We start from the raw sequence: 57,671 nt of genomic DNA on the forward strand, positions 1-57,671 counted from the left end.
CGAGCGGCGCGCGGGCCGGGCGCAGCGGCGGCGGCCGCCGCGGCGCATTCGCGAACCAGCCGCAACCGGTCAAGGTCGGATCCGTCACGCAGGGCGAGATGCCGATCGTCATCACCGCGCTCGGCACGGTCACGCCGCTCGCGAACGTCACCGTGCGCACGCAGCTGTCCGGCGTACTGCAGACCGTCGCGTTCCAGGAAGGCCAGACGGTGAAGAAAGACGAGGTGCTCGCGCAGATCGACCCACGCCCCTACCAGATCTCGCTCGCCAACGCGCAAGGCACGCTCGCCAAAGACATGGCGCTGCTGCAAACCGCACGTCTCGATCTGAAGCGCTACCAGACGCTGCTCGCGCAGGACTCGATCGCGAGCCAGCAGGTCGACACCCAGGCATCGCTCGTCAAGCAATATGAAGGGCAGGTGACCTCCGACCGCGCGAATATCGACACCTTCAAACTCGACCTGACCTACGCGCGCATCACCGCGCCGGTCGCGGGCCGCGTCGGCCTGCGTCAGGTCGACCCGGGCAACTATGTGACGCCGGGCGACGCGAACGGCATCGTCGTCATCACGCAGTTGCAGCCGATCAGCGTGATCTTCACCACCTCCGAAGACAATCTGCCCGCCATCCTCAAACAGCTGAACGGCAAGACGAAGATGTCGGTCACCGCGTACGACCGCACCAACACGACGTCGCTCGAAGCCGGCTACCTCGAAACCATCGACAACCAGATCGACACCACCACCGGCACCGTCAAGCTGCGCGCGATGTTCCCGAACACCGGCAACATGCTGTTTCCCAATCAGTTCGTGAACGCGCGCCTGCTCGTCGATGTGATCCACAACGCGACGATCGTGCCGACGCCGGCGGTGCTGAACGGTTCGATCGGCCAGTTTGTCTATGTCGCGAAGCCGGACAACACGGTCACGGTACGCACGGTCAAGGTCGGACCGGTCGACGGCGAGCGCACCAGCATCGTGTCGGGTCTGCAGGTCGGCGAGCGCGTCGTCACCGATGGCTCGGACCGCCTGAAGGACGGCGCGAAAATCACGATTCCGGCCGAGCATCCGGCCGGCGCATCGGGGGCATCGGGTGCCGCAGGCGCATCGTGGGCTGGCGCCGGCTCCGGCGCATCCGGCACGCACGCGCACCGTCATCGTCACGCGTCGCAAGCGTCGTCGCAATAAAGGCCCCGCTGATCTCGCATGAATCCATCCCGCGCCTTTATCCTGCGTCCCGTCGGCACCGCGCTGCTGATGGCCGCGATCATGCTGGTCGGCCTCGTCGCGCTGCGCTTTCTGCCGCTGTCCGCGCTGCCCGAAGTCGACTATCCGACCATTCAGGTGCAAACGTTCTACCCCGGCGCAAGCCCCGATGTGATGACGTCGTCGGTCACCGCGCCGCTCGAGCGGCAGTTCGGGCAGATGCCGTCGCTCAACCAGATGTCATCGCAAAGCTCGGCGGGCTCGTCGGTGATCACGCTGCAGTTCAACCTCGACCTGCCGCTCGATATCGCCGAGCAGGAAGTGCAGGCGGCGATCAACGCGGCGGGCAACCTGCTGCCGTCGGACCTGCCCGCGCCGCCGATCTACGCGAAGGTCAATCCGGCCGACGCGCCGATCCTCACGCTCGCGATCACCTCGAAAACGATGCCGCTCACGCAGGTGCAGGACATCGCCGATACGCGCCTCGCGCAGAAAATCTCGCAGGTGGGCGGCGTCGGACTCGTCAGTCTGTCGGGCGGCCAGCGGCCGGCGGTGCGCATTCAGGCGAACCCGCTGGCGCTCGCGTCGTACGGCCTGAATCTCGATGATCTGCGCACCACCATCGCGAACCTGAACGTGAATACGCCGAAGGGCAACTTCGACGGTCCGTCGCACGCGTACACGATCAACGCGAACGACCAGCTGACCGACGCCGACGCGTACCAGAGCGCGGTCGTCGCGTACAAGAACGGCCGCCCGGTGATGCTGACCGACGTCGCGAAGATCATCCCTGGCGCGGAAAACACCAAGCTCGGCGCGTGGGTCGACGGCACGCCCGCGATCATTCTGAACGTGCAGCGCCAGCCGGGCGCGAACGTGATCCAGGTGGTCGACAGCATCAAGAAGCTGCTGCCGACGCTGCAGCAGTCGCTGCCGGCCGCGCTCGAGATGCAGGTCGTCACCGACCGCACGACGACCATCCGCGCGTCCGTGCGCGACGTGCAGTTCGAGCTGCTGATGTCGGTCGTGCTGGTCGTGCTCGTGATGTACCTGTTCCTCGCGAATGTCTACGCGACCATCATCCCGAGCCTCTCCGTGCCGCTCTCGCTGATCGGCACGCTCGCGGTGATGTATCTGTGCGGCTTCTCGCTCGACAACCTGTCGCTGATGGCGCTCACCATCGCGACCGGCTTCGTCGTCGACGATGCGATCGTGATGATCGAGAATATCGCGCGCTACGTCGAGGAAGGCGACAACCCGCTCGACGCAGCGCTCAAGGGCTCGAAGCAGATCGGCTTCACGATCATCTCGCTGACGGTCTCGCTGATCGCGGTGCTGATTCCGCTGCTCTTCATGGGCGACGTGGTCGGGCGCCTGTTCCACGAATTCGCGATCACGCTCGCGGTCACCATCGTGATCTCGGCGGTGGTGTCGCTCACGCTGGTGCCGATGATGTGCGCGAAGCTGTTGCGCCACACGCCGCCGAAGGAAAGCCACCGCTTCGAGGCGCGCGCGCATCGGTTCATCGACTATGTGATCGCCCGCTACGCGGTCGCGCTGAACTGGGTGCTCGACCGCCAGCCGGCCACGCTGGTGGTCGCGGTGCTCACGCTGGTGCTGACCGCGCTGCTGTACATCTACATTCCAAAGGGCTTTTTCCCGACCCAGGACACCGGCGTGATCCAGGCGATCACCCAGGCGCCGCAGTCGGTGTCGTATCAGTCGATGGCGGAACGCCAGCAGGCGCTCGCCGCCGAAGTGCTGAAAAACCCGAATGTCGAAAGCCTGACGTCGTTTATCGGCGTCGACGGCACCAATATCACGCTGAACAGCGGCCGGATGCTGATCAACCTGAAGCCGCGCGACGACCGCGACGCCACCGCGAGCGAAGTGATCCGCGACTTGCAGCGCGCGACCGCGCATATCTCGGGCGCGACGCTCTATATGCAGCCGGTGCAGGACCTGACGATCGATTCGACGGTGAGCCCGACGCAATACCAGTTCATGCTGACGGACCCGAACATCAACGAGTTCACGACGTGGGTGCCGAAGCTCGTCGAACGGCTGCAGCAGGTGCCGGACATCACCGATGTCGCAACCGACCTGCAGAGCAACGGCCAGTCGGTGTACGTCGAGATCGACCGGCCCACCGCCGCGCGCTACGGCATCACGCCCGCCACCGTCGACAACGCGCTCTACGACGCATTCGGCCAGCGCATCGTGTCGACCATCTTCACGCAGTCGAACCAGTACCGCGTGATTCTCGAAGCGACGCCGACGCTGCAGCACTACACGGACTCGCTCAATTCGATCTACCTGCCCTCTTCGACCTCGGCCGGCGGCCAGGTGCCGCTGTCGGCCATCGCGAAGTTCCATGAGCGGCCGGCGCCGCTGCTCGTCACGCACCTGAGCCAGTTCCCGGCCACCACGGTGTCGTTCAACCTCGCGCCGGGCGCGTCGCTCGGCGCCGCGGTCAAGGCGATCCAGCAGGCGGAGAAGGAGATCGGCCTGCCCGCGTCGTTCCAGACGCGCTTCCAGGGCGCGGCACTCGCGTTCCAGGCGTCGCTGTCGAACGAGCTGTTCCTGATTCTCGCGGCCATTATCACGATGTACATCGTGCTCGGCGTGCTGTACGAAAGCTTCGTGCATCCGGTGACCATCCTCTCGACGCTGCCGTCGGCCGGCGTCGGCGCGCTGCTCGCGCTGCTCGTCACCGGGCACGATCTCGACATCATCGGCATCATCGGCATCGTGCTTCTGATCGGTATCGTGAAGAAGAACGCGATCATGATGATCGACTTCGCGCTCGAGGCGGAGCGCGAGCACGGCAAACCGCCGCGCGAAGCGATCTACCAGGCGTGCCTGCTGCGCTTCCGGCCGATCCTGATGACCACGATGGCCGCGCTGCTCGGCGCGTTGCCGCTGATTCTCGGCAGCGGCGCCGGCTCCGAACTGCGCCGGCCGCTCGGTATCGCCATTGCGGGCGGCCTCGTCGTGAGCCAGTTGCTCACGCTGTTTACGACACCGGTGATCTACCTCGGCTTCGATTCGATCGCGCGCCGCCTGCGCGCGCGCTTTCAGCGCGACGGCGGCACCCGGCCGACGCCGCCTCGCGCCGACGCCAATGCGGACGCCGGGAGCTGACCGATGAATCTGTCGCGTCCGTTTATCGCGCGCCCGGTCGCCACCACGCTGCTGTCGCTCGGCATCGCGCTCGCCGGCCTGTTCGCGTTCACGAAGCTGCCGGTCGCGCCGCTGCCGCAGGTCGACTATCCGACCATCTCGGTGCAGGCGACACTGCCGGGTGCAAGCCCGGACAACGTCGCGACCAGCGTCGCGAGTCCGCTCGAACGGCATCTGGGCGCGATCGCGGACGTCACCGAAATGACCTCGTCGAGTTCGGTCGGCTCGACGCGCATCACGATGCAGTTCGGGCTCAATCGCGACATCGACGGCGCCGCGCGCGACGTGCAAGCCGCCATCAACGCGGCACGCGCCGACCTGCCGGCGAGCCTGCGGCAGAACCCGACGTATCACAAGGTGAACCCGTCCGATGCGCCGATCCTGATTCTGTCGATATCGTCGAAAACGCTGCAGCCCGGCCAGTTGTACGACTCGGCCGCGACCGTGCTGCAGCAGTCGCTGTCGCAGGTCGACGGCGTCGGCGAAGTCGACGTCAGCGGCTCCGCGAATCCGGCCGTGCGCGTCGAGCTGGAACCGCACGCGCTGTTTCACTACGGCGTCGGCCTCGAGGACGTGCGCGCGGCACTCGCCTCCGCGAATGCGAACAGCCCGAAGGGATCGATCGAGTTCGGCCCGAACCACGTGCAGCTGTACACCAACGACCAGGCGAGCAAGGCATCGCAATACAAGGATCTGGTGATCGCCTATCGCAACGGCGCGGCGGTGCGTCTGTCGGATGTCGGCGAAGTGGTCGACTCGGTCGAAGACCTGCGCAATCTCGGCCTGTCGAACGGCACGCGCGCGGTGCTCGTGATCATCTACCGGCAGCCGGGCGCGAACATCATCGAAACCATCGACCGCATCCGGGAAACCCTGCCGCAGCTCGTCGCGTCGCTGCCGCGCGACGTGCAGGTGACGCCCGCCGCCGACCGCTCGACGACCATCCGCGCGTCGCTCGCGGACACCGAGCGCACGCTGATGATCGCGGTCGCGCTGGTCGTGATGGTGGTGTTCCTGTTCCTGCGCAACTGGCGCGCGACGCTGATCCCGAGCGTCGCGGTGCCGATCTCGATCATCGGCACGTTCGCGGCAATGTATCTGATGAATTTCTCGATCGACAACCTGTCGCTGATGGCGCTCACCATCGCGACCGGCTTCGTCGTCGACGATGCGATCGTCGTGCTCGAAAACATCGAGCGGCATATCGAGAACGGCGTGCCGCGCATGCAGGCGGCGATCGTCGGCGCGCGCGAGGTCGGCTTCACGGTGATGTCGATCAGCATCTCGCTCGTCGCGGTGTTCCTGCCGATCCTGCTGATGGGCGGCATCGTCGGGCGGCTGTTCCGCGAGTTCGCGCTGACGCTGTCGCTCGCAATCGCGGTGTCGCTGGTCGTATCGCTGACGCTCACGCCGATGATGTGCTCGCGCCTGCTGTACGAGCCGCATCAGAAAAAGAAGGAAGGCCGCTTGTCGCGCTGGCTCGAAAGCGGCTTCAACCGGATGCAGGGAGGCTACCGGTATACGCTCGGCTGGTCGCTGCGCCACCCGCTTCTGATCCTGCTCGTGCTGTTCGCGACGATCGGCCTGAACATCTGGATGTACATCATCGTGCCGAAGGGGTTTTTCCCGCAGCAGGACACCGGCCGGCTGGTCGGCGGCATCCAGGCGGACCAGAGCACGTCGTTCCAGGCGATGAAGGGCAAGTTCTCCGAGATGATGCACATCGTGCAATCGAATCCGGCAGTCGAAGCCGTGGTCGGCTTTACCGGCGGACGCCAGACCAATGCGGGCTTCATGTATGTGGCGTTGAAGCCGAAGCCCGGCCGCAAGCTGTCCGCCGACCAGGTGATCCAGCAACTGCGCGGGCCGCTGTCGCATGTCGCGGGCGCGCGCACGTTCCTGCAGGCGGTGCAGGACATTCGCGTCGGCGGCCGGCAGTCGAACGCGCAGTACCAGTACACGCTGCTCGCCGATTCGACGCCCGACCTGTACAAATGGACGCCGCGCATCACCACGGCGCTGCAGGCGCGCCCCGAGCTCACGGACGTCAATTCGGACCAGCAGGAAAACGGCCTCGAAGCGTTCGTGACGATCGATCGCGCGAGCGCCGCGCGCCTGAACATCACGCCGTCGCAGATCGACAACACGCTCTATGACGCATTCGGCCAGCGCCAGGTATCGACGATCTACAACCCGCTGAACCAGTATCACGTCGTGATGGAAGTCGCGCCGAAGTACTGGCAAAGCCCGGAGATGCTCAAGGAAGTGTGGATCAGCACGACCGGCGGCACCGCGAGCGGCTCGCAATCGACCAATGCCACCGCCGGCACCGTGACGATGACCAATGCGTCCGGCAATGCCTCGGCCACGGGCGGCAGCGCTTCGTCGGCGGGCTCGGCCGGCTCGTCGAGCGCGGCCGCGATCGCCGCCGATGCCGCGCGCAATCTGGCGAACAACTCGATTGCGGCAAGCGGCAAGTCGAGCGCATCGACCGGCGCGGCCGTGTCCACCGCGAAAGAAACGATGATCCCGCTGTCGGCCATCGCGAATTTCGGGCCGGGCAGCACGCCGCTCGCGGTCAACCATCAGGGGCAGTTCGTCGCGTCGACGATTTCATTCAACCTGCCGCCCGGCAAGTCGCTGTCGGACGCGACCGCGGCCATCGACGAAACGATGGCGCAGCTCGGCGTGCCCGCGACCATACACGGCAGTTTCCAGGGCACCGCGCAGGCGTTCCAGCAGTCGCTCAACGATCAGCCGATCCTGATTCTCGCGGCGCTCGCGGCCGTCTATATCGTGCTCGGCATCCTGTACGAGAGCTATATCCACCCGCTGACCATTCTGTCGACGCTGCCGTCGGCCGGTGTCGGCGCGCTGCTCGCGCTGCTGCTCTTCGACACGGAGTTCAGCATCATTGCGCTGATCGGGGTGATCCTGCTGATCGGCATCGTGAAGAAGAACGCGATCATGATGGTCGACTTCGCGATCGACGCGTCGCGCACGCGCGGGCTGTCCTCGCGCGATGCGATCGAGGAGGCGTGCCTGTTGCGCTTCCGGCCGATCATGATGACGACCTGCGCGGCGCTGCTCGGCGCGTTGCCGCTTGCGTTCGGCCGCGGCGACGGCGCGGAGCTGCGCGCGCCGCTCGGCCTCGCGATTGTCGGCGGGTTGATCGTGAGCCAGATGCTCACGCTCTATACGACGCCGGTCGTGTATCTGTATATGGACCGCTTGCGTCTGTGGGGCGAGAAGCGGCGCGGCGGTGCGCGCCGTCCGGCGGCCGCGACCGAGTAAGCGGGCACACCGGCAAGACGGGCGCGGCGCGCGCGGACCGCCGCGCCGCGTACGGCTGAAACCATGCCGCTTGCCTGACGTGCCGCCTGCCTACAGTTTCTGCGCGATCGCGAGCGTCAGAATGCGCTGCCACTGGCGCGCCTGACGCTCGCTTGCCATCGGCAACTGCCAGACCGGCCGCGCCGCGTCCTTGACCTGCAGTCCGACGCGCCAGCCGTTGCCGTCGCGTTCGGCCAGCGCGCGCTGCAGATCGCCGAAGATATAGTCGCCCTTCGCGCCATCGAGCTGAACGGCGCATAGCGCTTTGCCCGACGCGAGGCGCACGCCGCCCCACGGCGCGTTCAGCTCGTGGGTCCAGTCACCGTCATGGATATTCGGCGCGATCTCGCGGCGGCGGCGCCACCAGTAAGCGAGCCCGGCCAGCACCGCCGCCGCGGCCACCACGGCCGCGCCGATCGCTACGCCCATGCCGAAGCGCGCGCTCAGCGCGTCGAACGCGCGCACCGCGCCGTAGATCAGCGCAATCAGAACGAATAGTGCGACAAAGATCGGCATCGCAGCTCCGTCGGAACAGAGGTCAACGCGCTCGCCAACACGGCGGTCAAAGCAGCCGCTAAAGCAGCAATCCGGCCGCCGCGGCGACTGCGCGCATTACGGCGACTTGTGCGCCGCCGCCCACGCCTTCACCGCCTGCAGCGTGTTTTCGACGTGCTTGTCCGGCGACATGCTCGTGTATTCATAGATGATCTTGCCGTCCGGCGCGATCACATACGACACGCGATTGGCCATCGAATCGTGCATCGGCAGCCCGGCGTCGTAGGCGCCGATCACTTTGGCATCGGCATCGGCCGCGACCGGGAATTTGCTGCGGCATTCGCTCACCGAGAACTTCGTCAGCGTGTCGATATTGTCGTGCGACACGCCGATCACCGTCGCGCCGTACTGCTTGTATTCGTCGACCGCATCGGCGAATTCGTGCGCCTCGATCGTGCAGCCCTTGGTGAACGCGGCCGGATAGAAGTACAGCACCACCGGCCCCTTCTTCAGCGCGTCGGCGAGCGAGTACGAATATGTCTTGCCGCCGAGCGACGCCTGCGCGGTGAAATCCGGCGCGGTGTCGCCGGGCTTGAGCGTCGCGCATGCGCTGAGTGCGTAGAGCGACAGTGCGGCGCACACGCTCGCCGCGGCGAAGGCTTGCGTCAGGGTTCGTTTCATCTGCGTTCCTCCGGTTCATTCGGCAAGGCGGCGGCCGGCGCGGCGCCCCGCTGTGACTGCGGGCGCCGCGCCGGTCCAGCCGCCGGCTGGGGGCGTCGGGCTCGAACCGCCGGCGCTAGCCAGCGTGCATCGCGCCCTTCGCCGTCATGCATATCCATTCGCTATTGGAGCACAGTTCCCCTGCAAGCCGGCACGATATGCACAGGCGAACATTCCCGCCTGCTACGCTCGGTTCGCGCTGCGCTCCCGCTTCATTGATGACCGGACGCCACCCAGTCGCCACTCAGTTATTGCTCAGTCGCCGCCCGTTGCCGCTTCGTTACCGCTCAGTTGCCGCTCAGTTGCCGCCCGCGTGCGCGCCGAACCACGCGGCAGCCGACAGATTCAACTCGGCGAGCACCGCGGGCGTGAGCACCGAGAAACGCTCGAGCGCCTGCTCCTGCAGGATCGCCGCGGTGTCGGCGCCCTGCCCGGCGGCTTCGGCCACGCGCAACAGCATGCCCATCTCGCCGTCGCGCTCGACGATCGCATTGCGGATCAGCGGCGACAGGCCGAGCTTGTCGAGCGCCTTCGCGGGCGTCGAATCGACCACCACATGCACGAGCGAAAAGATGCCGGTCATAAACGCGGCATCGGCGAAGTCTTCATCGCCCGGACGCAACAGGCGCGCCGCCAGTTCCATAAAGCGCGAACGGGTGCCCGCCAGTTGCACGAGCGGATCGGAGCTCCACGGCAATTCGCCGCCGCCCGCGTACAGCAGCAGTTGCCCCCAGCGCGCGATCTGCCGCGTGCCGGTTGCGATAATCGCCTCGCGCAGCGACGCAATATGACGCCCCAGGCCGAACGCGCTCGAATTGACGAGGCGCAGCAACTGCACGACCACGTTCGGATGGCGCTTCAACTCCGCCTCGAGTTCGAACAGTCCCGCATCGCGCGACAGCAGCGCGAGCAGCCGCAGCAGCGCCGCGCTCGACGAGCGGCTGCGTTGCGCCGCGAGCACCTGCGGCCGCGCAAAGAAATACCCCTGGAACAGATCGAAGCCGAGATCGCGCGCGAGCAGAAAATCCTCTCGCGTTTCGACCTTTTCGGCGATCAGCGTTTTGCCGTGACCGCGCAGCGTCGCGGTCAGCGTTTTCAGCGCGCTGCGATCGGTCAGCAGAAAATCGACCTTGACGATATCGGCATACGGCAACATCGCATACAGGCTTTCGGACAGCTCCCAAACGTCGTCGAGCGCAATCCGGAAGCCGGCCCGCCGCAACTCGGCAAGCTGCGCGAGCAGGCGCGCATCGACGGTCACCGTCTCGAGAATTTCAAGCACGAAGCGCTGTGGCGACATCAGATGCACGATGTCGTCGAACAGCAGCCGCCGGCCGATGTTGATATAACCACGATGCTGGCCGAGCACCGCCGGCACGCCGATCGCGCCGATCGTGCGCGCGACTACCTGCGCGGTCGCCTGCGCGTCGTCCGTGACGCGCGCATGATTGTGCGCACTGTCGCGAAACAGCAACTCGTACGCGTTGAGCGCACCGCTGCGATCGAGAATCGGCTGGCGGCCGAGATAGACGAACTGCGAGGCGGCGACCAGCCCGTCGGACGCGCTGCCCGGCTGCTTGCCTTGCGGCCCCGGCGCCGCGGCCAGCAGCGCACCGCCGGGCGGCCCGGCAGGCGCGTGCCGCCCGGCGGGCCGGTCGGTCGCAGGGCGGGTTCCTCGATCGGTCCCTCGGGCGTGTCTATCGTCGAACGGTTCTGACATGATTCATGGCGGCGTGGATTCAGAAAATGGCAATCGTGCAGGCCTGTGATGGAAACGGTCCCACTGACCGCCGCGCATCGTACCAAAACCAAACCGCCTCACGAACATTCGCTTTAACGGAATAAGGGGGGCGGTACTTTAGCGGAACCCACGGTGCGGTGCAGCGAAGCCGCCCGCGCGGGCACAAGTGGGTGATAACTGCGGTAATGGAGACCGCGCTGACGACATGGACCGCGACGGCGGTAAAAGAGGCTGTCGAAAGGCTTTTTTTGCGCTGGCGCTAAAGATTTTGCGTTGTCAGCCGTTATGGTGCTCTGATGGGCGTCTTTCCATCTTCCGGCTGGATGCAGTAACCGGCAAGCGGGGCCCGCCCCTGCCCGCGACGAAACAGGATTGTCAGCAACTTACATGGAAGCGAACAGGAATACCGCACCTCGACGCGGCTGGCTGCGTACGGCCATCGCGCGCTGGCGCAGCGCGCGCGTCTCGCCGGCGCAAGCGGCCAGCGCCAGCGCCGCGGCACTGGGTCTCGAGCAGACGGTCGGCGCCGTGGACTTCCTCGCGCATGTCGACAGGGATCTGCGTTTCCTGTACGTGACCGACGCCAGCCTGCGCTTTATCGGCTACCACCGCGAGTACCTGCAAACCATCACGCTGCACGACCTCGTCGCTCCCGCGGACACGGCCCGCCTCGAAGCGGTGCTGACCCGCGCCGAGGCAAGCGGCGCGGTCGAAAAAGTCTCGCTCGACCTCGTCAAGTCGCTGACTTACCCGATCGCGGTCGAACTGCGCGTGGTGCGCAACAACCACGACGGCATCGAGGGTTACGCGATCGCCGGCTTCGACGTGTCCGCGTGGCGCGCGAACGAAGCGAGCCTGAAGCGCGCGCTGCACACCGACCACCTGACCGGCATCGCGAACGTGCCGGCGCTCGTCGACGCGCTGCGCGAAGCGCAGCAGGAGGCCGACGCGCACGGCACGCCGGCCGCGCTGCTGCTGCTCGACCTCGACGACTATCAGCGCGTGAACCGCGCGCTCGGCTACGACGCCGGCGACGACATGCTGCGCGAGACCGCGAAGCGCCTCACCAACATGACGACGCAAGGCGAAATCATTGCGCGCGTCGCAAGCGACGAGTTCGCGATCCTGCTGCCGCCCGCCGCGTCGCGCACCGACGCCGCGATCGCCGCCGAAGCGCTCGCGAGGCGCCTGTTGACGTCGATCCAGCAGCCGTACACCTACAACCGCCAGCCGGTGCACTTATCGGCCAGCATCGGCATCGCGCTCTACCCGGACGTACAGCATTCGAACGACGCCACCTCGCGCGACAGCCAGCTGCTGCGCTGGGCCGATCACGCGCTGCTGCGCGCAAAGGCCGCGGGCGGCAATACGCTCGCGTTCTACGTGCCCGACGACAGCCCGGCCGACGCCGAGCGTCTGAAGCTCGAATCGGACCTGTACGACGGCGTGCGCAACGGCGAGTTTTCCCTGCATTTCCAGCCGATCACGAGCAGCCAGTCGCGCGGCGTGGTCGGCGTCGAGGCGCTGATCCGCTGGCATCATCCGCTGCACGGTCTGGTGCCGCCGTCGATGTTCATTCCGCTCGCGGAGTCGGTCGGCCTCATCAACTATCTCGGCAACTGGGTGCTGAAGGCGGCCTGCATGCAGCTGATCCAGTGGGACGCGAAGGGCATTGCGCTGCAGTACGTCGCGGTCAACGTGTCGCCGCAGCAGTTCCGCGACCCGCGCTTTACCGACAATGTGCGCGAAGCGATCGCGCTGACCGGCATCGACCCGCGCCGCCTCGTGTTCGAAATCACCGAAACCCTGCTGATGCACGATCCCGCGCACGCAACGGCGCTGCTCGCGGAATTAACTGCCATCGGTATTCGTTTTGCAGTAGACGACTTCGGCACCGGCTATTCGAGTCTTGCGTATCTGCAACGCTTCCCGCTCGCCAAGCTGAAAATCGACAGGAGCTTTGTCGAGAATCTGCTAACCTCGCGCAACGATCAGGCAATCGTCAGCGCGGTGGTCGGACTCGCGCAGACACTCGATCTCGAACTGGTCGCGGAAGGCGTCGAAACCGAAGCGCAGCGTGCATTGCTGACCGAGATGGGATGCGATCACATACAGGGATGGCTCGTCTGCAAGGCGCTGCCGTCCGAGGAACTCGCGCAGCGCTTCGAGTCGCGCGCGCTTTATCTGCACGACGCGGCTTGATGCGCGTGGCGCACCATCACCGCAGCGGCGGCCGGCGCCTTGTGCACGGCCGGCTACTCACTGGAACACGTATGGTTTTTGCGGGATTCACATGTTGAAGGCGGCGCTGCTCGACAGGCTCTGGGGCAAGATGAGCGAACGCGGCGATTTTCCGATGCTGTCGCAATCGCTGCGCACCACAATGGCCGCCGTGAAGAACGACGAGCTCGACTTCACGTCGCTCGTGCAGGTCGTGCTGTCCGATTTCGCGTTGACGCACAAGGTGCTGCGCCTCGCGAACTCGGCGATGTACATGGCGTTCGGCGGCAACATCACGACCGTGTCGCGCGCGTTGATGGTGCTCGGCATGGACGCGGTGGGCCACCTCGTGGTCGGCCTGCAGATCGTCGATCACTTCCATCACAGCGCGCCGCGCCGCATCGATGCGAAGCTGGAACTGAACCGCACGATGCTCTCGGGCTGCGTCGCGCGCAAGCTGACCGAACGCGGCGACCTGCGCGCCGGCGAGGAAGCGGTGGTCTGCACGCTGATGCGCCAGGTCGGCAAGCTGCTCGTCGTGTTCTATCTGGACGCGGAGTGGGATCAGATCCGCCGCCAGATCGACGCGGGCGTCGACGAGAAGGATGCGTGCGCAAGCGTGCTCGGCGTCAACTACGAAGAGATCGGCATCGAGGCCGCGGTGCGCTGGCGGCTGCCGGAAATCATCCGTATCGGCATGACCGCCTACGATCCGGCCCGCGACGACGAGCCGCGTCAGGCGCAGTGGATGCGCGCGGTGACGAACTTCTCGGCCGACGTCGCGAACCTGCTGACCGCGCCCGATCTGCCGGTTGCGGTACGCGACGCGCGCATCGCCGAGCTCGCGCAGCGCTACAGCCGGCCGCTGAACACCGACGCGGACGTGCTGATCGAAATGAGCATCGCGCTCGCGCGCGAGGAAGCCGGCGACGGCGTGATGCGCGAGATCAACGACTTGCGGGCGAGCGCGGACGCGATCGCCCGCGAACAGCTGGAGCCGGAAGACCGCATTCGCGCGGGCGTCGAAGACCTGCGCGCGCTGCCCACCGACAGCGCGCTCGCGCCCGCGTTGACGCTGGCGTCGGAAACCGTGCTGGCGGGTCTCGGCTTCGACCGGACCGTGGTGTTCGTGCGGCAGAACAGCAGCACGTTCAAGGCGCGCATGGGCTTCGGCCCGAAGGTCGACGCGGTGATGCCGCAGCTGTCGTTTGCCAGTGCATTCCAGCCGGACGTGTTCCATCTGGCGATCGCGAACTCGGTGGGCATCTTCATCGAGAACGCGCGCGATGCGAAGATGCTCGCGCGGCTGCCCGACTGGTACAAGCGCTCGTTCGGCGACGCGCAATCGTTCGTGCTGCTGCCGGTGATGCTCGAGAATCAGTCGACGGTCGCGCTGTTGTACGGCGACTGGACGCATACCGAAGAGCCGCGCCGTATCACGCAGCAGGAGATGGCGGCCTTGAACGAACTATCGCGGGAGTTGCGGCGTTTTTTCGCGCACGCGCCGGTGGGTGAGCTGGAGATGCTTTGAGCAACACCGGCGCGCGGCAACACACCATGCGCAGCGCGCAACCTCGCCTTACTCCAGCAGGAACCCTTCCGAATCCGGCCTGCCGACGCTCGCAGCGAGGCTCAGGCGGGCGACGAACCACTCAGCCGTCGCGATGATCCGTTGCCGTCTGGCATCGCTTAGCGCGTCCTGCGCGCGCAGCAGTTCGACGATGCTCGCGACGCCTGACCGATAGCGCGCCCGCGCGGCATCGAAGGCAAGCGCCGCGTCTTCCTGCAAGGCCTGTGCTTCGCGCAGCGCGCCCTGCGCGGCGCCGACCCGCTGGTAGCTTTTCCACACCTCGAGGGCGACCTGCCGTTCCGTTTCCTGCACGGCTGCACGCTGAACTTCGGCTTGCGCGCGCGCTTCGCCGATTCGATAAACCGATGCAAAGCCTTCGAACAACGGAATCGTCACGCGCACGCCGGCATAGCTGCTGTGCGATCGCGACGGGAGACCGCCGGCATCGCCCCCGCCGACCGCCGCCCGCCGACTCGCTGAAAGCCCGGCTTGCAAGGCGACGCTGGGCAACGCCTGGGCCCGCATGCTGTCGATCGCTGCCGCCGTTGCATCCTGTTCGGCTCGCGCGGCCAGCACGCGCGGATGAGCTTGCAGCGCATCGTCGATCATTGTGCGGACCGCGCCGCGTTGCGGCGTGTTGCCATACGTTGACGAGGGTGTGTCGGCAAGCGTCAACGGCTCGTCGGGCAGCAGGCCGATATCGCTTGCGAGCGTCCCGATCGCTTCGTCATAAGCCGCCTGCGCGTTGAGCGACGCCAGCGCAGCCTGACCGCGCGCGGTACGAGCCTGCAATTCGTCCGCCTTCGACGCTGCGCCCGCATGCAGTCGCGCGCTCGCTGCTTCGAGGCTTTGCGATGCGTTGGACAACGTTTCGCGCGCCGCATCCGCGCTTGCGCGAGCGGTCAATGCGGCGAAGTAGTCGCGCGCAGTCGAGTAAAGCACATCGATAACTGCCGCATTGAACGTTTGATGCGCGCTCGCCAGCAGCTCGCGGGTTCTCGTGACCTCGGCGGAACGTGCGCCGAAGTCGAACAGGACCCACTCGAAGGTCAGCTCCGCCGCGCGAACAGTTCCAGCGTAGGCGTCGTTCGGCCGGTAAGCGGACGAAGACGAAGCGTCGGACCGATTCGCGGACCCGCTCAGCACAGCGGAAATGGTCGGCAGCCGCGACGCTTGCGCTTGCCCGGCACGCGCGGCCCGTACCTGCACCTCCGCCCATGCCCGGCTGGTCAACGGATGGCTGCACAACGCCCGGTCAAGGGCTTCATTGAGCCGAAGCGGTGCGGCCGGCGCCAGCGATACGCAGGGTATGTCAACGCTGGCGATGGCTTGCGCGCTTGCCGGTATCGTATGCAGCAACACTGCGGCAAGCACTACGCTCAACGCATACCGCAGGGCGCTGGAGGCTGCGACGCAGCTGTCTTCAACGTTCAACGAGGCTTTCACGGACATGAGTGAGCAGCGGGTCCAGAAAATACTCGATGACCCGTCGCCGGCCGGTCGCGATCTCGACGCTTGCCGCCATGCCGGGGCTCAACGCCATCTGTCCGCCCTCGACCGTGATGGTCGGGCGCCGGAGCTTGAGCCGCACCGCGTAGATCAGGCCGCGCTTTTCATCTTCGATCGCGTCGTGCGACACGTTGACCACGTCGGCAGCCAACGTGCCATAACGCGTGTACGGAAACGCTTCGATTTTGACCGCAGCGGACTGCCCGGTATTGACGAAACCCACGTCCTTGTTTTCGATAAACGCTTCGATCTCCAGCGGGTGATCGGCCGGCACGATGACCATCAGCGGCTGGGCGGCGGTCACGACCCCACCGATCGTATGAACCGCCAGTTGCTGAACCACCCCATCGACCGGCGCCTGCAAGGTCATCGTCCGGTGATGCACATCGGCCTTGACGAATTCCTGGCGCCATTCGGCCGCTTTCTGTGTGGCGTTGCTCAATCGGTCCAGCGTCTCGCGCCGCGTGGACATCACGAATTCCTCGCGCTGGCGCCGCACGCTGACGATGGACGCCCGTATTTCGGCAACACGGCTGCGGTGGGCGGCAAGCTCGCCTTCCATCTCAATGCGCGACTGCTGCTTGTCGAGAAACTCGTGCCGCGACACATACTGTTTCGCCGCGAGCTCGCGCAGATCGGACTCGCGCGCGCGGGCGATTTCGAGGGTGGCCTGCAGGCGCCGGATCACCGCGCCGGCCGTATCGAGTTCGGCGGCATTCCTGGCGATGTCCGCGTCAAGCCGCGCAAGCTTCGCGCGATATTCGGCGATTTCGCCATCGAGGAACGTCTGTTCGCGCGCGATTCGTGACGCAGCCGGTCTCAGGTCGTCTGTCGGCGGGTCCGCGTCGTCTGGTGCTTCGAGCGGCTGCGGTCTGCCCGTATCGAGGATGGCGAGGAACGCTCTGGCACGCGCGGCAGACAACGTGCTGTCGACACAGTCATCGCGCAGTCGCGCACGGTCTGCCGCCGACATGGCGGAGTCGAGTTCAAGCAGTGTGTCCCCGGACTTCACGAACGAACCGTCGGCAACGCGAATCGCCGCGACACGCGCTGTCTCGAGCGGTTGGACGAGTTTCGTGCGGCCGTCGGGAATGACCTTGCCGTGCGCCGTCGCAACGATATCGATCTTGCCCAGCACGGCCCACAGCAATGCGACGCTCAACAACGCGAGCAATGCTGCAGCCGTCACGCGCGGCAGCGGCGACACCGGCATGCGCTGTAACGCAAGCGCCGCGGGTAAAAACTCGGACTCCTCGCGCGACCAGCGTGTCGCCCGGTTGTCGCGCTCGTGCCACGCGGTTCGCAACACAGCAAGATAACGCCGGCCAAATTCGCCTGCCGCAGCAAGCCACAACGATACGCGCATCTCAGTGCCCGGCCTGAAGCCGATAAAGCTTCGCGTACGCGCCGTTTGCAGCAAGCAGCGCATCGTGCGGACCTTGTTCGACAATCTCGCCCCGCTCGATGACGACGATGCGATCCGCCAGGCGCACCGCCGAAAGCCGGTGCGCGATCACGAGCACGGTCCGGCCGCTGCACATGACGCGCATGTTGTCGTGCACGGCACGCTCGGACTCATAGTCGAGCGCGCTGGTCGCCTCGTCGAAAACAAGAATGCGCGGGTTATGGATCAACGCCCGAGCGATTGCGATTCGCTGCCGCTGTCCGCCGGATAGCGTCGCACCGTGTTCGCCGACGGGTGTGTCGTACCCTTGCGGCAGCTCGACGATGAAATCATGTGCGCCGGCGAGCCGCGCCGCACGGATGATGGCGTCAAGCGGCGCGCCCGGGTCGGCCAGCGCGATGTTATCCCGCACGCTGCGATTGAACAGCACGCTTTCCTGCAGCACCACGCCAATCTGCCGGCGCAGGGAGGCAGCATCGACCAGCGCGAGATCGTGACCGTCGATCGCGACGCGCCCGCGCTGCGGCACATAAAGACGCTGCACGAGACGCGTCAGCGTGCTTTTGCCGGAGCCCGATTGACCGACGATGCCGACCACCTCGCCCGGTTGGATCGACAGGCTTACGCCGCGCAGGACTTCCGGCCCGTCGGAGCGGTAGCGAAATACCACGTTCTGCAGTTCGATTTTCCCCGCGATGGGCGGCAGCGCGCTTTTCGCGCCGGCCGCCTCAGTGCGAGTATTGAGGATATCGCCTAGGCGAGCGACCGAAATGCCGGTTTGCTGAAAATCTGTCCACAGCTGCGCGATCCGCATGATCGGCCCCGCCACCTGACCGGACAGCATATTGAACGCGATCAATTCGCCCACGGTCAGCTTGCCGTCGATGACGAGTCTTGCGCCGAGCCAGATCAGCGTGACCGTCACGAGCTTGCTGATCAGCGCGACGCCACCGTTGGCCCAGATACCGACCGTCGACGCACGAAATGCCGCGCCGATATATGCGGCAAGTTGATTACCCCATTGCCGGGTCCATTGCGGCTCGACCGCCATCGACTTGACCGTGTCGATGCCGCTGATGGTTTCGACAAGAAACGCCTGATTCTCGGCGCTACGCGCGAATTTCTCGTTGAGCATGCGTCGCAACGCCGGCGTACATGCGACGGACAAAAGCACATAGCAAGGCAACGAAGCGACGACGACCAGTGTGAGCCAACCGCTGTAGTACACCATCACGGCGATAAACACGCCCGAGAACACCACGTCCATTAGCAGCGTAATCGCGTTGCCGGTCAGAAAAGAACGGATATTTTCCAGTTCACGCACGCGGGCAACGGAATCGCCGACGCGACGTGCATGGAAATAGGCAGTCGGCAGCTTCAACAAATGCTGGAACAGACGTGCGCCGAGTTCGACATCGATGCGGCACGTCGTGTGGGTGAAGACGTAGCTTCTCAATGCGTTGAGCAGCACATCGAAAAGCACAACGACGATCAGGCCGATTGCGATCACATCGAGCGTTGCGAGGCCGTGATGAACCAGCACCTTGTCCATCACCACCTGGAAGAATAGCGGCGTGATCAGCGCGAGGATCTGGATAAATAGAGAAGCAACCAGGACTTCGCACAGCAATCGGCGATATTTGACGAGTACCGGAATGAACCAGGTGAAGTCGAACTTTGCCAGTTCGCCCAGCATCGATGCGCGCGAAGCGATGAGGATCAGGTCGCCATGCCAGCGCGCGCGCAGGTCGGCGAGTTTTGTGGTCGATGGTCCGCTCGCTTGCGGGTCTTGCCATAGCACGCTGTTTTCGTGGAAGCGGGCGATGACGAAGAATTGGCCATCCACGTCGATCGCAATCGCGGGTAATGCGAGGCGGTCGAGACGGTTCCAGTTTGCTTTGACAGGCCGTGCGTGCAGGTCGAGCCATTTTGCGGCGAGAAGTACTGCGGTGCGGTCCCAGCGGATGCCCGGTTGCCCGAATTCGTGGGCGAGCTGGTGAGGGTCTGCCGCGATGCCGTGGTAACGCGCGATCATCAGCAGACAGCTCAGGCCGGAATCGGCGGTTTGGTCGGCGTGCAGGTTGTGTGATCGATTGCTCGAGAGACGTTCCGCGGGTGCGTGGGACGCTCGACTTGTGGATGTTTCGGATTGCATGGAGACGACAGGCGGCGCCGTAGCGCGTTTTACGGCGCTACGGATCAGATCCCTATACAGGTTTTGTTAGCAGTAGTTGACCGCGACGGGAGCGGTTAGCGATGAAGCAGCGTCGGGTCGCTGCCACGGCGCATCAGAAATCGCAGCAGGTGCGAATCCGGCCATTGCGTCGATCAGCAAATCCACGCGGCTGGCGATTTCGCGCTCTGACGGATATTCGGTGTCCGGTAGGGCAGTCGGTATCGCGCGCAACGATAGCAGTTTCGGTTGGGCGGCGGCTGACAGCGCGTTGATTGTGGTTTTGTCCCAGACTGTGCCATCGGCAAAGCGGAACTGCTCGACGCCGTAGACGAAGGATGCGCCCGATTGCGTGAGCTGATTTCTGATGCGCAGCACGTTCGATGAGCCCACGACTGTTACCAGCAGGTCATCGCTCGTGCCGTCGCGTTTTACTGTCACGTCCTGCGGGCGGATGTCGGCGTCGAACTGCACGACGTCAGTGTCCTTGCCGTTTGCGTCGTATTCTTCGTAGATCGTGTCGTTACCCGAGTTACGCCCGAACACGTATGTATCGCTGCCGCGCCCGCCGTATAGCGTGTCGTTGCCCGCGCCGCCGTCCATCAGGTCGTCGCCGCTGAAGCCCACCAGCACGTCGTTGCCCGGCGTGCTGCGCAGGGTCATCAGCGCCACCGCCTGCTTGTCCCACACTGTGCCGTCCGCAAAACGGAACTGCTCGACGCCGTAGACGAAGGATGCGCCCGACTGCGTGAGTTGATTTCTGATGCGCAGCACGTTCGATGAGCCCACGACTGTTACCAGCAGGTCATCGCTCGTGCCGTCGCGTTTTACTGTCACGTCCTGCGGGCGGATGTCGGCGTCGAACTGCACGACGTCAGTGTCCTTGCCGTTTGCGTCGTATTCTTCGTAGATCGTGTCGTTACCCGAGTTACGCCCGAACACGTATGTATCGCTGCCGCGCCCGCCGTATAGCGTGTCGTTGCCCGCGCCGCCGTCCATCAGGTCGTCGCCGCTGAAGCCCACCAGCACGTCGTTGCCCGGCGTGCTGCGCAGGGTCATCAGCGCCACCGCCTGCTTGTCCCACACTGTGCCGTCCGCAAAACGGAACTGCTCGACGCCGTAGACGAATGATGCGCCCGACTGCGTGAGTTGATTTCTGATGCGCAGCACGTTCGACGAGCCCACAACCGTTACCAGCAGGTCGTCGCTCGTGCCGTCGCGCCGCACTGTCACGTCCTGCGGGCGGATGTCGGCGTCGAACTGCACGACATCGGTGTCCTTGCCGTTCGCGTCGTATTCTTCGTAGATTGTGTCGTTACCCGAGTTACGGCCAAACACGTATGTATCGCTGCCGCGGCCACCGTATAGCGTATCGTTGCCCGCGCCGCCGTCCATCAGGTCGTCGCCGCTGAAGCCCACCAGCACGTCGTTGCCCGGCGTGCTGCGCAGGGTCATTAGCGCCACCGCCTGCTTGTCCCACACCGTACCGTCTGCGAAGCGGAACTGCTCGACGCCATAAACGAAGGATGCGCCCGACTGCGTGAGCTGATTTCTGATACGCAGCACGTTTGATGAACCCGCGACTGTTACCAGCAGGTCATCGCTCGTGCCGTCGCGCCGCACTGTCACGTCTTGTGGATGGATATTGGCATCGAACCGCACGGCGTCGGTATCGCTGCCGTACGCGTCGTATTCTTCGTAGATCGTGTCGTTACCCGAGTTACGGCCAAACACGTATGTATCGCTGCCGCGCCCGCCAACCAGCGTGTCGTTGCCTGCGCCACCATCCAGCAGATCGTCACCCTCACCGCCTTCGAGCCGATCGTTTCCGATACTGCCCAGCAAGAAATCGCGCCCTGCGCTGCCCGCCAGTGTGCCGCTGCCGAAAATCACGCCGCTCGCGGCCAGTCCTCGCAGCACGTCCTGCGACTGATGTCCTTCGACGTAGTCGTGCAATTGCGCGCGCACATCGAAGCCGGCATGCCACCACGCCTCGCCGAATGTTCGCGTGAATTCCGCGAGCAAGACTGCCACCTCCTGCGCCCCGACACGAGCCTCCGCGGACATCACCCCGGCCAGCAGGCCATCGAATTTCTCGCATGGATAGCCGTTTGCGTCGATGGTATAGGTGATCGCGTCGAGATAAGGCTTCCAGCGCGATTGCATGGCGATCGCGACATAAACCGAATCGGTCAACGTCGACCACGCGTCCTTCACATAGTCGCCACGCGTACCGCTTAGCGCGACAAGCCCATCACTGCGGGCTCCGAGCATGGTCCCCGACATCTTTTCGAGCACGCTTAGCCTGTCGAGCCACGGCGGATCCGTAGCGAGGCCCGTTGCCGTTCTTTTACCGGATGCCATCAGCGTTTGCGTCGTCGCCATGTTCGAGGTCGCCGCCCAGGCCCGCAATAGCGGTTCGATCAGCGCGTGCTGTGCTTCGGCTGTTCTGGCCGACATCAGTTGACCCAATACGTCGCGCAATGCCGCGCCTGCGGCCGTGTTGAGGCTCGCCGCCTGCCAGAGGTCCCTGACGTTTCCCGCACCTTGCACGAAGGCCATCGACGTCACGTCTTCGCGAAGCGGAACGACGTCGTCGAACCGCTGATGCAACGTGTCCTGGCCGAACCATACTTCCTGCATCGTGCGCTCGACCTGCACGCCGTCCACGATCTGGATGAAACTGCCCGTGGCACGAACCACGTTTCCGTCGTCCAGCGTGCGGATCGTGCCGTCGCGGCTCAACCGGATCGCGACGATGCCCAATGCGTCCAGTGAAACCAGTTCGCCCTGTTCCGAGCGTCCATCGACGTTCGCGTCACGCCAAACTTTCAGCGATGACCATATTGCGTCTTTCGAATCGATTACGCCGTCCTTGTTGACGTCGAATTCCTTCAGTGCGTCGAAGCCGTTTGGCGCCAGCGCGCCGTTTGCGAGCGGCGTGAAATTGCTGAACAGCTCGGCGCCTGAATCGATATGCCCGTTGCCGTTGCGGTCGAGGACGAGGAAGCCGTCGTCTGCGCTGATCCAGCCGGTGTGGATACGGCTGCCCTGGCCGTCGAAATCGAAATAGGCGGTGGAAGCGGATGCACCGATGGTGTGGATGCCGTCGCCGTTAAGATCCAGGACCAGTGGGTCGACAAGGTTTAACGCCAGACCAAATTGTTTGAAGAACGCGTCGATGTCGGGGAGGGGGTTTTGGCCCAGGAGGAGGTTGCCGATTGCGAGACCGGTTAATTCGCCTGCTTTTCCACCCAAAACGCTAACAACGCCGGATACTGCCAACACCAAAGGAATGGCGGCAGAAACCCCCACAACCGGGATTAAGGCACCGGCCATGATTGACGCCGCCGCCGCCGCTGGCGAACCCGCTCCAAGGGTTCCCACAATCGAACCCAATGTTCCAGCGACCGGTGCCCAGTTGCCCGTTCGCTGAGCTTCAGAGATTGAAGTTGCCAGTGTTAGCCCATCAACTATGGCGGACGCACCTGCAACACCGCGCATAAAGCGTTCGTTCGCCGCCGCCTCTGCGATTGCCTTACCGTAGTTGGCGTAGGCGGACGCGCCGCCGACACGCAACTCTTCGATTCTGGCCGACATTGCACGGGCGGTTTCATTCAGGAATGCACGCTCCTCAGTCGAACCCCCGCCATCCGCCAGATTCGCCAACGTGCGGGACAGCGAAGCCGCCTGATCAGCCATGCTTCGACCCAACGATTCATACTGCGCTGCGGATGCATTATTCGTCTTGACCATCCAGGTCGACGCTCCTGACATTCCCCCGGTGACAAAAGTCCATAAATCAGTAGCGTTGCCGTCTATCAACTGCACAATATTTTCGATTTGCTCTTTTGTGACTGTTACCATGAGAATTTATTAACTCTTAAAGATCAACATGAAAGCAATATCGTAACGAAAAATCAGTTATTAAAATATAGCATTGACATTCAAATCGACACCCGATCGCATGATTCCGAAATTGATCACTTCAACATATCAAGGCACTTAATCAGTACCGCCTCGCCGCCTAACCCGCTTCCGAATTTCTATCGAAACAATTAAAAATAACCACCACCACACTCCAAGGTGGCCCACGAACATCATTGGCGCTGATATGAAAACTGCCGTACGATTCGAGGACATCACACCCATTATCCCAAGCGTGGGCGGAGCCACCGAAATTGTCCATGTAGACACAAGTACCAGAAGCGCTACAGTTGTGGCCATAATGTACTTTTTCCGGTCTGACGGAACCATCGACTCCAATCGCATAGGCTGGGGAAATTCACAAACACACAAACAGATTGCAACAAGAAAACCAAGGACGATCGCGCCCCCGTAACCTATAGGCAGATAACAAGCCCCGGGTTCATGATTTAACGCCCTGATAATCGGAATGTAATTTCCCACCTTACACATAGCCGCTAGAAATCCGGTTTTTTCATCTTTTTCTCCGGGAGCCACGATAACCGCGAATGACAAGCCAACGCAACACGCAGAATATATACGCCTGATCGTTTTTATCGAAAAAGCTGGCCAAATCAGGTACGAAACGCTCTCGCTCATCGATTTTCCATCGAGCTGCAACCGTTAAACCAATCAAATGCAGGGGCTTCCTGGATCAGATATTGTCGCGAATCACGGCCTCTAAAAATAAACCCCGCATCGAGCTCGCAATGAAAATATACCACCCAGCATTTTTACAGAGTGAATTGCGTTTCCGAAATTGGACGCAGAAATTTCCGGTTACGCGTTTAAATGGTGAATACACATCACCGAACGCTGGTTTTGCTCGGAACAACGCATGGCATCCGGGCGCAGCGCATGACCGTCCGCCGACCGGAAAGAGACGAGAAAAAGGGATAACGAGCGACCAGAACAGCCGCTCAAAGAACTAGTGTTCTGCCCCAGAAATAACTTTGCATAAACGTGCGATTTTTTCGAGGATGGAATCGGCAGTAGCTGTCCACATGAACGGACGTTTAGAAATGCAAAACGGCGAGGAGATGACATTGATTCCGCCTGAATTAAGGTCGTCCGGCATCAAATCGACATTCACCTCGCCGGCGCGGCGGCACATTGAAAAAGCGCGCCGCGCATCTGCGAGGTGTATTTCAACAGCCTGCTAATCATCCACGTCGACGTGCCTGAAATCCCTCCGACGACAAATGTCCATAAATCGGCAGCGTGGCTGTCTACCGACTGCACGAAATTCTCGATCTGCTCTTTTGTGACGGTTACCATGGGAATTTTTTAACTTTATAGCCACTGAAAGATAGCTGTAACGAAAAAATGAAAATAAATTATCAAAATGTGATAACAATACTTGGGCGCGATTAACCAGGGAAAATTATATGTTGTCGCCCATCCTTCGAATCCGCTTTCGAATCTCTATCGAAGAAACCAAAAACAACCACCACCACACTCCAACGTGAGCCACAAACATCATTGGCGCCGATATGAAAACCGCTACGCGATTTAATGACATCAACCCCATTATTCCAAGCGTGGGCGGAGCTACCGCGATAGTCCAGGTAGATACAAGCACCACTAGCATCACGACTGTCGCCATGACATACTTTTTGCGGTCTGCCGGAATCATTGATTCCAAGCGCATCGGCCGAGGAAACTCGCAGATACACATACAAACGGCGACAAGAAAACCAAGGACGATTGCGCCACCGTACCCTATCGGTAAATAGCAGGCGCCAGGCTCGCGATTCAATGCCCTGACAATCGGAATATAATTTCCCGCATTACACAACGTTCCTAAAAATTCGGTTTTCTCATCGTTTGCTCCCGGAGCCACGATTACTGCGAGCGACAAACCGAGACAACATACAACAAATATGCACCTGATCGTTCGCATCGAGAAAATTGGCAAAATCAAGTATGAAACTCTTTCGCTCATCGGCTTTCCATCGAACTACAACCGTTAAGTTGAAGAAATGTGGAAATCATCCATATCAGTATATCCCTGTGAATCACAACACCTCGTACCAAGTTAGCGTTGAAATATACCACTCACCTTTTTTACAAAGCGACTTGAATTTCCGAAATTGAACGCAGAAATTTCCGATTACACACTCGAACGGCGAATACATATCGCCGAATGCTGGTTTCGCTCAGAACCACGCATGGCACCCCGGCGCAAAGTATGACCGTCCGCCGACCGAAAAGAGAAGATAAAAAGAGATCAAGAAAACTGATAAATGGCCGCCGATTTACTTGTGTCAACCAAAAACTACTGCTTTACTCTAAAAGAAAGCACGATACGCGTTACTTCATCCTGGATAATTTTCCAATTTTCAAGATCATTTTTCGCATAGTGAACGCTTGCGATAACACCAAGCTCCGGGATAATAAATTCCTGCTCACAGAACTTCATTCCACCGGCGCCGGCACCACAACTTATGTAAGTTCCTGACCGCTCTTTGTCATAGAACACTTCAACGTTGCTTACGCTAATCTTCGAATAATCAGGTCCTACTTTCTTTTCTTTAACCAAACCGTAAACCAATTCAAACTGCCGTTCAAAATACCAGTCATGCTTGGGACGCCAGGATATTTCGGCGTCCATCCGATTGGCGATAAATCTTTTGAACCACGCCGGAACGTCAGATCCGAGTTCCTTGACAGGCTCCACCTGGACATCGATCCATTCATTCTCCCGAGTAAAAGATCCTTTTCGGCCACTCCAACTCCGACGATTTTCTCGATTTACTGGAGAAAAGTCCGGATATTGCAGCAAGATACTGAACGCCCGAATTGGAATATCAGGTCCCGGAATATGTCGTTTAGGCGGTCTCCCCCAAATTTCATCACCCTCATACTCAACAGGAAAAAATTGGTACTCGGACGGAATCACAAACCTTGTTCCATGAATACTTCCAATACCGGACCGTGAAGAATTCGGCTTTTTCCCTTGGGAAAAGACCGACAACATCAGAAATGAAAAAATAAGAAGCGCGAACAGAGAGCTACCTTTCAAATTACGAACACTCATGTTTCCCGCCGCCGTTTCCCACGAAGATCCCCAAGCTTGATCTGCGTTATTTATTGCAAATAAAAAACGCTCCAATATATATAAAATACATGCGACTTTAAAATTTACCCAAAATTTGTCGAATTTTCATAGAAATCACCATAAAAATCCACAACCACAGTGTAAAATGAGTCGCAAAAATAAGCGGTGCAGATATTGCCACGCCGGCTCTACCTGATGACATATACCTCAATGCAACCAACATCGCGGGCGGAGCAGCACGCCACATAACCACGATCGTCGACGGCATTGCAATTAAACTCATCACAAATTTTAATCGCCCACCAGGGATGAGTGAATTCACGGGAACAGGCTTTGGTAACTCACAAATGCGAAAAAGGTAGCGACCAGATATCCGAGGACTTGCGCAATACTATAGATTATCGGCAAATAACAATTTCCCGGTTTATCATTCAATGATTTGACAATAGCAATTTTATTGCCGAAATTACACCACCACCCTAAAATACTTTTCCCCGCATCAATTACCTCTTGAACTACAATCGCAATAAATGAGAATCCAATTAAACAGAGCGAAAATAAAGATTGAGCGAATTGCGCTGCCACAACCGAGGCAATTACATATGAAATTTTCCCATTATTCATAGCTTTTGCCGATGCATTTAAAATATTGTGCACCAATGTCATATGCAAAACATCCGAAGTCAACGGATGAAAATATACCACCCAGAATTTTTGCAGAGTGAATTGCGTTTCCGAAATTGAACGCAGAAATTTCTGGTTATGCGCTTGAACAGTGAATACACGTTACCAAATGCTAGTTTCGCTCGGAACAGCGCAAGGCATCCGGGCGCAGCACATGACTGTCCGCCGACCGGAAACAGACGAGAAAAAGGGATAACGAGCGACCAGAACAGCCGTTCAAAGAACTAGAACTAATACGTCAACCGCCTACCTCAAGCGGCCCGAGCCGAAGCGATAGCAAATAATCAGGGCCGCCATCCCGCCATCCCGCGACCCCGCCAATCCTCAATCCTCGATCCGCTCCAACCCTTCCGCCTCAGCGGTACGATCCGCAATCCCAGCCCAGGCCGCCGCGTTCAACGCGAGTTCAGCGACCTCATCAGTCGTAAGCGGCGCAAGCTTCTGGCACGTCTTGCCGACGTCATCCCACGCCCCCCGCTCGACCGCTTCGATCACGGTCAGCAACATCCCCAGCGTGCCGGCATGATGTTCAATCGCGTCGCGAATCGGCCGCGTCAGCATCAGCACATTAAGCGTCGTAGCAAGCGACCCGCCAAACACCGCGTCAACGAACGAGAACACCCCGGTCAGAAACGCCGCATCGCTTTCATCACGGCCCGCCTCCGGCAGACGCGCAACCGCGAGCTCCATAAAGCGCGCACGGGTCGCCGCCAGTTGCAGCAGCGGGTCATCTTCAAGCGCAACCTTACGACCATCCGCATACAGCAGCAGCTGCGTCCAGCGCGCAATCTTGTCCGTCCCCGTCGCATTGATCGCATCGCGCAGCGTCGTGACCCGCAGGCCCAGCGCCATACCGCTTGCGTTCGCGAGCCGCATCAGATGCATCACCAGCACCGGGTTCAGCTTCAGTTCCGCTTCGAGTTGCGCCACCGTCGGTTCGCCGGCGAGCAGTTGCAGCAGATTCAGCAACGCATGGCGCGGCGCGCTCACGCGGCGCGTCGACACGGCGCCGTGCGGACGCGCGAAAAAGTAGCCCTGGAAGCGATCGAATCCCAGTTTGAACGCGGTGTCGAAATCGTTATGTGTGTCGGCCCCGTGCGCAATCAACAATTTGCCCGCCGACTTCAGCACGCTCGCGAGCTTCGGCAGCAGCGCGGCCGGCGTGCTGCGCAGGTCGATCTTCACCGTCTCCGCATACGGCAGCAAACGCGCGAAGCGGTCGTCGACCTGCGTCACGTGATCGATCACGAAGCGGAAACGCCGGCCATGCAGCGTGACGATGCGCGCGATCAGTTCGTCGTCGACTTCGATTTCGGGCGGCAGTTCGAAGATAAAGCGCTCGGGCGGCAATGCCTTCACCGCTTCATCAAACAGCAACTCGCGTGTCACATCGATGTAGGCCGGATGACCGGTCAGCGCGTGCCGCACTTGCGGTCGCATCAGCGCGCGGATCAGCGCACCGACGCGCGCCTGAGCCGACGTCGCCGAGGTTGCCGCAGGCGCCTCGCCTTCAGCGTCGCCAGCGGATGCGCCAGCATCGGCGTCCGGCGGCGGATCGATCTGCTGGATTTTCAGTTCGAAGCCGCACAGCATGCCGTCCCGATTCAACAGCGGCTGGCGCGCGAAATATACGTCGCGCGGCGCATGCTCGGCAGCGCTTTCCGTCGCGCTATCGGCCGCAGCTCGGGCATCATGGCCCGGGACGCCCTCGGTGGAACCCGAAAGGCCGTCCGGCCTGCCCTCCTGCTGAACTGCGCTGCTGGTCATGCGGCTCCCCTTGTGCAAAGCGCGCGAGGCGCTTTGACCTTCTCGTCGTTATTCGTCGCGGATTCGGAGGACCCGGCACAACACGCATGGTGGTCACGCGCGCGCCGCCGGGCTCGTATGCCGGGCGATTTTAGCGCACGCATGCGACTCGCGAACAGCGAAAATTGTCTGCGCCTCGCGAAACTTCGCCTAACGCATCGACGCCAGCGCGCTTTGTGTCGTTTCGACGACCATCAAGCCAGCGCGCAGGCCCGCTTTTACCGACGGGTTCGGAAAGACGATGCGCTCTTCGGGATGGGTCACCGTATAGCGATAGCCGCCGTCGCGCGCGAGCAGCGTGTCGTGTGCATACGCGGTGAAATTCGGCACGTCCGCTTCGATCAGTAGTTCAAACGCGTCGCTATGCTTTGTGATCTGATCGACCACCGTGAAAATGCGCGGCAGCGGCGCGCCGTTCGCCGGTGCGCCCGCGGCGTGGTTGAACTGGAATTGGCCCGCGATCAGCCTGCGCAGCGCGCTATCGGCGCCCGCGAAGCGGCTCAGATCGTTCTGTCCGAACGGGCGCACCTTGCCGAGTTCGAGCGTGCATGCGTCGGCGCCGCAGGCTTCCGAGGTGAAGTGAGAAAACGTGGTGCCCTGCGTCGTGTGCAGCAGCACCGCCGCGATCTGCGCATCGCCCAACCACTCGACCATCGCGCGCGACAGCGGCTCGCCGGTGTGCGGCAGCACCGCGAAGCGCTCGAACACCGACGCGCGAATCGCCGTATGCATATCCAGATGCCAGCGCGCGCGGCGCGTGGGCGGCGCTGGCGCGAAAAACTGTGTGGCCGCGCGCTCGAGCGCGGCGGCGCGCGGCGCTTCGCGGCTATCCGGCAACTGCGCGTGGCGGCCGCTGAACAGGCGATTCAGATCGTCGTCGATATAGCGGCACGCGCCGCGCATCGCCGCCACGTTGCCCAGCACGACGAGCAGCCGGCAGGCAGGCGATACGCGCGCCGCGCCGATATCGCGCACGAGCAGCGACAGCAGTTCGATCGGCGCGGTTTCGTCGCCATGAATACCGGCGGACACCAGCACGCTCCGTAGCGGCGCGCCATGATTCGCGGCGCTTTCGCGATGCGCGGATGCAAGCGGCTCGAATTGCAGCACGCCTTCGTCGAGCCACGTCCAGCGCACGCCGTTCGTGCACACGCCTTCGCGTTGCGCGGCATCGGGCCGCGAGCCGGTCAACGTAAAGCCAAGAAAGTCGTCGATCATCATGGTCGCGGCCGTCCGCCGTGTCTGTTTCAGCGCTGGAAGTCGTACAGGGATCCGACCCGCAGAATCTGCGTCAGTTCGTCGAGCGCGGTGCGCGATTCGTTCAACAGATGCGAATCGGCCAGGTCGGCCGGCGCGAGCCGGTCGCGATAGTGCCGGTCGATCCATGCATCGAGCAGGCCGAAGAGCGTGTCGTCGATCCACACGCCCGGTGCGACCGCTTCGCGCTCCGCGTCGGTCAGCACGATACGCAGCCGCAGGCACGCGGGGCCGCCGCCGTTCTTCATGCTTTCGCGCAAGTCGAACACCTGCACTTCGTCGATTGGCGAAGGGCCCGATACGAGGTCATCCAGATAGCGCGCGACGCGTTCGTTCTCACGGCACTCCTGCGGCACCACGAGCATCTGCCGGCCGTCCGCGCGCATCAGCAACTGGCTGTTGAACAGATACGACGTGACCGCATCGGCGACGCTCACACGCGCGTCCGGCACTTCGATCACGTCGAGCGGCGCATGGCGCGCGGCGAGCTTCGCGCGCAGTTCGTCATACACCGCGCTTTGCCCGACAAACGCAAGCTGATGGCAAAAGAGCGTGCGTGCATTGCCGACCGCGATCACATCGTTGTGAAACACGCCCGCGTCGATCACCTCCGGGTTCTGCTGCGCATAGACCGTTGTCTCCTCTGCGAGCCCGTGCCGCTGCGCAACCGCGCGGCTCGCCTCGAACGTCTGCCGCGCCGGAAAGCGCTTCGGCTCCGGGCCGCGCCGGTATTCGCTGCGGCCGTACACGAAGAATTCGACGCCGGGCTCGCCGTACGCCGCGCAAAAACGCGTATGGTTCGCAGCGCCCTCGTCGCCGAGCGCCGGCGTGCCGGGTAGCGCTTCGTGCACCGCGAAGCGCGCTTCGTCGGCGAAGATCGCACGCAGCGTGCGGCCCGTCGATTCATGCTCGATCGCGCGATGCAGCTTGCTGCACAGGTTCGCCGGCGTGAAATGCACGCGGCCGTCCGCGGTGTCCGCCGACGGACTCACGGTCGCCGCGTTCGCGGTCCACATCGCCGACGCGGAGCTCGCCGCGGCGAGCAGTTCGGGCGCCTCCCTCGCGACCTTCGCGATCACGTTCGCGTCCGCACCTGAAAAACCGAGTTCGCGCAGCAGACGCATCGACGGCCGTTCCTGCGGCGGCAGCACGCCCTGACGAAAACCGAGATCGGCAAGCTGCTTCATCTTGCGCAGCCCCTGCTTCGCGGCGGCCTTCGGATTGGCGGCGGACTTTTCATTCGACAGCGATGCGACGTTGCCGAACGACAGCCCCGCATAGTTGTGAGTCGGGCCGACGAGCCCGTCGAAATTGGCTTCGGTCGCGTGCATCGTCCGTTCCTCAGAAATGAAGGCCCGGCGACACAGTCGCGGGCATCTGCAGTTGCGCGCTTTCGACCGACGCCATCGGGTACGAGCAATAGTCGGCCGCATAGTACGCGCTCGGCCGCTGGTTGCCGGACCGCCCGACGCCGCCGAACGGCGCAGCCGACGATGCGCCGTTGGTCGGCCGGTTCCAGTTGACGATGCCCGCGCGGATCGTGCGCTGAAAATGCGTCCACTGCGTTTCGTCGTCGGCGAGCAGGCCGGCGCACAGCCCGTACGCGGTATCGTTCGCGCGCTCGATCGCGGCCTCGAATGTGTCGTAGCGAATGATCTGCGCGAGCGGCCCGAAGTGCTCCTGGTCCGGCAGATTCCGCACGCCGGTCACATCGAGCACGGCCGGGCTGACGAAACCCAGTTGCGGGTCGCGCTGCGCCATGCCGAGTAGCGTGCGCGCGCCGTCCGCGACGAGCCGTGCCTGCGCATCGACGAGCCGCGCCGCCGCACGCGCGGTGATCACCGCGCCCATATACGGCTGCGGATCGGCATCGAAAGCGCCGACGCGAATGCGCGACGTCACGTCGATCAGGCGCGCGATAAAGCGCTCGCCGAATTCATCGTTGGGCACGAGAATGCGCCGCGCGCAGGTGCAGCGCTGCCCCGCTGACAGAAACGCCGACTGGACGGTGTGATGGACCGCCGCGTCGAGGTCCGCGACGTGCGCCACGACCAGCGGATTGTTGCCGCCCATTTCGAGCGCGAGCACGATCTCCGGCCGGCCGCCGAACTGCTTGTGCAGCAGCGTGCCCGTATCGGAGCTGCCGGTGAAGAAAAGCCCGTCGATCTGCCGGTGATTCGCGAGCGCGATGCCGGTTTCTTTTTCGCCCTGCACGAGATTGAGCACGCCGGCCGGCAGGCCTGCCTCCTGCCATACGTCGACCGTTGCGCGCGCAACGGCCGGCGCAAGCTCCGACGGCTTGAACACCACGGTATTGCCGGCGATCAGCGCGGGCACGATATGGCCGTTCGGCAAGTGCCCCGGAAAGTTATAAGGACCGAACACCGCGACGACGCCATGCGGACGATGCCGCAGCACCGCGGTGCCGTCGGCGATCGTCGCGCGCTTTTCGCCGGTGCGCTCGTGATACGCCTGAATTGAAATATCGACCTTCGCCGCCATCGCCGCGACTTCCGTGCGCGCCTCCCAGAGCGGCTTGCCGGTCTCGCGCCCGATCGTCGCGGCAAGCGACTCCTTGCGCTCGGTCAGAAGCGTGGCGAAGCGGCGCGCAATCGTGCAGCGTGCTTCGAACGGCATCGCCGACCATCGGGCGAACGCGCGCCGCGCGCTTTTCACCGCGCGCTCGACGTCGTCCGCCGATGCGCTCGTGCCTTCCCACACCACCGCGTTCGTGCCGGGGTCGCGCGAGCTGAATGCGGGGCCGGTGCCGGCGCTCCACGCGCCGTCGATAAATAGTTCGGTCATGTTCATCCCTGTTTGTGTTTCGGTGCATGCGCGGCGGCCAGCACGCGCACCGCGTCGCCGGCCTGCACGCGCAGCGCCGCCGCTTGCTGGGCCGACAGGCGGAACACGCCATGCTCGACCGCGCCCGCAACGAGGCCGACCCGGAAGTCGTCGAGCGATGTGTTCGACACCAGCGCGCGCGGCGCCTGCGATACATCGCCTTGCGCGTGCGCGTCCTCGATTTCCACCGGCACGACCACGCTGTCGCGCAACGTACGCAGATCGGCGATATGGCATTCGAGCACCGGGCCGGCATCGAAGATGTCGACGTGGTTTTCGTAGCGCAGCCCTTCCGCTTCGAGCATCTTGCGCGCGGGCAGCGTGTCGTTATGCGTGCGGCCGACGCATTCCTGCGCCTCTTGCGGCAGCAGGTCCACGTACACCGGAAAGCGCGGCATCAGCTCGGCGAGAAACGATTTGCGGCCGTGCGAGCTCAGATAGTCGGCTGCATTGAAATCGATCTGGTAGAAATGCGAGCCGACCGCGCGCCAGAACGGCGACGTGCCCTCCGCGTCGAAGCGGCCCCGCAGCTCCGCGCAGATCCGCTGCGGAAAACGCTCGCGAAACTGCGCGATAAACATGAAACGCGAGCGCGACAGCAGGCCGCCTACGCCGCTCGTGCGATAGCGCGGGCTCAGAAACAGCGAGCACACTTCCGCGTAACCGGTCAGATCGTGCGAGATATTGAGCGCGCGCATCATCGTCCAGATGCCGAGGTCCTGGCTCGCATGCACGACCGTGCTCACGCGGTAGTTGTAGAACGGCTGGTCGAGGCCGACCGCGGTTTCAATGCCGCATACGCCCGCCACATCGCCGCTTGCGGTGTCTTCCATCACGAAGAGGTAGCCCTGCTCGTGCGGCGCCGCGCGATCTTCGAGCGTGCGGCGCGAGCGTTCGATGCGCGCGGCGAGCGCTTCGCGGTCGGGCTTGAACGTGGTGAGGCCCGGGCCGGTTTCCTGGGCGAGCCCGACGAGCGCGTCCAGATCGCCCGTCTGCACGACGCGCACGACGATCATGATGCGTCCTCCGAAGATGCGTTGCCGTCGTCATGATCCGGCTCGCGATGCAGGATCACGCAGCGAACCGCGTCGCCTGCGCGCACGTCGAGCGCCGCGCGCGCGTCGGCCGGCAGCGGCGCACCCGCGTTGCGGCCGGCCGGCAATTCGGCGAGCACGCAGCGGAATTCGCGCGGCCCGTTGCTTGCGACCAGATACGTCGCGTCGTGTGCCTGATCCGTTCGGCGCGCCGTGCCCGCATCGTCGCCGGGATTGCCGTCCGCCCGACCTCCCGTGCTACCGCCTGAATCGCCGCGTGAATTGCCGGTTCGACCCGCCGCGGCCGCATCATCCGCTTCACGCACGGTACGCGTCTCGTTGCGTTTCACGGATGCGATGCGATCGACTTGCGCGGTCAGCACCGGGCCGGCATCGAAGATATCGATGTAGCGGTCGGTTTCGAAGCCCTCTTCGAGATGAATCTCGTACGCGAGCAGCGCCTTTCTGTCAGGCTCGCCGAGCACACGCTGCGCCGCCTCCGGCAGCAGCGGCACGTAGATCGGATAGCTCGGCATCACTTCCGCGATAAACGTGCTGCTGCGTCCGCCCGATTGCACTTCGATATCGGCGAAATTGCGGCCGAAAAACTTGCGGCCCACCGCTTCCCAGAACGGCGACACGCCCGCGTCGTCGGTCACGCCGAGCAGCAGCGAAAACACTTCCGGTGTAAAGCGCTTGCGGTTCGCGGCGATATACATCATCCGCGCGCGCGACAGCAGATGCGCGGCAGCGTCGCCGCGCAGTTCCGGTTCGATATAGAAGCCCGCGAGGCGGCTCTTGCCGGTCAGCTCGTGCGACATCGTCAGCGCGTGGATCCGGCGGCTCACATGCAGCTCGCGCGACGCGTGGATCAGCGCATCGTTGCGAAACGTGTAGAACGGTTCCGCATAGCCGGCCGCCGCGACAATACTCGCGGTGCCGCGCAGTGTGCCGGTCGCGCTGTCTTCGAGCACGAACAGATAGAACTCCTCGCCCGGAAAATCGGCGTCCGCGCGAAACGAATCCTCCGACAGCGCGACACGCGCCTCGAGCGCGCGCCGGTCATGCGGCAGCGAATGCAGCACCGGCTGCGCGGTGCGCGCCATATGTTCCAGCGCATCGAGGTCGGCAAGGCGACCGGGGCGTACGAAGAGCATCGTCGTTCCAGTAAGGTGGCGAGCGGGTGGCGAGTGGCTGGCAAGCCTGTGGCAAGCGCAGCTTAACGCGCCGGCGCCGCGGCCGTCGCGCCGACCACTTCGTCGATCGCCGCTTCGAGCCGCGCGATCCCGTCATGCAGATCGTCTACCGGAATGATCAGCGACGGCGCGAAACGCAGCACATCCGGTCCCGCCATCAGCATGATCAGTCCATGCTTGCCGGCCGCGGTGACGAATTCCTTCGCGCGGCCCTGGTACGCGCCGTTCAGTTCCGCGCCGATCAGGAGCCCCTTGCCGCGCACCTCGGAGAAGATGCGAAAGCGCTGATTGAGCGTCGCCAGCGCTTCCTGCAGCAGCGCGCTGCGCGAACGCACACCGGAGAGCAGTTGCGGATCGCTCACCAGTTCGACCACCTTCAGCGCGATCGCCGCCGCGAGCGGATTGCCGCCGTACGTCGTGCCGTGCACGCCGACCTTGAAGTGCGCGGCAAGCGCCTCGGTGGTCAGCATCGCGCCGATCGGAAAGCCGTTGCCGAGCGACTTGGCCGTGGTCAGGATATCCGGCGTCACGCCGGTGTCCTGGTACGCGTAGAAAAAGCCGGTGCGGCCCACGCCCGTTTGCACTTCGTCGAAAATCAGCAGCGCGCCGTATGTATCGCATGCTTCGCGCAGCGCGCGCAGAAAGGCAGGGTCGGCCGGAATCACGCCGCCTTCGCCCTGAATCGGCTCGACCACCACCGCGCAGGTCTTCGGTCCGATCGCCTCGCGCGCCGCGTCGATATCGTTGTAAGGCAGATGGATGATGCCGGCCGGCACGGGCCCGAAGCCCTCCGAGTATTTCGGCTGGCCGCCGACGCTGACGGTAAAGAAGGTGCGCCCGTGAAACGACTGCGCAAACGATACGATCTCGAACTTGTCCGCGCCATGCCGTTCGAACGCGACGCGGCGCGCGAGCTTGAACGCCGCTTCGTTTGCCTCCGCGCCGGAGTTCGCGAAGAATGCGCGGTCGGCGAAGGTCAATTCCTCGAGGCGCTTCGCGAGGCGCAGCACGGGCTCGTTTGTGTAGCCGTTGCCGATATGCCAGAGTTTCGCGCCCTGCTCGTCGAGCACCTTCAGCAGTTCCGGGTGCGCATGGCCGAGCGCGGTGACGGCGATGCCGCCCGCGAAATCGACATAGTCGCGCCCCTGCGTATCCCACACGCGCGAGCCGACGCCCCGGTCCGGCACGAACGATGCGGGCGAGAACACCGGCACCATCACTTCGTCGAAGGTCTGACGGGTCACATTCTGGTCGTTCATGACGAATCCTCGCGGCGGGTAACGTCACTAGTGTAGAAAACCGCGCGTGCGCCGTCTTGCGCATATGCGACGTGTTCTGTCGCAGCCGGCATGGTCCGCCGCATGCGCGGCCAGTAGACCGCAGGCTGCGGCCGTCGAACCTGCCGATGCCGTCACGGCGGCGGCGCCGTCAGCGCTTGTCGCGCTCGGGCGGCCTGGTTTGAGTTAGTCGGCTTGATTCGGCTCAGTCGGCTTGATTTCGCTCGGTCGGCTCGATCGGCTCAGTCGGCTCGGTCCGCTTGATTCGGCCCGGTCGGCTCAGTCGGCTCAGTCGGCTCAATCGGCTCAATCGCCCGCGCTTCGGCGGCCGCGCCGCCGGCCGGCCCGGCCGCGTCCTGCTGCCGGTCGAGCCAGTTACGGCGTTCTTCGCGCGGCGTCACATTGAATCGCTCACGATAGACGTTCGAAAAATGCGCGGCCGATGAAAACCCGCACGCGAGGCTGATCTGCACGACCGACTTGCTGGTGCGCTGCAATTGCGTGCGCGCCTTGGCGAGCCGCAGCCCCAGATAGTACCGGGACGGCATCGCGCCCAGATACTGGCGGAACAGCCGCTCCAGCTGACGTCGCGACACGCCGACGAGACCCGCGATCTCATCGGTCGTCAGCGGCTCCTCGATGTTCGCTTCCATCAGCAGCAGCGCGTCGTTCAGGCGCGGATGGCGTTCACCGGGCGCCGTGACGAGCGGGATGCGCTGCCGCTCGACGCCCGCGCGCAACGTGCCGACGCCAAGCGTATCGGCGATCCGTTCGGCGAGTTCCTGGCCATGATCGCGGCCGATCATCGCGAGCATGAAATCGACGCTCGCCTGGCCGCCCGTGCAGGTCGCGCGATCGCGATCGATCTCGAAGATCTGCTGCGTGACGATCGGGCGCTCGAACTGCTCGGTGAATTGCTGATACGTCTCCCAGTTGACGCTTACGCGGTAGCCGGACAACAGCCCCGCCAGCGCGAGCCACCAGACGCCGTGATGAATGCCGGTGACGAGCGGCGTGCGCTGGCCCACGCGCGCGAGACTCGCGAGAAACAGCCGGTCGCCGACGAACGGCCGGAAGCGTTCGCTGATCACGATCAGCCAGTCGCAGGCGAGCGCATCGCCGAACGCGGCGTCGGCCGGCCACTGCGCGCCGCCCGACAGCGGCACCGGCCGCCCGTCCGGCGACCAGACCTGCCAGCGGTAGTGCGCGCGAGCGTCGATCTCGTTCGCGAGGTTCAGCGTATCGATGACCGGTGCGACGCCCGACATCGACACCGGCGGCAACGCGACGATCGCGACCTGGGTGGTGCGCGCGGCGCCGGACGGCAAACGGGCCTTATCGGACATACCGGCGTAGCAAGGAATGCATGAACATCGTCAAACCCGACGGCGAGGCGGCAAGCAACGCAGCGGCTACTTCAGGCTGCCGGACAGAAACTGCCTGAGCCGCTCGCTTTTCGGCGTGCCGAGCACTTCGACGGGAGGCCCTTCCTCTTCAGTGCGACCCTGATGCAGAAACATCACATGGTTCGACACATTCCGCGCAAAGCCCATCTCGTGGGTGACGACGATCATCGTGCGGCCTTCCTCGGCGAGCTTTTGCATCACCTTCAGCACTTCGCCGACGAGTTCCGGGTCGAGCGCGGAGGTCGGCTCGTCGAACAGCATCACATCCGGGTTCATCGCGAGCGCGCGCGCGATTGCGACGCGCTGCTGCTGGCCGCCCGACAGGTGCGACGGATACTGCTTCTCGAGCCGCGGCGCGAGCCCGACCTTTTCCAGATAGGTGCGCGCACGCTCTTCCGCTTCGCGGCGCGACAGCCCGAGCACATGCAGCGGCGCCTCGACGACGTTCTCGAGCACCGTCATATGCGCCCACAGGTTGAAGTGCTGGAACACCATCGCGAGCTTGGTGCGGATACGCTGCAGTTGCTTGTGATCGGCGACTTCGAAATTGCCGTTGCGGTCGGCTCTCGTGCGCACCGTTTCACCATCGACGATGATCTTGCCCGCGTTCGGCCGCTCGAGAAAGTTGATGCAGCGCAGGAACGTGCTCTTGCCCGAGCCGCTCGCACCGATAATGCTGATCACATCGCCCTTCTGCGCGTTCATCGACACGCCCTTCAGGACTTCGTTGTCGCCATAGCGCTTGTGGATGTCCTGCACGGCGAGCTTGCAGGCTTCAGTTGAAGTCTCATGGAGCAAGGTACCCTCCGATGCGGAATGTTTGCGGTTGCGATAACCGCGTCATGACCCGGCGTGCGTGTGCAGCACGGGGTCCCCTCGGTGCGGCACGAAGGCAAGGCGCAGCGCGCACGGTAACACAACGGCCGTCAATGTCCGCGCATCACATCCGAGCGCGAGGTCGTGTAGACCACATGATTCGCGTCGAAGTGCACGTTGAAAAACGCTTCCTCGGTCACGCCGCCTTCACGCCACTTCCAGCTCCAGACGGTCTCGGGCTTGAGCGGATACACGGCGATTTCGCCGGGCTTGCCAAGCAGGCGCCGCACCTCGTCCTCGCTCATGCCGAGGCGGACCTTCGCGAAGTTCGCGGCCGTGAGCACCTGCGTGATCGCCTGCAGCCGGCCGTCGGGACCGATGTCGACCATATAGGTGTTCAACCCTTGCGGGCCGCGCGGATATTCGAGCCGCTTCGAACCGTCGGTGAAATGGCGCTCGGTTTCGGGCTTGCCCATCTGGTCGCGGATTTGCGCTTCGGTCGTCACGCCCGGCGTGAGTCCCTTCAACAGCAGCACATCGGGCTTGATCGCGTTGATGAAATCCTTCAGCTTCTGCACGGCATGCTCGGTCTGTTGGTTGTCGCAGCCGGTGAGCGCAATGGACGCGCCCAGCGTGGCGGCGAGCAGCAATGAATAGCGAAGAGCCATCGGGTCGGGTGGTCGTCGGTGACGCATGAACGTGGGGGATCAACGGCGTGACAGGATACCGCACACGAACGCCGCGGCACGCAGGCGCAACGGCGAAGAATAAAACCGCAGTGCAGCACGCGCGCTGCACGAAAGAGGCGCACACGTCGCGGCCCCTGCGCGCACACGCTCGCAGGCGGCGCCGCGCCGCCAACCTCACGCGACCGACCGGCGAGTTGGCATGGAAAGCGCGCGCCGCACCGCACGGTGGACCGCGCAATAACACAACGGCCGTGGACGCTTCGCCCACGGCCGCCATGCACCGCTGTAATCGGTCGCGCGTGCGCGACCGTTTGGCCCCTCGACTATGCGCAGATGGTTGTCAATCTAGCGTCACGCCGGCGAACGCGCGAGAGCGCGTTTACACCGAGTCCGCTGAAGAATCCTGTTCGCGCCGGTCTGGCGCCGCTCGCTGCGCGGCATGCCGGCATGCATCCGACTGAGCCGGTCAGCCGGCTGCGCCCGGGAGTGTTCTGCGTAGCCGACCTACGCGTGACGAGCTGGAGCCGACCGGCGTCGAAGTCCGTGGAAGGCCGCAGTCGCGAAGACTGCGCCGATCTCAGGCTAATCCCGCGGCCAGCGTGCTTCTGTGCGCATTCACACGCCAACGCGCATGCGGGCGCGTATGCACGCCGGGAGGCCGCCTGCGGACGCATTGTTCATGGACAGCGGCCGCAACACCCTGTGGAGATTGTGGACTTGCAGCGGCCTTCAGCGGAAATAGCAGCGCTTTGGCACAATCCGCTTTGGCTTGCGCGTCCGGCCGCACGGGTTTGCCCCGCCGACGCCGGCGCGCTCATGCACCGCGGTTCGTGCAATTTCTTCCCCGCTTCCATCGCGGCCTGCCCGGCTGCCGCCCTCCATCGCCATGATTCCGTTTTCCGTTCTCGATCTGTCTCCGATCACCGCCGGCTCGACGGCCGCGCAAGCGTTCCACAACACGCTCGATCTCGCGCAGCACGCGGAGCGCTGGGGCTACCGCCGCTTCTGGCTCGCCGAACATCACAACATGACGGGTATCGCCAGCGCGGCGACGTCGGTCGTGATCGCCCACGTCGCGGGCGGCACGCAGTCGATCCGCGTCGGCTCCGGCGGCGTGATGCTGCCCAACCACGCGCCGCTTGTGATCGCCGAGCAGTTCGGCACGCTCGCGTCGTTGTACCCGGGCCGCATCGACCTCGGTCTCGGCCGCGCGCCAGGCACCGACCAGACCACCGCCCGCGCGCTACGACGCGATCTGCACGGCAGCGCGGACTCGTTTCCCGACGACGTGGTCGAACTGCAGCGCTATTTCGCCGAGCCGGTCGCCGGCCAGCGCGTGCGTGCGGTGCCCGGCGCGGGCCTGAACGTGCCGCTCTGGCTGCTCGGTTCGAGCCTCTTCAGCGCGCAGCTCGCGGCGGCGCTCGGCCTGCCGTTCGCGTTCGCGTCGCACTTCGCGCCCGATCACATGCTGACTGCGCTGCAGCTGTACCGCGCGCAGTTCCGCCCGTCGGCTACGCTCGATCGGCCGTATGCGATGGTCGGCGTGAACCTCTTCGCGGCCGACACGAACGACGCCGCGCAGCGGCTTTTCACGTCGCTGCAGCAGCAGTTCCTGAACTTGCGGCGCGGCACGCCGGGGCAGTTGCAGCCGCCGGTCGATCGCCTCGATGCATCGGAGTTCGAACTGGCGGGCGTCGCGCAGTCACTCGCGTATTCGGTGATCGGCGATCGCGACACGGTGCGCGAGCGGCTCGTGTCGATCATCGAGCAGACCGGCGCCGACGAGTTGATGCTGACCGCGCAGATCTACGATCACGCGGCGCGGCTGCGCTCGTTTGAAATTGCCGCGCAGGTGCGCGACGAACTGGGTGCGGCGAAGTAGCCGCTCGCGGACGTAGTAGCGCGCGAGGGCGCCGCGTGACTGTCGGCTAGCATCGCGCGGCCGCGCGAGTGTCGAACCGCGGCGCTTTCGCACCGCCGTCTCCTTCGCACCGCGATCGCGCGATCGCGCGACCGTCGCGGCGCGGCGCCCCCTACGCCGTGTTCGCGCTACTGCGCGCGCTGCACCGCCGCCATCCCGTCGAGCAGCGCCTTGTGAAACGCCTGCGGATCCTGCAGTTGCGGCGTATGCCCGAGCGTCGGGAATTCGACGAGCGTCGCATGCGGAATCGTGCGTGCCGCCGCCTTGCCCAGCTCCGGATAATGACCGAGCTGCGCGCGCACCTCAGGCGGCGCGGCGTCCTTGCCGATCGCGGTGGTGTCCTTGTCGCCGATCATCAGCAGCGTCGGCACTTTCAATAGCCCCAGTTCGTAATAAACCGGCTGCGTGTAGATCATGTCGTACAGCAACGCGGAATTCCACGCGACGATCTGCTTGCCGGGGCCGCGATACATGCCCGCAAGCATCTGCACCCATGGTTCGTAAGAGGGATTCCATTGGCCCGCGTAATACGTCGCCTGCTCGTAGCGGCGGATGCGGTCCGCGGTCGTCTTCAGCTCGCGCGCATACCAGTCGTCGACCGACAGCGACGGCACGCCCTTCGCCTTCCAGTCCTCGAGGCCGATCGGGTCGACCAGCACCAGTTGCTGCGTCGCCTCCGGATACATCAGCGCATAGCGGATCGCGAGCATGCCGCCGGTCGAATGGCCGATCATCGTCGTGCGCGTGACGCCCAGCGATTCGAGCAGCGCATGCGTGTTGCGCGCGAGCTGCTGGAAGCTGTACTGGTAGCGCTGCGGCTTGCTCGACTTGCAAAAGCCGATCTGGTCCGGCGCGATCACGCGATAGCCGGCGTCGCTCAGGCGGCGAATCGTCTCGACCCATGTCGCGCCGCAAAAGTTCTTGCCGTGCATCAGCACCGCGGTGCGGCCGTTCGGATGAGCGGGCGCAACGTCCATATAGGCCATATCCAGCGCCTCGCCTTGCGACGTGAAGGTGAATTGCCGCACCGGGTAAGGGTAATCGAAGCCTTCGAGTTCCGGGCCGTAAGCAGGACCGGCATTGCCTGCCGCCTCGGCCGGGCTGGCCGCCGTGGCAGTGGCCGCGGCTGTCGCGGCACTGTCCGCAACGGCGGCAGCCGATACGGCAGCGGGCGGCGCCGTATCCGCGCCCTCCGCGGCGCGGGCAGCCGGCGCGACGACGAAGGCAGCCGCTGCAACGATGGCAGCGCCGGCAGCGGCAAGCGCGGACACCCAGGCTGGCCATGCAGATGAAAGACGGGCAAGCGGGAACGACGATTCGAGCGAAGCGGGAAAGCGCGGTTTCATAGGCTGGTTCTTGAGGAAGCGCAAGGGCAAGCCGCACAGTGTGCAGGGCAGCAATAACCCGGACTTGAACGGACGTAGATCGGAGCGGATGATTCTAGCTGGCGCAGATCGAACGTGCTGGCGCGAGCACCAGGCCGGATGGGCGTCGCACATGCCCGCACGGCGAGGCACGCGCCTTGCGATCTGCAGTCTCGAAAGAGGCGCCGCACATGGCCACCCGCCGTCCGCCATGCACGAGCGCGCATAACAACAAACAAGAACAACAGGATCCGCAGCACGCCAGCTTGTCCGTCCGGGGCTCACCAATGCAGCTGCATGGCACCAGGTAAGCGCTGAAGCGCCAGCCCGGACCCATGCAACATGGGACAAAGGAGACGCACATGGATACTCCGGCAAGCCTCAACGATCTGCAGCATACGACGCTCGCCATCGTGCTCGCGGGCGGCCGCGGCACCCGGCTCGGGCCGCTCACCAACAAGCGGGTCAAACCGGCGGTTCACTTCGGCGGTAAATACCGGATTGTCGATTTCGCGCTGTCCAACTGCCTGAATTCAGGCATCCGACGCATCGCCGTCGTCACACAATACAAGGCGCATTCGCTGCTGCGCCACGTGCAACGCGGCTGGGGCTTCCTGCGCGGCGAGTTCAACGAGTTCATCGACCTGTGGCCCGCGCAGCAGCGCGTCGAAGGCGCGCACTGGTATCGCGGCACCGCGGACGCCGTATTCCAGAACCTCGACATCATCCGCTCGATCCGGCCGAAGTACATCATCGTGCTGGCCGGCGACCATATCTACAAGATGGACTACACGCGGATGGTGATGGACCACGTCGAAAGCCGCGCGGACTGCACGGTCGGCTGCATCGAGGTGCCGCGTATGGAAGCGGTCGCGTTCGGCGTGATGGCGGTCGACGAAGCGCGGCGCGTCACGGGCTTCGTCGAGAAACCGGCCGACCCGCCGGCGATGCCGGGTCGCCCCGATATCGCGCTGGCGAGCATGGGCATCTATGTGTTCAACGCGGACTACCTTTACCAGCTGCTCGAAGAAAACATCACGAGCGTCGCGACCGATCACGACTTCGGCAAGGACATCCTGCCGCGCGTCGTGACCGCGGGGCACGCGATCGCGCATCCGTTCAGCATGTCGTGCGTGTCGTCGGATCCGAATGTCGAGCCGTACTGGCGCGACGTCGGCACGATCGACGCGTACTGGGCCGCGAATCTCGATCTCGCATCGACCATCCCGACGCTCGACCTGTACGACCGCAACTGGCCGATCTGGACGCATCTCGAACAGTTGCCGCCCGCCAAGTTCGTACGCGATCTGAACGGCCTGCAAGGGTCCGCGACCAATCTGATCGTCTGCGCGGGCTGCGTGATCTCCGGCTCGCAGATTTCGCGCTCGGTGCTGTCGACCAACGTCCTCGTGAACTCATTCTGTAACATCAATGAGGCAGTCTTGTTGCCGCAGGTGACGGTCGGCGCGAGTTGCCGGCTGCGCAAGGTGGTGGTCGACCGCGGCTGCGCGATACCGGACGGCACGGTCATCGGCGAAGACCCGGCACGCGACGCCGAGCGGTTCTACCGCACCGAGTCCGGCGTCGTGCTGGTCACGCCGGAGGCCTTGCGGCGCCAGACCGGGCGCTGAGCGCGGGGCGCCGTACGGCACGCGCGACGGCTTTGCGGGCGGCTAACCGCTCCGCAAGCCGCGCCCGCGCCCTTCATTGAACTCTCACGGCGAGGACAACGCCTATGACGATTCGCGCGCTGCACGTCGCAAGCGAGCTGTACCCTCTTCTGAAGACAGGCGGCCTCGCCGACGTCACCGGCGCGCTGCCGCCCGCGCTGATCGAACTCGGCGCCGACGTGCGCGTGCTGCTGCCGGGTTTTCCGGCGGTGCTCGCGGGTCTCGCGGACCTGCACCCCGTTGCGCCGCTCGCGCGCGGCTTCGGCGCGCCGCAGGCGTCGCTCGAACAGGGCACGCTCACCGCGAACGGCGTGATCGTCTATGTGGTGCGCGCGGATGCGTTTTTCGATCGTCCCGGCAACCCATATCTCGATGCGCAGCATGTGCCGTACGGCGACAACGCGCAGCGTTTCGCGCTGCTCAGCTGGAGCGCCGCACAGCTCGCGCAGCATCTCGACCCCGCGTGGGCGCCGCAAATCGTCCATGCGCACGACTGGCACGCGGGACTCGCGGCCGCCTATCTGAAGGCGGCCGAGCGCGAGCATGGGCGGTCCTTCGCGCGCAGCGTATTTACCGTGCACAACCTCGCCTATCAGGGCGTCTTCCCCGTGCAGCAGTTCGGCATGCTCGGCCTGCCCGCGGACTTTTTCGGCATCAACGGCATCGAGTTCTATGGGCAGATGTCGTTCCTGAAGGCCGGCCTTTTCTACTCGGACCGCCTCACCACCGTCAGCCCGACCTACGCGCGTGAAATCCAGACGCTCGCGCAGGGCGGCGGTCTCGACGGACTGCTCAGACAACGCACGCACGACCTGTCGGGGATCCTCAACGGAGTCGACTACGCGGTCTGGAAGCCGTCGACCGATACGCTGCTGCCGGCCCGCTATACCGACACGCGTCTCGCCGGCAAGCGCGTCTGCAAGACGTCTTTGCAGGCGCGCTTCGGCTTGCCGCAAAAAAGCGATGTGCTGCTGTTCGGCGTCGTGAGCCGCCTCACCGAGCAGAAAGGCCTCGACCTGCTGCTCGCCGCGCTGCCGGAGATCGTGCGGCGCGGCGGCCAGCTCGTCGTGTTCGGCACCGGCGACCCCGCGCTCGAAACCGGCCTGCAGCGGGTCGCGCAGGCGCATCCGGAATCGGTCGCGGTCGAACTCGGTTTCGACGAAACGCTCGCGCACGCGATCATCGCCGGCAGCGACGTGATCGCGGTGCCGTCGCGCTTCGAGCCGTGCGGGCTCACGCAACTCTATGCGCTCGCCTATGGCTCGCTGCCGCTCGTGCATCGGGTCGGCGGACTCGCCGATACCGTCGTCGACGCGTCGCTGGAAAATCTCGCCGACGACCTCGCGACGGGTTTCGCGTTCGAGCGCTTCGAACCGGAGGCGCTGGCCGCCGCGATCCGCCGGGCCTTCGCGCTCCATGCGAAGCGCAGCGAATGGAAAGCGACGCAACAGCGCGCGATGCGCCAGGATTTCGGCTGGGGCGCCTCCGCGGAGCGCTATCTCGCGCTATACCGCGAACTCGTGTGAGCCGCGACGCGCGCGGCGCCCGCGCGGCGCGCCGCCGGTCTGCCCGCTGCCCGCCGGCGCGCCGCCGCTGATGGTTCGGCGCAACAACGCGAAGGGCCGCATCGTTGCACGGCACAAAAAGTCATGTATTGTTCATTCACGCACGTTGCGCGAGCGGCACACGCCGCGCACGCAATGGGCATAGACAGGCATCGGGCCCGGCACCCCGGCCGATCGAGGCAAACCGCGAGCCGCTCGCGAGAATAAATACGCGCGTCCAGCGCGCCGTTTCGTTATGAAAAACGTTCTGAGCATCCAGTCGCACGTCGTCTTCGGACACGCGGGCAATAGCGCCGCGGAGTTTCCGATGCGGCGTCTCGGCGTCAACGTGTGGCCGCTCAATACGGTGCAGTTCTCCAATCACACGCAGTACGGCCATTGGGCCGGCAGCGCGATCGACGCGAAGCAGATGCAGGAGCTCGTCGAAGGAATCGGCGCGATCGGTATGCTGCCGCGCTGCGACGCGGTGCTCTCCGGCTACCTCGGCACACCCGAGCAGGCGCAGGCGGTGATCGAAATCGTGCGCGCGGTGAAAGCGGTGAACCCGCATGCGCGCTACTTCTGCGACCCGGTGATGGGCACCGCGACCGGCTGCCGCGTCGAGCCCGGCATCCAGGAATTTCTCGTCAGTTCGATGCCGGGTGTCGCCGATGCGATCATGCCGAATCACAGCGAACTGCAGCGCCTCGTCGGGCGCATGATCGAGACGGTCGAGGAAGCGGTCGTCGCGTGCCGCGAACTGATGCAGCGCGGGCCGAAGCTCGTGCTCGTCAAGCATCTGCTCGATCGCAACAGCCCCGCGGACCGCTTCAACATGCTCGTCGTCACCGAGCGCGAAAGCTGGGTCGGGCAGCGTCCGCTGTATCCGTTCGCGCGCCAGCCGGTCGGCGTCGGCGACCTGACGAGCGCGGTGTTCGTCGCGCGCACGCTGCTCGGCGACCCGCTGCGCGTGGCGTTCGAACATACGCTTGCGGCCGTCAACGGCGTGATGCGCGCGACGTGGGACGCGGGCCGCTACGAACTCGAGCTGATCGCCGCGCAAAACGATATCGCGCATCCGCGCGAATGGTTCGATGCGTGGGTCGTCGAATCGGCGTGAGGGCGCGGTGGAAGATTCAGCCGCGAGGTGGCGGCACGGTGTTGCGTCGCCGCGTTGCGTCCGGCGAGCCGCACCGCCTGATCTGACCGCTTGCGCGGCATCGGGCCGCGCACCCGCCGCGACGCCGCGACCCGACGCTGCGCTTCACTCCACGCGGCGCCGCCCCGCCGTTACTCGTCGCCGAGGAAATGCAGGATCGCGAAGTTGAACGCGTCCGGGTCCTGCAGAAACGCAAAGTGGCTTGTGTTCGGCAGGATCATCAGGCCGGCGTTAGGAATGGTCGCGGCGATGTACTCGGTATGGCTGCGCCTGATCGCTTCGTCATGGTCGCCGTCCAGCACCAGCACCGGCGACCTGATCTGCTTCAACTGGTCGTCGGTCCAGTTCGGCTGCGATGCCCACATATGGCTGATCTGCTCGACGAACGCGTCATACTCGTTCGGCGTCGGCGACAGCCTGCGATATTCATCGCCGGCTCGCTTGATGAACGCGGCGAACGTCGGGTTCTTTTCGACGCCCTCGATCACACCGTCGGTCTTCGTATTCGCGCCGAACGCCACGATCTTGCCGACCCGCTCCGGATGCCGCATCGCCAGGTCGAGCGCGATGATCGCACCGTCGCTCCAGCCGACCACGTCGGCCTTCTGCAGATGCAGCTTGTCCATCAGCGCCACCACGTCGTCGGCCATCAGGTCGTAGCCGAACGGATGCGCGTCGCGCGTGCTGCGCCCGTGGCCGCGGCTATCGACCAGCACGACCTCGTGACGCTTCACCAACGCCCGGACCTGGTTGCCGAAGTAATCCGAGTTCGACAGCCCGCCGTGCAGCAGGATGACCGGCGAGCCGTGGCCGATCGTCGCATAGTGCAGCCGGATGCCGTTGACGTCCGCCACGCCCGCCTTTTCGCCCGCGACCGGCAAAGGCGTCGGCGGCAAGGTTTGCCAGCGCGCCTCGGCGTGCGCATGGTGCACGGCCAGTACTGTGCACGCCAACATCAACAGGCGCTGCACGCGCAGCCAGCGCGGCTTGATTTTTCCGGACATGAACGCTGTCTCCTCGAATAAGAAAATAAAGAAAGGGGTTTGTAACGCTTAACAGATAACAAACGATAACGTGCGTTTATTCCTTGCAAACACCTTCAATCGCCGAACCACGTCCTATAATGCGTGCCGCGTGGCGCCGCTCACTTCGGCTCACCTGCGGTTCACGCAGTTTTTCCACACCCGGTAATGAGGTATTGATGGACGGCTATATTCGCAGTGAACGCGAAGAGCAATTCGAGGCGTTGTGCATCAGCGTCGATGCGGACGAAGCGCATGAGCAGGAAGCGATTGAATATTTCGAGGCGCAGATCGGCGCGGACGGCTTCGATGCCGCGCAATGGCTCGATATCGCGATGTATTACTCGCCGGCGGTCGCGCGCGGCATCATCGACATGGTCGCGCCGGACGACAAGGCGCGCTGCAACATCGCCTTCGTGATCGCCGACAGCCTCGACATCTCGTACGGCCCCGACGAGTGCCGGCAGTTTGCGGAGACGCTGCATTTCGCGCTGTCCAACGGCGTGCCGATCGACCTCGACGTCATGCTCGACGGCTGCCAGAACGCACTCGACGACCTCGACACATGGGCCGACGACGAAACCAGGGAACCGCTGCTGCAATTGCGCGGCGAGATCCAGCGCATGCAGGAAGAGCACTGACGCAAGCCGCGTCGCGCGGCCGGGCGATTCCATTGCGCGAGCCCGTCTGCCTTCACTTTCCTTTCAATACGGATCACGCCGGATCCGCCGCACAGGTGGCCCGGCTTTTTTCTGACTTATTTCCATCCGCACCGGCATGGTTGCGTGCGCACGGCCTGCTTTTCGACCCGATTTCATTAATAAACGAAGAAATTTAACTGTCGGATAAATTTCACGCCGCAGTCATTCAGCGCCCCTATCGTCATCTCCCGTACAGATACCAGTAAACGTTTCTTAACGCCGGTCACGGGAGACACCAGCACGGACCGGCGCTCGCGATGGCGCGCCGCGTCCGCTGGTTGCGGCCGCAAGTTTCTTTGGTCCGTTATCGAGTGATCGCGCGCGGCGGACGCGCCGCCCGATCAATGAGGCTCCATGCGTGCGCCGGCCGCGCCGAACCAGATCGCGGCTTCGCACGCGTCGGTCGCCAGCGCCTCGCGCGGCGCCACGCCGTAGCGTTCCCTGAATACGCGGCTGAAGTGCGCGGGCGTCGAAAAGCCGCAGCGATACGCAATATCGCTGATCTGTACGCGGCCTTTATCGCTGCGCTTGAGCATATCGGCAGCGAGCGCGAGGCGGCTGTCCCACACGTAACGCATCACCGATAAGCCGTCGGCGCGGAACAGCCGCCCCAGGTGCGCGTCCGATATGCAAACCGCCGACGCGATCAGCGCAATCGTCAGATCGGGGTTGCGCAAGTTCTGCGCGATATAGCGCTTGGCGCGAAACAGCGTCGCGTCGCCGCTGCGCGAGCGCGTGAGCGCCACCGGATCGTCGATCAGCAGATCGATCACGTCGAGCAACTGCTCGCCCTGCCGGCGCCGCAGGCCCACGCTCGTTTCGCCGTGCTGCCTTGCGATCGATACGACCAGTTCGCCGATCGAGCGCACATCGGCTGCCGACATATCGGGCACGACGAGGCCGCGCAGAGCGTGCCGCAAACCCCGCTCCTTCAGCGCGCGCGCCGGAAAACGCAGCGCGACGAGGTCGGTCGGCTCATCGAAAGACTGCGAGTAAGGCCGGGTGGATTCGACCAGCACGATCTCGCCGGGTCCGATGCGCCGCACGTCCGCGCCTTGCTCGATATTCATCGCGCCTTGCAGGACGAGCTTCAGGAAAAGCCAGGGTTCGCCGCCGTCAGCGAGCGGCGATAGCGACAGATGCGCGAACCGTGCATCCAGCATGTCGAGCCGGCCGAGATTCCATGCGTCGACGTTGGAACCGGCCGGCTCGCCGCGCCCGAACTCGCAGTTCATCCGGAACTCGCTCGCGCTGCCGTGACGCCAGATGTCCTTGCCGTCGGGTTCGTCGCTCAGCACGAGGTGGATAAAGTCGTTCTGCATGTCGCAATAAATTTACCGATGAAAGCCTGCTAGTGAAGACCCGCTGCCAGCGGCTCCGGTTGGTATGGCGGGCTTTGTAGCCCTCCTCCACTCTCAGAGAACAGGCGCCGCCTGCCGTTATTCCAGCCGTCGCGCGAGGTGCCCTGGCGGGCCGCGCGATGCGGTGCAAACGCGCGCCTCGGCCAAATCGCGCGCTGCTTCTGGAACACTGCCGCGCATGCCGCTCCCCTACGCTTGCCTTACCCGCCCGCTCGATCGTACGTCGTACCGAGCAAGAGCGGAAATCCGCCATGACAACCGCCACCCATGCACCCGCTCGCGCGGTGCTGGGCAGCACCACGCTTGTGCCGAAGGAGCTCGCATGCAACCCTTTCAAACGCATTTCTGGAACTGGGAATCCCATCCCGCGGCCGACCAGGCCGTGCGGCCGCTACGCATCGTGCAAGGCAACGGCTGCTACCTTTACGACGATCAGGGCAACGAACTGGTCGACGGATCATCAGGCTTATGGAACGTGATCGTTGGACACAACCGGCGCGAGATCAAACAGGCGATCACGCAACAGCTCGACGAGCTCGAGTACTCCACGCTCTTCGGCGGCGCAATCTCGCACCCGCGCGCCGAAGAGCTCGCGCAACGTCTCGTCGAGATGCTGCAGCCCGAAGGAATGCGCCGCGTGTTCTTCAGCCAGGGCGGCTCGGACGCCATCGAGACCGCGCTGAAGCTCGCGCGGCAGTACTGGAAGATCGAACGCCAGCCGGAGCGGACCAAATTCATCGCACTGCAGATGGGCTATCACGGCACGCATTTCGGTTCAGCCGCGGTCAACGGCTTTAGCGCATTCCGGCGCAACTACGAGCCGAATCTGTCGGGCGTCTTTCATGTGGAGCCGCCGTGGCTCTACCGCAATCCGTTTACTCAGGACCCCGACGAGCTCGGCCGGATCTGCGCGACCCTGCTCGAACGGGAGATCGTCTTCCAGGGCGCGGACACCGTCGCGGCGTTTATCGCCGAGCCGATCCAGGGCGCGGGCGGCGTGATCGTGCCGCCGGCCAACTATTGGCCGCTCGTGCGAGAGGTGTGCGACCGGCATGGCGTGCTGCTGATCGCCGACGAAGTCGTGACCGGTTTCGGACGTACCGGCGAACTGTTCGGCAGCCGCTTGTGGAACGTGAGGCCGGACATCATGTGCTTCGCGAAAGGCATTTCGTCGGGCTATGCGCCGCTGGGGGCGACCGTCGTCAATGAACGCATCGAGCACGCGTTCCACAGCAACAGCGACTTCACCGGCGCGATCATGCACGGCTACACGAACTCCGGCCACCCGACCGGATGCGCGGCCGCGCTCGCGACGCTCGATATCGTGGTCCGCGAGCAGCTCGTCTCGCGTGCCGCCGCGCAAGGCGATTACCTGTTGCGTGCGCTGCGTCCGTTCGCAGAGCGCTTTGCGACGGTCGGCGACGTGCGCGGCAAGGGGCTGCTCGTCGGGCTCGATCTCGTGAAGGACAAATCGACGCGCGAACCGGTGGACATGATGGGCGGCTATGCGAACAAGGTGTGCGATATCGCGCGCGCGCATGGCGCGCTGGTGCGGCCGATGGGAACGGTGATCGTCGCCGCGCCGCCGTTCGTCGTCGACACGAAACAGCTCGATGTGATCGTCGCGGCGCTCGCCGCGGGCCTCGAAGAGGCGCCGCTCCAGTAATTCGAACCTGCCTGCCCTGCCGCCCCGAAGCGCCGGGTACCGTGTACCCGGCGCTCGTCTTTTGCCGTTCTTCTCCCGCAAGACTCGCAGCCTGCTTCAAAGCGCGACGTCTATGCCGAAATCCGCATCGCGCATGCAGTGAACTGCCAAGACGGCCTTAAATTGGCTTTCTATAGTCGCGCCAAACCGGGTGCACTGAGTGCTAACTGAGCGCCGACTGAGTGCCAACCGAGCGCCCATTGAGCGTGATGCCGCACAGCATTCCGGTTCGCGCGCGAAAACACGCGCGCCCAGGTTCGTGTTTTCCAGCATTGCCGGCCCGTTGCGCATCAGCCGTAATCTCGTGCACCGCCCGCTGCGAGGAGGATTGCCGCCGATCGACAAAACCGTCCAACAGAACCGCGCGTCGAACCAGCGGGCGAGCCGCACCATACGCCCTCAGTCTGACCTCGCGCGTCACCGCCAGCCAATCCCGTTCATCCCTGTGCCGACGTAAGGAGAGACCATGAGCCTGTACAAAACACTCAAACCCTTCGCGCTCTTGTTGGGAGCTGCGCTCGCGATCAACGCGCCCGCCGCGTTCGCGGACGACCTCACCGTGAAAGTCGGATTCGCCGCACCGTTGACCGGCGCGAACGCCGGTTACGGAAAGGATCTGCAAAACGGCGTGCGGCTCGCAATCGACGAGGCAAACGCGCAGAAGATCAGAATCGGCAACCAGGTGGCGCACTTCGAGCTCGTCTCCGAAGACGATCAGGCTGACCCGCGGGTCGGGGTGCAGGCCGCGCAAAAGCTGGTCGACGCGAACGTCGCGGTGGTGGTCGGCCACTTCAACTCGGGCACGACGATTCCCGCATCGCAGGTCTATGAAACCGCCGGTATCCCGGTGATCGACCCGGCCGCCACCAATCCGACCATCACGAACCGCGGCTTCGCGAATACCTTTATGGTGATTTCCACCGACGCTCAGAATGCGGGCAACGCGGGCACATACGCGGTACAGGTGACGAAGGCGAAGCGCATCGCGATCATCGACGACCGGACCGCATTCGGCCAGGGCGAAGCGGACGAGTTCGAAAAAGCGGTGAAGGCCGCGGGCGGCACGATCGTCGCGCGCGAATACACGGACAATCACGCGGTCGACTTCAGCACGCAGCTCACCAAGATCAAGGCGACCAACGCGGATCTGATTTTCTTCGGCGGCCTCGATACGCAAGCGGCCGCGATCGCGAAGAAAATGAAACAGCTCGGCATCAATGCGCAGTTGCTCGGCGGCGGCGGCGTCGAAGACCCTGAATTCATCAAGCTCGCCGGCGACGCGGCCGAAGGCACGATGGCGTGGGAATATGGGCGGCCGCTCGCGCAACTGCCGGGCGGCAAGGACTTCGCGCAGAAGTTCAAGGCGAAGTTCGGCGAGGACATCCTGTCGTACGCGCCGTTCGGCTACGACGCCACGTGGGCCGCGATCAAGGCGATGCAGGCGGCCGGGTCCGCGACGCCGTCCGCGTATCGGCCGAAGCTCAAGAGCATCAACTTCGAAGGCGTGACCGGCACGATCTCGTTCGACAACACCGGCGCATTGAAGAGCGGCGCGTCGACGCTCTATCAGGTGAAGAACGGCGTGTGGGTGCCGGTGGTCACGAAGAGCGGCACCTAATCCGCTCGCGCGGCGGGCAGTGCGCGCACGACAATCTGCGACAGCGCGTCGCGTTCGATCCTGACAAGCGACGTGCGCGCGGCGGCAAATTCGTCCGCGCTGCACACCTGGTGCCCGAAGCGTGCGCTCAGGCGCCGCGTCATCTGCACGATCCGTGTCTCGGGATCGAACACATAGTGCGACGTGAAATCGAAGAAGCGGTCGTGCACCTGCGTATCCTGCGGCAGGTCGGTCACGCGCACGGTATCGGGTAGCGTGATTTGCGCCGTCTCGTCGAAATCTCCGCCGATGCACACCCACGGCTGCGTGCGCTGCGGCTCCGCAAGCCATGCCTGCACCTGCGTGGCGATACCGCCGGAGAGGCTTGTCAACGCCGGGAGCGCGGTCGTGCCGTCGGGCCACGTCGCGTGCTCGAGCGTGCCTTGCATCGATGTCTCGAATGGCCCGGTGGTGGTCGTCAGTTCGCCTGGCTGCATCCGTGCGACACCTGAGAGGCCCGTCTGCCGTAGCCGTTCGGCGGCGATCTGCTGCCAGCGCTGGCGCGTCGCGCGGCGAAACATATTGCGCTCGGTTTCAGCCGGTGCGCCGCCGTCCTCGACGAGGTAGCTGAAACGGCCGGCGCCGCTGCGATCCACGTCGATCTGCACGCGCGCGTTGCGCGTGCGCGGCTGTTCCGCCGGCGTGCGCACCAGCACGCCACGATCGACCAGCAGCACCGGACGGTCCATCACGCTTGCCGGCAAGAAACCGAAACCGGTGCCGCCCGCCGTCGTATCCGCGAACAGCGACAGCGACGGAATCCAGGTAATCACATGGTTGATCGCGCTTGCGCCGTAGCCCGGCACATCGGGCAGCGTGTAGATCGGCCCGAGATTCAGCAGCACCGGTTCGCTGTCGATACCGGCTGCAGCGAGCAATGCGCCGAACAGCGCGACATGATCCTTGCAATCGCCGTAGCGGTTGCGCAGCACGTCCACCGCCTTGTGCGGCACCGCGGCGGTCTCGCCGAGAAACAGCGCGACATAGCGGATATTGAAGCGCATCCAGTCGTAGAGGATGCGCGCTTTCTCGCGCGGGTCGCTCGTCTGCGCGGTCAGTTGCTGCGCGAGCCGCACGATGGCCGGATCGTTGGTCGTCGGGTCGGCGGCTGCGCTGCGATAGCGGGCCGCGAACGTGGCGAAATCCGGTGTGGTCGACACCATCAACCGGTCGCCCCAGCTCGCGTAGCCGACCGCGCCGGACTCGAGCGGCGCATACGGACCATGCCGATAGTCGAACGTATAGCGAGTGCGGCCGTTTTCGGTGACCGGCGGCTCGGCGACGTAACCACGCGCGTCCGCGTAGAGCGGCAGGTCCGCGGGCAGATCGAAAATCAGCTGCTGCATCTCGACCGGGCCGCGCGTCGGCTCGACGAAATAAGCGAAGGTGCCCGCCTGCAGAGGGACCGCACGCGTCTTGCGAAACGCCAGATGCACGCGCGAGCCCGCCTCGACGCCGGGAAAGATCACCGTGCGCAATACGCCGTCCTGGAAGGTCGGCGCGCCCGCGGAACGTGGCTCCTGCACGTCGCGAATCCCATCGGGGCCGACCGGATGCGCGACGCCGTCGCGGTCGATCGTTTCCGCCGCGAGCAACTGCACCTGCTCGATGTCCTTGTTGAACCACACGTAACGCTGCGCGATATCGTCGACGCCGCTGGTCGTATTCGCACGCAGCACCGTGTCGTCATGCTCTTCGACCGAACCGTCCTTCTGCACGATAAACAGATGCACGTCGCGCTCGATCGTCGACGGCGGCACGTCGCCCGATGAGGTGGCATCGGCCGCCGATGCGTTACGCGCGCCGAACAGGCAGATCGCGCAGATCGCGCAAGCGAGCAGCCCTGTGCGGAGCGTGTCCGTCAGCGGCCGGCTGCCGTGCGCCGGCAGTGGCGCGGCGCACGCGCCGGCTGCATCGCGCTCACGCAGCGGGTCACGCATTTGCACGGCAATTTCCGTCAAAATTTTCGCTCCTCGAACGACGTGATCGTCGCGCAGTTGATGCTGTTCTAACACATCGGCGCAGCGCGCGAATGCGACCCGCGCCCCGCGATTCGCGAACCCGCGCAGCCTTCCCGACCACGAAGGTCAGGCTCAGCGCTGCCGCAATTCGTCGCCTTCGTTATGCGCAAGCTTGACGAAAAACAGCAGCGAACACAGCGTCAGCCCACCGACGACAAAAAACGCCGGCGAGAAATCCCGCGCTATCAGGTGCGCCGCGCTGCCGCCGTTCAGATAGGCGGTCAGCGTAAGCAGCGATGCCGCGAACGCCACGCCGACGCTGATCGACAGTTGCTGCGCCATGCTCGCGAGCGCGGTCGCGCGACTCATTTGCGGCTTCGGCATATCGGAGTAGCCGAGCGTGTTGAGCGTCACCATCGCGAGCGAATTGAACAGGCCGCCGAACAGCAGCACGACGAAGATCAGCGCGTGCGGTGTGGCCGGGCTGAACAGCCCATAGCTCGCATAGAAGCAGCCGGTCACGAGCGTCGCGCCGATCAGCAGCCGGCGAAAGCCGATGCGGCGAATCGCCGGCCCCATCAGCGCGCGCACCGATAGCGAGCCGACCGCGGTCGCGACGCTGATCGAACCGGACGCGAGCGGCGTGAGCCCGAAACCCAGTTGCAGCATCAGCGGCAGCAGAAACGGCGATGCACCGAGCGCAATGCGCAGCGGCATGCCGCCGACCACCGCGGTGCGATACGCGCGAAAACGCAACAGGAGCGGATCGATGATCGGCTCCGGATGCCGCCGCGAATAGAACCAGTACGCGACGAGCGCAAGCGCGCCGCAGCCGATCAGCCCAAACGTGACCGGCTGCGCAACGAGGCCGCGCCCCGCGGTGTCGAAGCCGCCGACCATGCCGACCAGCCCGATCGACAGCAGCAGGAAACCTGGCAGATCGAAGCGCGCGTCGTGCGGCTCCTGCGTGTCCTCGATAAACGCGAGCGCGCAGAACACGCCGACGATGCCGAACGGCACGTTGAGCAGAAAGATCCAGCGCCAGGAGGCGACGGTCACGACCAATCCGCCGAGCAGCGGCCCGGCGAGCCGCCCGACCGCGCCCGGCACGGTGAACCAGACCATCGCGGCGACCATGCGCGCGGGCGGCACGCTGCGCAGCAGGATCAGGCGGCCGACCGGCACCATCATTGCGCCGCCCATGCCCTGTATCACGCGAAACAGCACGAGTTGCGGCAACGAGGTGGCGAGACCGCAGAGCGCCGAACCAGCGGAGAACAGCACGATAGCCGCGCAGAACACGCGGCGCGTGCCGAAGCGGTCCGCAAGCCAGCCGCTCGCGGGCAGGAACACCGCGAGACTGAGCAGATAGGACGTGATGGCGAGGTTCAGATGCAGCGCCTCGACGCCCAGCGAGCGCGCGATCGACGGCAGCGCGGTTGCCATAATCGACGTGTCGAGGTTTTGCAGCAGCAACGGGCAGGCAACGATGATCGGGATAAGTCGGGCGCGGTCGGTCATGCGATCTTTTACCGCAAAACACGCCGCAGGACGAGATATCGGATCGCGCCGCCTGTTACAGGACGTTTCGCGCGAGCCGGCAACGTTCGTGCTGCGTGATGTGCGCTGCGTGATGCGTGCGCGCGCTGGCGTTGTCCGCGCGGTGTGATCTCGGGGTAATTTTGACCGGCAATATGGAACGTATGCCGCGCATCGCAATCGTTGTACGTGCATCGAACGGAACTCGCGCGGGCAAACGCAGGCAAGCACGGAAGTCATGGACGCTCGATGCGCATCGCACGCGCCGCCGCACGCCCCACGCATTCGCTCGCCGCTCAATCGCTTTCGCCGAGCCCCGTCAGCAGCTCATGCAGCTTCTCGACATGCCGGATCAGCATATGCCGATGCTTTTCGATCTGCTCGAGCCGGCCCGCGAGATCCGCATGGACGTTTTCGTCGAGATCGGCCGCGGCCATCACGTCTTCGACCTTCGCGCGCAGCGCGCCGATATCGACC

The 57,671-nt window shown here is 64.0% G+C and carries 39 protein-coding genes (1 of these 39 running past the window's edge); 12 read left to right on the plus strand and 27 right to left on the minus strand.

Going from position 1 to position 57,671, the window contains the following annotated elements:
* From HV675_RS07665 to HV675_RS07675, 3 genes are all read left to right on the plus strand, one after another.
* Positions 1 to 1,187, plus strand: a 1,187-nt coding sequence (locus tag HV675_RS07665; protein ID WP_175110286.1) for an MdtA/MuxA family multidrug efflux RND transporter periplasmic adaptor subunit, incomplete at its 5' end; no start/stop codon positions are given.
* A gap of 18 nt (positions 1,188 to 1,205) precedes the next feature.
* Complete coding sequence (locus HV675_RS07670) at positions 1,206 to 4,349, plus strand: MdtB/MuxB family multidrug efflux RND transporter permease subunit (protein WP_175110287.1); 3,144 nt, start codon at positions 1,206 to 1,208, stop codon at positions 4,347 to 4,349.
* A 3-nt stretch (positions 4,350 to 4,352) separates the two neighbouring features.
* On the plus strand, positions 4,353 to 7,682 hold the full coding sequence (locus tag HV675_RS07675; RefSeq protein WP_175110288.1) for an efflux RND transporter permease subunit: 3,330 nt from the start codon (positions 4,353 to 4,355) through the stop codon (positions 7,680 to 7,682).
* Between the two features lie 90 nt (positions 7,683 to 7,772).
* On the opposite strand, the gene HV675_RS07680 is transcribed toward HV675_RS07675, so the two are convergent.
* The 3 genes from HV675_RS07680 to HV675_RS07690 form a co-directional block, all read right to left on the minus strand.
* On the minus strand, positions 7,773 to 8,237 hold the full coding sequence (locus tag HV675_RS07680) for a hypothetical protein (RefSeq protein WP_175110289.1): 465 nt from the start codon (positions 8,235 to 8,237) through the stop codon (positions 7,773 to 7,775).
* A gap of 96 nt (positions 8,238 to 8,333) precedes the next feature.
* The gene (locus HV675_RS07685; protein ID WP_175110290.1) at positions 8,334 to 8,897 is read right to left on the minus strand and encodes a peroxiredoxin; all 564 of its coding nucleotides are present in this window, start codon (positions 8,895 to 8,897) and stop codon (positions 8,334 to 8,336) included.
* Between the two features lie 337 nt (positions 8,898 to 9,234).
* Positions 9,235 to 10,656 (minus strand): EAL and HDOD domain-containing protein, encoded by a 1,422-nt coding sequence (locus tag HV675_RS07690; protein ID WP_175110291.1) that lies wholly within the window; start codon positions 10,654 to 10,656, stop codon positions 9,235 to 9,237.
* A 408-nt stretch (positions 10,657 to 11,064) separates the two neighbouring features.
* On the opposite strand from HV675_RS07690, the gene HV675_RS07695 reads away from it, so the two are divergent.
* Both HV675_RS07695 and HV675_RS07700 read left to right on the plus strand, forming a co-directional pair.
* Positions 11,065 to 12,879 (plus strand): putative bifunctional diguanylate cyclase/phosphodiesterase, encoded by a 1,815-nt coding sequence (locus HV675_RS07695; RefSeq protein WP_175110292.1) that lies wholly within the window; start codon positions 11,065 to 11,067, stop codon positions 12,877 to 12,879.
* 91 nt (positions 12,880 to 12,970) lie between these two features.
* Positions 12,971 to 14,428, plus strand: a complete 1,458-nt coding sequence (locus HV675_RS07700; RefSeq protein WP_175110293.1) for an HDOD domain-containing protein — start codon at positions 12,971 to 12,973, stop codon at positions 14,426 to 14,428.
* Positions 14,429 to 14,476: 48 nt separating this feature from the next.
* On the opposite strand, the gene HV675_RS07705 is transcribed toward HV675_RS07700, so the two are convergent.
* The 18 genes from HV675_RS07705 to HV675_RS07790 form a co-directional block, all read right to left on the minus strand.
* Positions 14,477 to 15,919 (minus strand): TolC family protein, encoded by a 1,443-nt coding sequence (locus HV675_RS07705; RefSeq protein ID WP_281364011.1) that lies wholly within the window; start codon positions 15,917 to 15,919, stop codon positions 14,477 to 14,479.
* Complete coding sequence (locus tag HV675_RS07710) at positions 15,891 to 17,426, minus strand: HlyD family type I secretion periplasmic adaptor subunit (protein ID WP_246270142.1); 1,536 nt, start codon at positions 17,424 to 17,426, stop codon at positions 15,891 to 15,893. Before HV675_RS07710 ends, HV675_RS07705 begins: the two co-directional genes overlap by 29 nt.
* Positions 17,344 to 19,536 carry a type I secretion system permease/ATPase gene (locus HV675_RS07715; protein WP_175110296.1) on the minus strand — a complete coding sequence of 731 codons (2,193 nt, stop codon included), beginning with the start codon at positions 19,534 to 19,536 and terminating at the stop codon, positions 17,344 to 17,346. Before HV675_RS07715 ends, HV675_RS07710 begins: the two co-directional genes overlap by 83 nt.
* Before the next feature lie 66 nt (positions 19,537 to 19,602).
* Entirely contained in the window at positions 19,603 to 23,421 is a 3,819-nt protein-coding gene (locus HV675_RS07720) for a calcium-binding protein (RefSeq protein WP_175110297.1), read from the minus strand.
* A gap of 1,188 nt (positions 23,422 to 24,609) precedes the next feature.
* A complete protein-coding gene (locus tag HV675_RS07725) occupies positions 24,610 to 24,798 on the minus strand; it encodes a hypothetical protein (RefSeq protein ID WP_175110298.1) in 189 nt (62 codons plus the stop codon).
* Between the two features lie 106 nt (positions 24,799 to 24,904).
* Positions 24,905 to 25,465, minus strand: coding sequence for a hypothetical protein (locus HV675_RS07730; RefSeq protein WP_175110299.1), 561 nt, complete (start codon positions 25,463 to 25,465; stop codon positions 24,905 to 24,907).
* Between the two features lie 333 nt (positions 25,466 to 25,798).
* A complete protein-coding gene (locus HV675_RS07735; protein ID WP_175110300.1) occupies positions 25,799 to 26,560 on the minus strand; it encodes a hypothetical protein in 762 nt (253 codons plus the stop codon).
* A gap of 339 nt (positions 26,561 to 26,899) precedes the next feature.
* Positions 26,900 to 27,247 (minus strand): hypothetical protein, encoded by a 348-nt coding sequence (locus HV675_RS07740; RefSeq protein ID WP_175110301.1) that lies wholly within the window; start codon positions 27,245 to 27,247, stop codon positions 26,900 to 26,902.
* Positions 27,248 to 27,589: 342 nt separating this feature from the next.
* The gene (locus tag HV675_RS07745; RefSeq protein WP_175110302.1) at positions 27,590 to 29,032 is read right to left on the minus strand and encodes an EAL and HDOD domain-containing protein; all 1,443 of its coding nucleotides are present in this window, start codon (positions 29,030 to 29,032) and stop codon (positions 27,590 to 27,592) included.
* Between the two features lie 189 nt (positions 29,033 to 29,221).
* Positions 29,222 to 30,289: a succinylglutamate desuccinylase gene (astE, locus tag HV675_RS07750; RefSeq protein WP_175110398.1), complete on the minus strand. Its 1,068-nt coding sequence runs from the start codon at positions 30,287 to 30,289 to the stop codon at positions 29,222 to 29,224.
* Positions 30,290 to 30,318: 29 nt separating this feature from the next.
* Entirely contained in the window at positions 30,319 to 31,659 is a 1,341-nt protein-coding gene (gene astB, locus HV675_RS07755) for an N-succinylarginine dihydrolase (RefSeq protein WP_175110303.1), read from the minus strand.
* A gap of 10 nt (positions 31,660 to 31,669) precedes the next feature.
* The gene (gene astD / locus HV675_RS07760) at positions 31,670 to 33,133 is read right to left on the minus strand and encodes a succinylglutamate-semialdehyde dehydrogenase (protein ID WP_175110304.1); all 1,464 of its coding nucleotides are present in this window, start codon (positions 33,131 to 33,133) and stop codon (positions 31,670 to 31,672) included.
* 2 nt (positions 33,134 to 33,135) lie between these two features.
* The gene (astA, locus tag HV675_RS07765; RefSeq protein WP_175110305.1) at positions 33,136 to 34,188 is read right to left on the minus strand and encodes an arginine N-succinyltransferase; all 1,053 of its coding nucleotides are present in this window, start codon (positions 34,186 to 34,188) and stop codon (positions 33,136 to 33,138) included.
* Positions 34,185 to 35,363, minus strand: a complete 1,179-nt coding sequence (gene aruF / locus HV675_RS07770) for an arginine/ornithine succinyltransferase subunit alpha (RefSeq protein ID WP_175110306.1) — start codon at positions 35,361 to 35,363, stop codon at positions 34,185 to 34,187. The genes astA and aruF overlap by 4 nt, the downstream gene beginning before the upstream one ends.
* 62 nt (positions 35,364 to 35,425) lie before the next feature.
* Positions 35,426 to 36,661 (minus strand): aspartate aminotransferase family protein, encoded by a 1,236-nt coding sequence (locus HV675_RS07775; RefSeq protein WP_175110307.1) that lies wholly within the window; start codon positions 36,659 to 36,661, stop codon positions 35,426 to 35,428.
* Between the two features lie 260 nt (positions 36,662 to 36,921).
* Complete coding sequence (locus HV675_RS07780; protein ID WP_175110308.1) at positions 36,922 to 38,025, minus strand: GlxA family transcriptional regulator; 1,104 nt, start codon at positions 38,023 to 38,025, stop codon at positions 36,922 to 36,924.
* Between the two features lie 66 nt (positions 38,026 to 38,091).
* On the minus strand, positions 38,092 to 38,883 hold the full coding sequence (locus HV675_RS07785) for an ABC transporter ATP-binding protein (RefSeq protein ID WP_175110309.1): 792 nt from the start codon (positions 38,881 to 38,883) through the stop codon (positions 38,092 to 38,094).
* A gap of 128 nt (positions 38,884 to 39,011) precedes the next feature.
* Entirely contained in the window at positions 39,012 to 39,569 is a 558-nt protein-coding gene (locus tag HV675_RS07790) for a hypothetical protein (RefSeq protein ID WP_175110310.1), read from the minus strand.
* 907 nt (positions 39,570 to 40,476) lie between these two features.
* Between HV675_RS07790 and HV675_RS07795 the strand changes: the two genes are divergently transcribed.
* Complete coding sequence (locus HV675_RS07795; RefSeq protein WP_175110311.1) at positions 40,477 to 41,472, plus strand: LLM class flavin-dependent oxidoreductase; 996 nt, start codon at positions 40,477 to 40,479, stop codon at positions 41,470 to 41,472.
* 167 nt (positions 41,473 to 41,639) lie between these two features.
* Here the strand turns inward: HV675_RS07795 and HV675_RS07800 are convergent, their stop codons facing one another.
* On the minus strand, positions 41,640 to 42,857 hold the full coding sequence (locus HV675_RS07800) for an alpha/beta fold hydrolase (protein WP_246270144.1): 1,218 nt from the start codon (positions 42,855 to 42,857) through the stop codon (positions 41,640 to 41,642).
* A gap of 380 nt (positions 42,858 to 43,237) precedes the next feature.
* Here HV675_RS07800 and glgC point away from each other — a divergent pair, with 380 nt between their 5' ends.
* The 3 genes from glgC to pdxY all read left to right on the plus strand — a co-directional run bounded on the left by glgC (position 43,238) and on the right by pdxY (position 47,209).
* A complete protein-coding gene (gene glgC, locus HV675_RS07805) occupies positions 43,238 to 44,506 on the plus strand; it encodes a glucose-1-phosphate adenylyltransferase (protein ID WP_175110312.1) in 1,269 nt (422 codons plus the stop codon).
* 104 nt (positions 44,507 to 44,610) lie between these two features.
* On the plus strand, positions 44,611 to 46,071 hold the full coding sequence (gene glgA / locus HV675_RS07810; RefSeq protein WP_175110313.1) for a glycogen synthase GlgA: 1,461 nt from the start codon (positions 44,611 to 44,613) through the stop codon (positions 46,069 to 46,071).
* A gap of 274 nt (positions 46,072 to 46,345) precedes the next feature.
* Entirely contained in the window at positions 46,346 to 47,209 is an 864-nt protein-coding gene (gene pdxY, locus HV675_RS07815; protein WP_175110314.1) for a pyridoxal kinase PdxY, read from the plus strand.
* A gap of 170 nt (positions 47,210 to 47,379) precedes the next feature.
* Here the strand turns inward: pdxY and HV675_RS07820 are convergent, their stop codons facing one another.
* Positions 47,380 to 48,252, minus strand: a complete 873-nt coding sequence (locus tag HV675_RS07820) for an alpha/beta fold hydrolase (protein WP_175110315.1) — start codon at positions 48,250 to 48,252, stop codon at positions 47,380 to 47,382.
* Positions 48,253 to 48,449: 197 nt separating this feature from the next.
* On the opposite strand from HV675_RS07820, the gene HV675_RS07825 reads away from it, so the two are divergent.
* Complete coding sequence (locus HV675_RS07825; RefSeq protein WP_175110316.1) at positions 48,450 to 48,911, plus strand: hypothetical protein; 462 nt, start codon at positions 48,450 to 48,452, stop codon at positions 48,909 to 48,911.
* Positions 48,912 to 49,312: 401 nt separating this feature from the next.
* On the opposite strand, the gene HV675_RS07830 is transcribed toward HV675_RS07825, so the two are convergent.
* Complete coding sequence (locus HV675_RS07830) at positions 49,313 to 50,293, minus strand: helix-turn-helix domain-containing protein (RefSeq protein WP_175110317.1); 981 nt, start codon at positions 50,291 to 50,293, stop codon at positions 49,313 to 49,315.
* 361 nt (positions 50,294 to 50,654) lie between these two features.
* Here HV675_RS07830 and HV675_RS07835 point away from each other — a divergent pair, with 361 nt between their 5' ends.
* Both HV675_RS07835 and HV675_RS07840 read left to right on the plus strand, forming a co-directional pair.
* Positions 50,655 to 51,998, plus strand: a complete 1,344-nt coding sequence (locus HV675_RS07835) for an aminotransferase class III-fold pyridoxal phosphate-dependent enzyme (RefSeq protein WP_175110318.1) — start codon at positions 50,655 to 50,657, stop codon at positions 51,996 to 51,998.
* Positions 51,999 to 52,503: 505 nt separating this feature from the next.
* Positions 52,504 to 53,655 carry a branched-chain amino acid ABC transporter substrate-binding protein gene (locus HV675_RS07840; RefSeq protein WP_175110319.1) on the plus strand — a complete coding sequence of 384 codons (1,152 nt, stop codon included), beginning with the start codon at positions 52,504 to 52,506 and terminating at the stop codon, positions 53,653 to 53,655.
* Here HV675_RS07840 and HV675_RS07845 read toward each other — a convergent pair.
* From HV675_RS07845 to HV675_RS07855, 3 genes are all read right to left on the minus strand, one after another.
* Positions 53,652 to 55,634, minus strand: a complete 1,983-nt coding sequence (locus HV675_RS07845; protein WP_175110400.1) for a DUF3857 domain-containing transglutaminase family protein — start codon at positions 55,632 to 55,634, stop codon at positions 53,652 to 53,654. The genes HV675_RS07840 and HV675_RS07845 overlap by 4 nt on opposite strands.
* A gap of 153 nt (positions 55,635 to 55,787) precedes the next feature.
* Positions 55,788 to 57,176 (minus strand): DHA2 family efflux MFS transporter permease subunit, encoded by a 1,389-nt coding sequence (locus tag HV675_RS07850; protein WP_175110320.1) that lies wholly within the window; start codon positions 57,174 to 57,176, stop codon positions 55,788 to 55,790.
* Between the two features lie 314 nt (positions 57,177 to 57,490).
* Positions 57,491 to 57,671 carry the 3' end of a hypothetical protein gene (locus HV675_RS07855; RefSeq protein ID WP_175110321.1) on the minus strand. 482 nt of this gene lie beyond the right edge of the window, so only the last 181 of its 663 coding nucleotides appear in the window; the start codon falls outside the window, past its right edge; the stop codon is at positions 57,491 to 57,493.

The organism is Paraburkholderia solisilvae (assembly GCF_902859875.1).
GTDB lineage: Bacteria > Pseudomonadota > Gammaproteobacteria > Burkholderiales > Burkholderiaceae > Paraburkholderia > Paraburkholderia solisilvae.

Coding starts and splice junctions, on each gene's coding strand:
- HV675_RS07670 (WP_175110287.1), top strand. CDS start 1,206: ATGAATCCATCCCGCGCCTTTATCCTGCGTCCCGTCGGCACCGCGCTG.
- HV675_RS07675 (WP_175110288.1), top strand. CDS start 4,353: ATGAATCTGTCGCGTCCGTTTATCGCGCGCCCGGTCGCCACCACGCTG.
- HV675_RS07680 (WP_175110289.1), bottom strand. CDS start 8,237: ATGCCGATCTTTGTCGCACTATTCGTTCTGATTGCGCTGATCTACGGC.
- HV675_RS07685 (WP_175110290.1), bottom strand. CDS start 8,897: ATGAAACGAACCCTGACGCAAGCCTTCGCCGCGGCGAGCGTGTGCGCC.
- HV675_RS07690 (WP_175110291.1), bottom strand. CDS start 10,656: ATGTCAGAACCGTTCGACGATAGACACGCCCGAGGGACCGATCGAGGA.
- HV675_RS07695 (WP_175110292.1), top strand. CDS start 11,065: ATGGAAGCGAACAGGAATACCGCACCTCGACGCGGCTGGCTGCGTACG.
- HV675_RS07700 (WP_175110293.1), top strand. CDS start 12,971: ATGTTGAAGGCGGCGCTGCTCGACAGGCTCTGGGGCAAGATGAGCGAA.
- HV675_RS07705 (WP_281364011.1), bottom strand. CDS start 15,919: ATGTCCGTGAAAGCCTCGTTGAACGTTGAAGACAGCTGCGTCGCAGCC.
- HV675_RS07715 (WP_175110296.1), bottom strand. CDS start 19,536: ATGCAATCCGAAACATCCACAAGTCGAGCGTCCCACGCACCCGCGGAA.
- HV675_RS07720 (WP_175110297.1), bottom strand. CDS start 23,421: ATGGTAACAGTCACAAAAGAGCAAATCGAAAATATTGTGCAGTTGATA.
- HV675_RS07725 (WP_175110298.1), bottom strand. CDS start 24,798: ATGGTAACCGTCACAAAAGAGCAGATCGAGAATTTCGTGCAGTCGGTA.
- HV675_RS07730 (WP_175110299.1), bottom strand. CDS start 25,465: ATGAGCGAAAGAGTTTCATACTTGATTTTGCCAATTTTCTCGATGCGA.
- HV675_RS07735 (WP_175110300.1), bottom strand. CDS start 26,560: ATGAGTGTTCGTAATTTGAAAGGTAGCTCTCTGTTCGCGCTTCTTATT.
- HV675_RS07740 (WP_175110301.1), bottom strand. CDS start 27,247: ATGACATTGGTGCACAATATTTTAAATGCATCGGCAAAAGCTATGAAT.
- HV675_RS07745 (WP_175110302.1), bottom strand. CDS start 29,032: ATGACCAGCAGCGCAGTTCAGCAGGAGGGCAGGCCGGACGGCCTTTCG.
- astE (WP_175110398.1), bottom strand. CDS start 30,289: ATGATCGACGACTTTCTTGGCTTTACGTTGACCGGCTCGCGGCCCGAT.
- astB (WP_175110303.1), bottom strand. CDS start 31,659: ATGCACGCGACCGAAGCCAATTTCGACGGGCTCGTCGGCCCGACTCAC.
- astD (WP_175110304.1), bottom strand. CDS start 33,133: ATGACCGAACTATTTATCGACGGCGCGTGGAGCGCCGGCACCGGCCCC.
- astA (WP_175110305.1), bottom strand. CDS start 34,188: ATGATCGTCGTGCGCGTCGTGCAGACGGGCGATCTGGACGCGCTCGTC.
- aruF (WP_175110306.1), bottom strand. CDS start 35,363: ATGCTCTTCGTACGCCCCGGTCGCCTTGCCGACCTCGATGCGCTGGAA.
- HV675_RS07775 (WP_175110307.1), bottom strand. CDS start 36,661: ATGAACGACCAGAATGTGACCCGTCAGACCTTCGACGAAGTGATGGTG.
- HV675_RS07780 (WP_175110308.1), bottom strand. CDS start 38,025: ATGTCCGATAAGGCCCGTTTGCCGTCCGGCGCCGCGCGCACCACCCAG.
- HV675_RS07790 (WP_175110310.1), bottom strand. CDS start 39,569: ATGGCTCTTCGCTATTCATTGCTGCTCGCCGCCACGCTGGGCGCGTCC.
- HV675_RS07795 (WP_175110311.1), top strand. CDS start 40,477: ATGATTCCGTTTTCCGTTCTCGATCTGTCTCCGATCACCGCCGGCTCG.
- HV675_RS07800 (WP_246270144.1), bottom strand. CDS start 42,857: ATGAAACCGCGCTTTCCCGCTTCGCTCGAATCGTCGTTCCCGCTTGCC.
- glgC (WP_175110312.1), top strand. CDS start 43,238: ATGGATACTCCGGCAAGCCTCAACGATCTGCAGCATACGACGCTCGCC.
- glgA (WP_175110313.1), top strand. CDS start 44,611: ATGACGATTCGCGCGCTGCACGTCGCAAGCGAGCTGTACCCTCTTCTG.
- pdxY (WP_175110314.1), top strand. CDS start 46,346: ATGAAAAACGTTCTGAGCATCCAGTCGCACGTCGTCTTCGGACACGCG.
- HV675_RS07820 (WP_175110315.1), bottom strand. CDS start 48,252: ATGTCCGGAAAAATCAAGCCGCGCTGGCTGCGCGTGCAGCGCCTGTTG.
- HV675_RS07825 (WP_175110316.1), top strand. CDS start 48,450: ATGGACGGCTATATTCGCAGTGAACGCGAAGAGCAATTCGAGGCGTTG.
- HV675_RS07830 (WP_175110317.1), bottom strand. CDS start 50,293: ATGCAGAACGACTTTATCCACCTCGTGCTGAGCGACGAACCCGACGGC.
- HV675_RS07835 (WP_175110318.1), top strand. CDS start 50,655: ATGCAACCCTTTCAAACGCATTTCTGGAACTGGGAATCCCATCCCGCG.
- HV675_RS07840 (WP_175110319.1), top strand. CDS start 52,504: ATGAGCCTGTACAAAACACTCAAACCCTTCGCGCTCTTGTTGGGAGCT.
- HV675_RS07845 (WP_175110400.1), bottom strand. CDS start 55,634: ATGCGTGACCCGCTGCGTGAGCGCGATGCAGCCGGCGCGTGCGCCGCG.
- HV675_RS07850 (WP_175110320.1), bottom strand. CDS start 57,176: ATGACCGACCGCGCCCGACTTATCCCGATCATCGTTGCCTGCCCGTTG.